Below are 57,671 nucleotides of genomic sequence, written 5' to 3'. Positions count from 1 at the left end.
GAGCATTGAGCTGATCAAAAGGTTAGCGTGAACTGCATACGCGGCGGCCCTCCGGAAGTTAGCCCCGCTTGCCACAACGCCCCTCCGCGCGAGCAAAGGGGCGTTGTGGCAACAAAGCAAGAGCAAACCCGAGGGCTAGGCTTTCTTCAGCAGGGCGACTTGCTGCTGCAAGTCCAGGACCAGGCTGGCCACCCGCTCCAACGACAGCTCGGCGATGGGGAAGGTGCTGCTAATGTAGCTCTTGGCTTCCCAGATTTCGAGCACGTCGTCGACGTTGACGTCGTAGGGCGAGAAGTGGGGGTTGTCGGAGTGCAGCACGAACATGGCGTTCGAGCGCACCTTGTTGTAGAGGCGCTTGAAGACGATGCCGTCCTTGCTGCTTACCACAATGCAGGGCGTGCCGTCCTTAATGCTGGACCAATCCTCCACGTAGCGGCCCACGATGACCGTACCGCTGGCGATGGGCAACATAGAATCGCCGGCAATTTCGAAGGCGCGGTAGGTGCCCGTTTGCGAGAGCATGGGCAGCCGGAACTTGGGCAGCACCTCCAGGTACTCGGGGTCGGCGTAGCCGTTGAGGTAGCCGGCGGCGGCCTTTTGGGGCACCAGCTCGATGTTCTCGTTCTGGTCCTTGTCCACGGTCAGCGCCAGGATGCGAAGCTTGCCACCTGCCGGGCTGGTGGGGGGGTCGGTGTCGTCGTCGGCATCGGTTACGGGGGGCTCCTGCGCCCGCATGGCTCCAATGGCCTTGGCATTCTTGCGCTTGCTAAAGTCAGTGGTCACCAGTTGGTCGAGGGTGATGCCAAACAAGCGAGCCATGTTCACGAGGGTAGCGAGCCGGGGCTCGGCGCGGCCTTCTTCGTAGGCCCCGACCAAGGAGCGCTTGATGCCGAGCTTGTCGGCCATCTGGGCCTGCGTGAGGGCCAATTCACGCCGGCAAAATTTGAGGTTGGTATTGATCATCGGGGGAGCGGCAGCCGGGAGTAGCATTGGGTTCAACGCGGATTCGGCTGGTGAAGTTAGCAACGCAACCGCGAAGATACTAATTCAATTAGCTAATAATTTTCTGCCCACCACTTTAGCTTTGCCTTTTTCTTCGCTAACCTCGCTTCGACTTCTTCAATGGTGAGGGGCCCGCCCACGCAGAAGTGCTGGGGATAGTTTCGAGGTGGCAGCCGGCTATTTGCAGGCCAGCCGGAATTTGATAGTCACGACACGCTCCATTCCTGGGCGGCCCCAGTGGTTGGGCTCCATATTAATGGATAGCTTTCCGCGGTATAAGCTGGCCTATCGAATCCTCAAGGCTCAGGTTCAAGCAGGTATTCAAATTGGTCAGCTCCTTCACTCCCAACAAGCCGCTGAAGCAACGCTTTTATAGGGAGGCTTTTGCCCTGAACGTTGAATAAGGCGGGTTGAGACGGTCTTGCTAACCCCGAGTGCAGACACACGGAATGCGGTAGTAGCCAGGGTCGAGCTGGCCCGTCGACGGGCCAGCTTATTTATTGGCCGCGCAGCCGCTTGTGGTACAGCGCCGCCATGCGCAGCTGGAAGTAATCGTATTTCTCGCGCAGGTGGTCGAACAAGTCGCGCAAGGTGGGGTCGCCGCCGAGCTGGGTTCGGGCGGTGAAGATTTCGGCCAGCTCGGTGTCGCTCACGAAGTCGTGGATGCGCAGCTCGCGGCCCTTGGCGTAGGCGTTGTAGAGGTGCGTTTTCACGGTGGTCAGGGCCAGGTTGCGGCGCTCGGCGATATCCTCGGGGCTGAGGCCCATCTGGTGCAGTTGAACGGTGGCATCTTCCGAATCGCTCACCGGCTGGTTGGCCACGGCGGCGCGGGGCCGGGGAGCGGCGCTGAGCACCTCGTCCGAATCGGTGGGTGCGGCTTGGGGCCCCTCGTGTTCCAGAATCAGCTTGATGAAGGCCTCGCCGTAGGTTTCGAACTTCTTCATGCCCACGCCCGAAATCCCTAGCATGCCGACGCGGCTCACGGGCCGCTCGGCCGCCATTTCCTGGAGGGTGGCATCCGAGAACACCACGTAGGGGGGCACGCCCTGCTCGTCGGCAATCTGCTTGCGCAGTTTGCGCAGCTTGTCGAACAGTTGGGCTTCGGGCGTGCCGATGGTAGCCACGGTCGCGGCTTTTTTGCTGGCGCGGGAGGGCTTTTCGGCCTTCTCGGCGGGCTGGAACTTCTTGAGGGGCAGGCTGAGCTGCCCTTTCAGCACCTGGTGGCCGCGCTCGGTGATTTTCAGGGCGTAGCCTTCCTCGTAGGCGATGTAGAACAGGCCGTCGTTCAGCATCTGGTGGATGTAGCTGTACCAGTCGAGGTAAGGCAAGTCGGAGCCGGCGCCGTAGGTTTTAATCTGGTGGTAGCCGCCTTGCAGCACGGCTTGGTTGCGCATGCCGCGCAGGATGTCGATGAGCAGGTTGATGGACACCCGTTCCTTGGAGCGGGCCACGGCCGACAGGGCCTTCTGGGCGATGAGCGTGCCGTCGAAAGTGGTGGGCGGGTTGCGGCAGATGTCGCAGTTGCCACAGTCTTCGCCCAGGGTTTCGGAGAAATAGTTGAGCAGGATCTTACGGCGGCACGAGGCCGCTTCCGCGAACTGCTGCATGCGCTCGAGCTTGGCGGTGTTGAGCTGGGCCTGGCGGGCGGGCACGTCCTTGGTGACCATCTCCCGCATCTGCATCACGTCGGCGAAGCTGTAGAACAGGATGGCCGTAGACTGGGCGCCGTCACGGCCGGCGCGGCCGATTTCCTGGTAGTAGCCTTCGATGTTTTTGGGCAGGTTATAGTGGATCACCCAGCGCACGTTGCTCTTGTCGATGCCCATGCCAAAGGCGATGGTGGCCACGATAACCTGCACGTCGTCCTGCAAGAAGGCTTCCTGGACCTTGCTCCGCTGCGCGGGCGTGAGGCCCGCGTGGTAGTGCCCCGCTTTCACGCCCTTCGCTACCAGCTTTTGGGAGATGGTCTCGCAGGTTTTGCGCGAGAGGCAGTAGATGATGCCGGGGTCCTGCGGGTGACGGGCAATGTATTCGAGTACCGAGCCCACCCGGTCCTGGCCGGGGCGCACGATGAGGTTGATGTTCGGCCGGTCGAAGCTCGACAGAAACACCTTGGGCTCGTGCAAGTTGAGCTGGGTGCGGATGTCGCGCTGGGTGAGGCGGTCGGCCGTGGCCGTGAGGGCAATAATGGGCGTGCCGGGAAAGTGCGTCCGCAGGGTGCCGAGTTGGGTGTATTCGGGCCGGAAATCGTGGCCCCAGCTGGAAATGCAGTGGGCCTCATCGATGGCGAACAGGCTGATATTAACCCGGTTCAGGAATTGCAAAAAGCCCTCGGAAAGCAGTTTCTCGGGCGAAACGTAGAGCAGCTTGAGGTGGCCGCTGACGGCGGCGCGGGCAATGTCGTTGGCCTCGGCCTGGCCCACGCTGCTGTTGATGTAAGCCGCCGCGATGCCGTTGGCTTTCAGAGCTTCCACCTGGTCCTTCATCAAGGCGATGAGGGGGGAAACCACGATGCACGTTCCTTCCGACACCACCGCCGGAATTTGAAAGCAGACCGACTTGCCCCCGCCGGTGGGCATGAGCACTACGGTGTCCTTACCCGACAGGATGTGCTGGATGATATCGACCTGCATGGGCCGGAAGTTATCATAGCCGTAGTACCGTTTCAGCGCCTGGCGGGCGGCTTGCATCAGGTCGGGCGTGGCAGTAGTCAAAATGTCGGGCATGGTATTCGGGGTAACCTCACCCCCCGGCCCCGCATCTGCTTTATGCGCAGAGTCCGCGGGAGAGGGGGAGCCTGGCGACTCGTTGCTGTTGGGGGAAGATGCTGGGGGAATTTCGTAGTTTATCGGTGATGATGGCTAAGACCTCGTTTAGGTGGTAGAGTGCTTGCTGGTTGGTGAAACGCAATTCGGCGTAGCCTAATTCCGTTAGCGTGAAGGTACGGCCAGCATCGTATTCGCCTTGCTCACGAGTAAGGTGCGTTTCACCACTAAGCTCAATGTTAATAAATATACAAATATATTTTATTCAACCACACTCTTTTTAACTGCATCTGACGCCGGAACGGTACACCCACCTTGGAATTACCAAGGGGTTACCACAATCGGTCTTCTGCCTGGGTGGGTCGGCGACGATGGTGGCGAACATAATTCTTAAGGTGCTTACGCCGAGGTTGGACCTTGGTAGTGAATGCGGGTTCGCCTCACCCCCGGCCCCAGTTCGCTTGAGGCGCGAAGCCTGCAGAGAGGGGGAACCTGACGAACTTCTTTCCTTTCTTATTCTGACTTGTGGTTGTTAGTTGGGCTGCCGTGACTCCCCCGCTCCTGGGGAGCGGGGGTATGGGACACCGTCGAAACGTTTTTGCAGGACGTGGCTCCCCCGCTCCTGGAACTCTGCGCATAAAGCAGATGCGGGGTAGGGCTGGGGGGTAAGGTCACGCCCCCCGCCGGCTGCCCCGGTACAGCTCGTACTTTAACAACCGGCAGTCAATCGGCCCATTAAACAGGGGCGTGCGCCGGGCCGTCTTCAGGCCGATGCTCTTTGCTGCTTCCAGGTTGCCCGTCAGCACGAAGGCCTCATACCCCTGAAAATTTGCCTTGAGGGTGTCGCCAATCGTTTTATAGAGCGCGGCCATCCCCGCCTCCTCTCCTATTCGCTCGCCGTAGGGCGGATTGGTGATGATGATGCCCGGCTCCTGGTTTTTCGGCGGCACGGCGTCCTTCACGTCGCGCACTGAGAGGTGGATGCAGTCTTCCAGGCCGGCGGCGGTGATGTTGGCGGCGGCCATGTCGATGACTTTCGGGTCGAGGTCGGAGCCAGCGAGGTAGGTCTGGGGCTCTTCCAGCCGCTGGCTCTTAGCCTCCTCGCGAATCTGCTGCCAGAGCGCGGGGTCGAAGTCGTACCAGTGCTCGAATCCAAACTTACCCTGGTGAAACAAGCCCGGGGCGATGCGCTGGGCCAGCAGGCCGGCCTCGGTGAGAATGGTGGCTGAGCCACAAAAGGGGTCGATAAGGGGCTTTTTGCCGTCCCAGCCGGAGAGGCGGACGAGGCCGGCGGCCAGCACCTCGTTCAAGGGAGCCTCGTTGGTGTGCTGGCGGTAGCCACGGCGGTGCAGCGAATCGCCCGCCGCGTCGAGGCTGAGGATTACTTCGTTTTCCGACATGCGCAGGTGCAGGCGGATGTCGGGCGTGCGGGTGTCCACGTCGGGCCGGCGGCCGGTGCGGGCGCGAAACTGGTCGACAATAGCGTCCTTGGTGAGCTGGGCCACGAAAAGCGAGTGCTCGAAGGTAGAGCGGTTGACCACGGCCGTGATGGCGAAGGTTTGGTCGGGGCCAATGAAGTCCGCCCAGTCGACGCGGCTGACTTCGCGGTAGAGGGCTTTTTCGTCGGCGGCGTAAAAGGCGGCAAACGGGCGCAGCAACCGCATGGAGAGGCGGCTCCACAGGGCCACTTCGTAGAGCAGGCGATGGTCGCCGATAAACTCGACTGCCCGGCTGCCGATGTGGGTAATATCAGCCCCGAGGTCGTAGAGCTCGTCAGCGAGCAGTTCTTCCAGGCCGAACTGGGTGGTGGCGGTAAGGTGCATGGGGCAAAGGTCGGGCGACGAAACTGGAGTGCCGGTTTTTTCTACCTTTAGCTTCCCAAAAACTCCCGCATGGCCACCGCACCCCTCACCACCCCTGCCAGCACCGCCGCCCCCACCCGTTCCTACGCTGGGCCCATGGTGCTGATGACCACGCTGTTCTTCCTGTTCGGGGCCGTCACCAACTTCAACGACGTGCTCATGCCCTATCTCAAGGACATCTGCCAGCTCACCGACTTCCAGTCCACGGCCGTGCAGTTTGCCTTTTTCGGGGCGTATTTTTTGATGTCGCTGCCGGCGGGCTTCGTGTTGAAGAAGCTGGGCTACCAGCGCGGCATCGTGGTGGGCCTGCTGATCATGGCTGGCGGCGCGCTGCTCTTCATTCCCGCCGCCGATTCGCGGGCCTTCGGGCTATTCCTCACGGCCCTGGCCGTATTGGGGGCGGGCATTACCCTACTACAGGTCGCGGCCAATCCGTACGTATCGGTGCTGGGGGCACCGCGCGGGGCGGCGGCGCGGGTAAGCATCGTGGGCGTGGCCAACAACTTTGGCGGCAGCCTCTCGCCGCTGGTGGGTGGCCTGGTGCTCTTCGGCGGCTCCGTGGCGTTAAAGGCCCGGCTGGCGGCGCTGCCCCTGGCCGAGCGGCTGGCCCAGGAATCGCATTTGGTAAAAGGCCCCTACCTGGGCCTGGCCGGATTTCTGGTAGTGCTGGCGGGCGTATTTTTCTTTCTGGTGAAGCTGCCCGACATCGAAAGCATGCCAGCTGAAGAAGCCAGCCGTGGAGCCGAATGGAACGAGGAGGGGCAATTAAAAATCACGCATCGGACCAGCGCGCTGGCCTTTCCCCACCTCGTACTCGGCGTTGGGGCCATCTTCGTGTACGTCGGGGTCGAAGTCGGCCTGGGCTCCTTCCTCATTCGTTACGGCGAATCGCAGGGCATTCAGCAGCTCTCGGCCTTCACCCAAAGCTTGGTGCGGGGGCTAAACGTGGCCACGAACTATGCGCTGGTCCTGTTTGGGCAAGAAGCCAGCCCCATTGTTACGACGGCGGGCTTCACCAAGGCGGTGGGGGCTGTACTGGTGTCGTCGTACTGGTTTGGCTCCTTGGTGGGACGCTTAGTGGGGATTCCACTGTTACTCCGCTTCCACAACCGGGCGCTACTCGTAGCAGTGTGTGCGGCCGGGGCCACCCTCGTGGGGGCCTCGCTGCTGAGCCACGGCGAGACGGCCCTGTGGCTGATCGTGCTCTGCGGCTTGATGAACTCGATTATGTGGCCGGTCATCTTCCCCCTGGCCATTACCGGGCTGGGGCCGTTCACCAAGCAAGGGTCGTCTTACCTGATTATGGCCATTGTGGGCGGCGCCATTATTCCGCCGCTGATGGGCTGGCTGGCTACTAATGGCGGCGGGCTGCACGTCGCCTTTGTCGTGCCCATGCTCTGCTATGTGTACTTGCTGTACTACGCCCTGCGGGGGTACCGCGTACGGTAGCCGGGGGGACGTTTGCCGATCCGGCACGGCTCCTTACAGCTCCCGCAGGTACTGCGGTGGCACCTGATCGACCAGCCAGACACCATTGCCCGATTCGTAAAAAACAACGCCCGCGGTGTGCAGCGCTTGGGCGTCGGTTACCAATATCACCGGCTTGCCACGCCGGGCCCCCACGCGGCGGGCCGTTTCCTCATCCGGGGAAAGGTGCACGTGATGGCGGTTCATTTTTTGCAGGCCCTCGCGCCGAATGGCGGGCAGGGCCGCCGGGGCCGTGCCGTGGTAGAGCACGGCCGGGGGCACCGCGGGCGTAAGCTGCAAGTCGACCTCGACACTGTGGCCTTGCTGGGCGCGAATGCGCGTGCCTACGGCGTCGAATGCGAAACGCCGCTTGTCGTTGCCCACCACCAGCTCGGTTAGTTGCGAGCGGCTGATGGACACGCCGTGGGCGGCGCAGGCGGCCAGCAGCTCGTCGACGCCTACCCAGCCGCCCTCTTGCAGGCTAAGGCCGATGGCCTCGGGCGTGTGGCGCAGATGCAGGCTGAGAAACTTGCTCAGGCGAGTATTCTGCTTAAGATCCATGCGTACAAAGATGGGGCAAACCACGGTTCGAGCGGCGGCACTGACCGCCTGGCTCCTACCTTTACGGCATGATGCCGGACCTCGAACAACACGTTTCCCTTCGTCCCTACAACACTTTTGGCCTTGACGTGCGAGCCCGTTACTTCGCCCGTTTCGCCTCGGCTGACGAGCTGCGCCAGCTCCTGCGCCGGCCCGAGGTGCAGGCGGCCGACAAGCTCATTCTCGGCGGGGGCTCCAACTTGCTGTTCACCCAGGATTTCGACGGCGTGGTGCTTAAGAACGAGATTCGCGGCCTGGAAATAATTGGGCAGGACGACGCTACAGCGCTGGTGCGGGCCGGCGCGGGCGAAAGCTGGCACGGCCTGGTGGAGTACGCCCTCGACCAAGGCCTGAGCGGCATCGAAAACCTCTCGCTTATTCCCGGCACCGTGGGGGCTGCGCCGCTGCAAAACATCGGAGCGTATGGCGCCGAGCTGCGCGATACCTTCGACCACCTCGAAGCCCTTGCCCTCGGCACCGGCGAGCTGCGCGTGTTCACCGCGGCCGAGTGCGGCTTTGGCTACCGCGAAAGCGTGTTTAAGAACACCCTGAAAAACCAGTTCGTCGTCACCGCCGTGGTGTTGCGCCTCCATCGGCAGGCCCGCCCCAACGTGCGCTACGGCGCCATCGCCGAAACCTTGGCCGAGCTGGGCATCACGGGCGAGCCCACACCCCAGGACGTGAGCCGGGCCGTGGTGCACATCCGCCGTTCCAAGCTGCCCGACCCAGCCCAGGTGGGCAACGCGGGCTCATTCTTCAAAAATCCCGAGGTGTCCCAAGCTAAGTTCGACCAGCTGCGAAGCCAGTATCCGGAGCTGCCCGGCTACCCCGTGCCGGGCGGCGTGAAGCTGCCCGCCGCCTGGCTCATCGAGCGGGCGGGCTGGAAAGGGCTGCGCCGCGGCCCGGGCGCCGGCACCCACGGCGTGCACGACCGCCAGGCGCTGGTTCTGGTGCACCACGGCGGCGCGACCGGCCACGACCTGCGCCAGCTGGCCGAGGAAATAATCAGCTCCGTGCGCCAGCAGTTTGGAATTGAACTGCACCCGGAAGTTAACATTCTGTAGCTGGCTGTTGCTTGGGATAAGCTTATTTTCAGTGGATAAGGTATAGTGAAGTGGAGAATGTATCCCCACCTCACTACACCTTGCTTCCTCTGTATCTGTTTACCTCCTTAATTTAACCCGATGACTAAACGCTTGGCTGCCTCGCTTTCGGGCCCTTCATCAACTGGAGAACCGCTATGGGTCCCCGATTGATGGAGGGCCCGGTGCAGCTCCGGCCGGGGCCGACTCTTCAGGGCCGGGCCACGCAGACCCGCCGTACCTGCACCCGCTCGCCGTCGCTGCTTTGGAGTAAGTACAAGCCGGGGCTGAGCCCAGCCGTGCGCAGCGTGAACTGGTTGGGCCCCGGCAGAAGGAGTTGCTCCTGCTGGCGTACCAACTGGCCGGTCAGAGAAAATACCCGCAGCGCCAGCCGTTGCGCCCGGCGGCTGGGATAGCTCACGGTGAGTTCATCCTGGGCGGGGTTGGGCCAGCTTTGCAGCTCGGATAGCCCATCAACGGGGTTGCTGGCCTGGCCCGCGAGCGGGGTGCTTACCATAATTCCTTCCTGTGGGCCGATGTCGAAGCCACTGCCGCCGGGTATGGGCCGGCCGTAGAAGTCACGGGTACCGGGGTTGATGCCAAAGGCGGTTTGCAGGTTCACGCCTTTGTCAACCACCGGCGAGCCGGCTTGCAGCAGGAAGGCGCTGAGGTTTGGCAGCCTCGTGGGGTCGGTCAGGCGCTCGTAGTTGGCGGGGGCGCGGAGCCTGGGGTCGGCGTTCAGGCCCACCAGCGCGCCGTTGACCTTTTCCTGGCCGGTAGCGTTGGCCCAGGCCGCCAGGCTGCCGTAGCCGCCCACGTTGAAGCCGCCGTTGGTAAACCAGTAGTCGTTGGCCTGGTAAGTCAGGCCGCTCACCGTAGCCACGAGGCTGGCGGAGTTGGGCCCGACGAAGATGTTATTGCGGAAATTGAAGTTGGTGGCCCCGCCGTACTGGACCACGGCGGGGTACGAGTCGTTGTAGAACAAGTTATTATACACCTCGCAGTTGTTGACGCCTTGCCCGCCGCCGCTGCCCAGCAGCAGGCCCGGCCCGGAGTTGTTGATGCTGATGTTATAGCGAAACGTATTGCCGGTCCACCTCGCGGAGGCGCCGTATTCCCAGGCCGCGAAGCCGTAGTTCTTGTTTTCGTAGGCGTAGTTGTACTGCACCACCGAGTTGGTTATGCCCCCGTCGAGGTCGAAGCCCCCGCCGTCGCCTTTGGGGCTCTTGTTGTTGTGCGAGATGCAGTACTGAATGGTTATCTGGTCGGCTTCGTAGCACCAGATGCCCACCGGGCCGTTGTTGTTCACCTGCTGCATGTCGAAGCCGTTATCGGCGGCTTCGCAGTACTCAATAGTGGCTCTTGTGCCCGAGAGCACAATGCCGCTGCCGCTCTGGTTGTCGGTAATGGTGGGGTCGCCGGGGTTGCTGATGGCCCGGCAGTATCCCACATAGGAGTTATTTGACTGGTAGCTGGAGATGCCGGCCCCACCATTGTCGTGCGCATACACATTCGTCAGCCGCACGTCGGTGCTGTTGTAGAAAAATATCCCCGCGGCCTGAAACCCGCTGGTTTCCACCTGGTCGACGGTTACCCCCAGCGAGGTGCCGATATTTATGCCCCTGCCGCCCCGGTTCCCCGTTTTTCGACCCAGCCCCACAAAATTCAGGTTATTGACCCTGATGCCCGTAGCGCCCGTGATGATGAGCCCCGTGCCCGCCCCGCCGTCGATGGTGGCGCGGCCCGTGCCGTAGGAGCCCACCACCACGGGGTTGCTGGCCACGCCACCATCGGTGGCCGTCAGCTGCAAGGGGCCGGCGAAGGTCCTGCCGCCTTCAAACAGCAGCCGGTCACCGGGTCTAAACGTGAATGCATTGGCCTTGCTGGCGTTGCGCCAGGCGTTGCCCACCGAGGTACCGGCATGGGAGTCGTTGCCCGTCGTCGACACGTAATAATCAGTGGCAGCAGCTGGTAGGGCCAGACCAAAGGCCAGCAACAGCCCCCAACAAGAGGCGTAAGAATAGCTTTTCACGAGAATAATGGTTGGTTAAATTATACTATATTTAATTTTATACTTATTAAATTCAACTATATCAATCTTAATCACATAAAATAGCTTGCTACATGCAAGATAATCAAATTTTAAACTCGGCAGTAAGAGCCCGAGTAGAATCCAGCTTTTAAAGCCAGATTATCATTGAGTTGATTCTCACTATTCTTCCACCCCATGATGCGGTGCGCATTGCTTCACTAGCCGTAGCCCCCTTGAATGACCGTTCGCGTAGCAGAATAAGTATCAGCACCAGGCTGGGCCCAATGACCCTACCCCACGCCACCACCCTGAAACCCAGTGCATCGCCGGCCCCAATAATCAGATGCGCAGACGTTCCGCTGAACAAATACCGGCGAAACCGGACCATTTGCACATTCAGCTTGATATACCATCCTATACCATCGTGGGGGTCCGCCCCTGCCTCTGCCAGAAGCTGGGATGCTGCAACCAGTATTACGGCTTGAATAACCCAACGGCGCCACGCGGACGTAGCACTTCCGCAGAGCACAAGTCCGTCCGTGTGCTTCAAATAATTTACTTAATCCATAGGAAGCAGCTTACGACAGCATCTTAAAGAAACCCGCAGCGACGAGCCGGCACCTGCCGACTAGCCCGCAGCGACGGCCTTATTTTAGCACGGCAATGGTCACGCCGTCCCCGCCCCGGTCGGCGTGCTCGTCGGCTACGCTGGCCACGGCCCGTTGCGAGCGCAGGTAGTCGCGTACCACTTGGCGCAGCACCCCGTTGCCCCGCCCGTGCAGGAACTTGATTTCCGGCATGCCCAGCATCACCGCGTCGTCGACGAAGCTCATGGCCTTGGTCAGGGCATCTTCCGCCCGCTCGCCGCGCAGGTCGAGCGTAGGGCTGAACCCGGCCATGCGGTCGGTGAGGTTTAGGCCAGTGCCCCCGCCGGCGCCACCCCCGCTGAGCTTGCTGGCTTTGGCCTTGGCGGCCTGCTCCCGCTCGCGGATTTCGGCCCGGCCCAGCTTTTCGAGCTGGCTGATTTTGGTCAGCGTTTTCAAGCCCCCGAACATCACTTCGGCCGACTTGCCCTTCACGCTCACCACCTCGCCGTGGCCTTCCTGGCCAAACAGGGCCACTTTATCGCCGGGCCGGAGCGCTCCGGCTTCGGCGCGCTCGCGCGAAGCCTTGGGCTTGGGCGGCTCAATTTGCAGCTCGGTGCGCACGAAGGTGTCGAGCTTTTCGCGGGCCTGCTTATTGACTTCCTTATTGGCCTGGCCACGCCGGATTTCACCGATGGTGGCTTCGATCTGCTGATTGGTATTTTGCAGCAGCGCCTTGGCCTGCTGCTTGGCCGCGCGCAGGGTTTCGAGGCGGGTGTCTTCGAGGTGCTGCTTGAGGTCCTGGTACTCCTGGGCGGCGCGCTTGAGGCGCCGCTCCTGCTTGGCGGCTTCGGCGGTACGGGCTTCCAGCTCGGTCTTTTCCTTTTCGAGGCCTTCGAGCAGGCGGTCGTAGCGGATTTTGTCTTTGCCCACCAGCTGGGTGGCGCGCTCCACTACGTCGCGGGGCAGGCCAATCTTGCGGGCAATCTCAATGGCAAACGACGAGCCGGGCTTGCCCACTTCGAGGCGGTAGAGCGGCTGGAGCTGCTCGGGGTCGTAGCGCATGGCACCGTTCACGAGGTGGGGCGTGCGCTCGGCAAAGTTTTTCAGGTTGGTGTAGTGGGTGGTGATTACACCGTACACGCGGGCCTGGTTGAGCTGGTCGAGCACGGCCTCGGCAATGGCCCCGCCCAGGCTGGGCTCGGTGCCGGTGCCAAATTCGTCGATCAGCACCAGGCTTTTCTTGCCGGCCAGCAGCATAAACTGCTTCATGGCCAGCAAGTGCGAGGAATAGGTGCTCAAGTCGTTTTCCAGGCTTTGCTCGTCGCCGATGTCCAGGAAGATGTCTTCGAATACGCCGGCTTCAGAATTGTCGGCGCAGGGAATGAGCAGGCCCATCTGCAGCATAAACTGCACCAGGCCCACAGTTTTCAGCGCCACGGATTTACCCCCGGCATTGGGGCCCGAAATAATCAGAATCCGCTGATCCTGGTTCAGCTCGAGGTCGAGCGGCACCACTTCCCGGGCGTCGCCACTATCGCGCTTGTGCTGGGCAAAGGCCAGCTGCAGCAGCGGATGCCGCACGCGCGCCCACTTCAGCAGCGGCTTGTTGTGCAGCACCGGCAGGCGGCAATCCAGGGCCACGGCCAGCCGGGCCTTAGCCCGGATAAAATCGAGCAGGCCCAGATAGGAATACGCCTTGCGCAGGTCCGGAATGTGGGGCCGTAGCTGGTCGGTGAGAACTGTCAGAATGCGAATCAGCTCGCGCTGGTAGGCGTTGTCGAGGTCCTTGATGTCGTTGTTGAGCTCGAATATCTCGGCCGGCTCAATGTACACCGTCTGGCCGGAGGCCGACTCGTCGTGAATCAGGCCCTTCACCCGGCGCTTGTGCTCGGCGATAACCGGCAGCACCAGGCGGCCACCGCGGATGGTGGGCTCGGCATCGCCGGGAATCCAGCCCTCGGTTTTGGCGTGGCGCAAGATGCCGGCAATCTGCCGGCGCAGCTGGCCCTGGCGCGCAATGAGCTCCTGCCGAATCTGGCGCAGCAGCGGCGAAGCATCGTCGCGCACCTGCCCATCATCGTCGATTACCCGGTCCATGGCCGCCAGCAGGTTGCGGTCGACCTGCACGCCGATGCCCAGCAGGCGCAGCGTGGGGTACAGGCCGGCGTCGGCCTCACTGAAGAAGGTCAGGGCCTGGCGGATGGTCCGCAAGCTCATCTTCACCTCAAAAAAGGCGGCCACGTCGAGGTAGGCGCCGGGGAGGGCCGCCCGCTTAAGGTGGGCCTTGGGGTCGTGGTAATGGGAGGCCGGAAAATCGGCCCCGGCACGCAGCAGGTAGGCAAACTCGTCGGCCTGCTGCAGCAATTTCAGCAGCGGCTCGTGCTTGGTTTGAAACTCCATGCGGGCCACATACTGCCGGCCCAGGGCGCTCAGGCAGTTGGCTTCGAGCTGCTCGCGCAAGGTGGTGAAGCCAATTTTTTGTTCGAAGTTTTGGGGTAACAGCAAGAAAGTAGTCTTTCGGGATGCGGAGAATTCAGAGATGGGATACGAAGGTAAACAGCAGACCGGGCGGGAAGATTCGCGGGCCCACTGACGAATCCGCGCGCTTCCTCATTTATTCACCCCGGCCCCAAACAGCGCAAAGTCGTACTTCACCGGGTCCAGCGGGTCGAGCTCGCGCAAGTTGGCCGTGAGCTCCTCGGCCGCGGACCAGTCCACCAGCTTGCGGGTGAGCAGGCCCAGCGGCCGGGCCTGGCGCTCCACGTGCAAGTCGATGGGCATGATGAGTTCGGCCATTGACAGGCGGGTCCAGAGGCCGAAATCGACGCCGTGCTGGTCGCGGCGCACCAGCCAGCGCAGGTACATGTTCACCCGCTTGCAGGCCGAGCCGCGGGCCGGCGTGGCCACGTGCTTACGGGTGCGGTGGGGCGCATCGGGCAGGCTGAAAAACAGGGTGTGAAACCCCTCGAGCCGCTCCCGCTGGGTGGCCCCCCGCAGAAAGGCCGGCTCCAGTGAGTCGTGGGCCTGGTACCACCAGCGCAGCCAGTGCACGAAGTACAGCAGGTCGGTATCGCAGAAAGTGCGGTGGCAGAAGCCCAGGAGCCGCTTCAGGTCCTCGTCCTGGTGCTGGGTCACGAACTGATGGGGCGCGTCGTCCATGCGGCGCAGCAGCTCGTTGCACTTGCTGATGATGGTGGGCCGCTGCCCCCAGGCCAGCAGCGCCGCAAACAGCGCGCTTATTTCCACGTCCTGCTTTTGCGTGAAGCGGTGCGGAATCTGAATGGGGTCGTGCTGAATGAACTCCGGGCGGTTGTACCGCTCGTATTGCGCATCAAGCAGTTTGCGCAGCCGGGCGTGGTTCAAAGGAATAAGGTAAGGAGTGAGTAGAGCGAAAACCGCAACATCAACTGTAATGAGCTATCAGGCGGGTGGCAAGTTCACGGTATTGGTCGAGGCCCGTGAAATAATACATGTCCCAACAGGCCAGCATGGTGCTGGTCCAGGCCACCTGCTTCTCGGTTCCCAAAAAGGCTTCGCCGCCCGGATATACGCGGGTGTTGCCTTGGGTGGAAATCTCGCCCGAAGCCAGCACCCGTGACGCCTGCCAGTTGGTACCGCACGAGAGCGAATTCCACAAGTCGGCCCGCAGGGGCTCCGTCGCGGGCAGCAGGGTAAGCAGCCGGAAGCCCAGGGCCAGCCCGACGCCCTGGTAGCTGCTGTCGTAGCCACCACCTTCCTGGTAATAGCCGCGCCCGTGTTGGGCGCGGATGGCCTGACGGGCGAAGCGCAGCCCCACTTGCCGCGTCGGCTCGTCGTTTAGGTAGCGGCCGAGGCTGTAGTAGGCCACGGCGTCGAAGTACAGCCGGTTGGGGGCCAGCGAATCGTAGGCGGCCAGGGTGCTTTGCTGCTGCACCAGCCAGGCCGCGGCGCGCTGCACGGCGGGGCGCAACGCTGCAACCCGCGCCCGGCACGAAGCGGTAGCCGCCGCATTCCGGTACCAGTCCGACTCGTCAAAGGCCAGCAAGGCCGGGCCGGCCGAAGCCAGAAAAAACGCCACGCCGCTGGTAACATCGGCGGCCGTGGGCGGGGGCTGCGTGGCCAGGCTGGACGGAATAACCAACGTGAAGTCGCCAGCGGGGCGCTGATGCGCGAAGCTGTACTCGGTGGCCCGAACGGCCTGGTCCAATGCCGTGAGGTTTTCACGGGCCACCGCATAGTCGGCCAGCGGCGAGATGCCCGTTTGAAAACGCACGTGAAAATAAGCCGCCTGATTGCGACCCTGGGCTCCTTGGGCATCGGGTAGGTTGGCTTGCCCCAACCGCTCAATAATGACCGGGTCGAACGTGCGGATCAATCCATTCTGAGTGAAAGTGGCGTTCTGGGGAGCCGTCTGGCACTGGTACGCTTCCGCCGGCGCCGCCAGCTTCGACTCGCCACAGGCCCAGAGCCCGACAGTTAACCCTGCTCCGAGCAGGCACATCGCAAATTCGCGCTTTCTCATCGGTCATCAAGTTTTGACGTTTCAGCAATGAGACTGCACGGACCAGCTACAGTTTAACGGCTGGCGTTACTGCGGAATGTAGTTGGTCTCGACCCGGAAGCGGGCGTCAGACGTGCCCAGTTTCTGCACCGCCCGCGGCGAGAGGCGCACCAGAATGTTGTTGTTCTCGCCGGTGTCGGGCAGCTTGCCAATCACGCGCACGTATACCGACATGCCATTCATGCTGTTTTTCACTTGCATGATGGTGCCGACGGGGGCCGTTTTGTGCAGGGCCAGGTACTTGTCGGTGACGCTTTTCTCGATGGGCGCTCCGAGGCCGGCTTCCACGACGCGGGACAGCACCTCACTGGCGCGGTTGGGAGCGCGTTCTTCCCGGTTCTCCTTTTCGGCGGCGGGGGCCGGCGTCACGGTGGCAATTTGGGCGGGTTTGTCGGGCGCTGGCGGGGGCGTTTTGGCCACGGGCGTTTCCGGAACCTTCTCCACCTCAATGGGGCGGGCCGGCGCGGGCTTGGGCGCCGCCGCGGCCGGGCTTTCGCTGGCCGCCGCTAACAGGAGCTCCTGGCCCACGCGAACGCTGCCGCTGGCGGGCAGCTTATTGAGCTTAATCAGCTCGTCGGGGGTAAGCTGGAACCGCCGGGCAATGCCCAAAAGCGTTTCGCCCTTGGCAACCGTGTAGCGAGCCGGCACGGCCCCCGCGGCCGGCGCCGCGCTAGTGGTCGCCGAAGCTTTGTCCGGAGCGGCGGGTTTCCCGGCCGGGAACCGGGGCACGAACACTATCTGTCCCACCCCTAAGCCATTTTTGATCTGTGGATTAGCCGCCGTAATCTGGGCCAGGGTTACGTGGTAGCGGCGGGTGAGAGCAGTGAGCGTTTCGCCCGCCGAGACGCGGTGCTTAACAAAGCGCTGGCCACCTCGTATTTCCACGCCAATAGAGTCCGTCGGGGCGCTGTGCGGGTGGTTATTTTTCCCAGGACCGGGCCTGCCAAGGGCCAGCAATGTGAGAAGGGAAACGAGTAGAGTCATATAAATCAACCTTGCAAAGACTACACCACTCCGGTCAGCGGATCGGCGGTGGTTAGCGAGGGCAAAATAACGCAAAAACCAGCGGGCAATCAGGCTTCGCTCGCCGCAGCGGGCTTTAAAGTCCGTTCTTTGGGGTAGAATCCTGGTATTTTTTTGCCCCTCCTTACTGATTTACCCATGGTCCTTGGCCTCATTCCCGCCCGTTACGCTTCCACCCGCCTGCCCGGCAAGCCCCTGGTCGACCTGGGCGGGCAGAGCATGATTCAGCGGGTGGTGGCGCAGGCCCGGCAGGCCCGGCTCAGCCGCGTGGTGGTGGCCACCGACGACGAGCGCATCCGGCGGCACGTCGAGGAGTTCGGGGGCGAGGCCGTGCTCACCCGCCCCGACCACCCGAGCGGCACCGACCGCCTCTGGGAAGCGTTTCAGCAGCTGGGCAGCCCGGCCGACGTGCACTGCATCGTTAACATTCAGGGCGACGAGCCCTTTATTCACCCCGCTCAGATCAACGCGCTGGCCGACTTGTTCGGCGACGAAGCCACGGCGCCCGACATCGCTACGCTGGTGAAGCCGGTGGTAACGGCCGAGGAGCTGTTCAGCCCGCACCTGCCCAAGGTGGTGCTCAACCAACGGGGGCAGGCCCTGTATTTCAGCCGGCATCCCCTCCCCTTTCAGCGGCAGCACGCCCCGGCGGAGTGGCTGGCCCAGCACCGCTACCTGCGCCACCTGGGCTTGTACGCGTACCGGCCCCGCGTGTTAGAGCAGCTCACCCGGCTCCCGGTGTCGTCCCTCGAAGCGGCCGAAAGCCTGGAGCAACTGCGCTGGCTCGAAGCCGGCTACCAGATTCAGTGCGCCGAAACCGAGCTGGAAGCCTTTGGCATCGACACGCCCGAAGACGTGGACAAGGCCCGGGCCCGGCTGGCCAGCTAGGAGTCGGGGCGCGCAACTACTGCTTTTTCGGGGCTGGCCTCGCAGCGCGCCTCGCGCATCTCCCGCGAGAGAAAGTAATTGAGCCCGGTGCGGATCACGGCAATTGCGCCCAGCTTGCCAATCTGCTCCCAGCTGGGCGCGATGGCGGTGGAAAGGATGTCGGCCCCCAGTTGGAACTCCAGGGCCAGCGCCAGGTAGCGCGCCAACGCCAAACGAATAGCCGTGAAGTCGGCCGTCTGGCGCCTGGCCAGGGCCCTCACCAGTAAACCGCCCGCGCTGAGAATTCCGAGGGCGATGATGATCGCGCCCACGGTTTCCACACCCAGTTTCAGCCAGAGCACCGCGCTAATCACGGTGCTTTCCGCTTGGCCATGCACGGAAGTAAGGTCGCGGACAGCTACGGGCAGGGCGGCAAGGAAAAACATGGCGGAGCTAAAAAACTAAGAAGAGAAGAAACCTGAACGAATCAGCGGCGCTTTGCCACCGGGAGCCGCCTTCGTACTCCGGTACTGGTAAGCGCCACTCACTGGCGTGGCGCACGTGGCAACGCGCTACCACCTAGGCACCCCCGCTGCCGGCGCGGGCTACGCCAACAATGCCGGCTTTGCGCCCATGCTGCCCGCTGCGTCGCGCTTCAAGGAGCTAGCGTTCCTGCTAAACCCGGGCGCGGCCCTACGGCTCAAGGCGAGCACCGTCGCGTGGCCAGCTAATTCGTTCGTGGCTGACAAGGCTATCGGGCAGGACCAGTTATCAGCCACCGGCTTTCTTGGCCTTGTAGCCTTCTTTGAGCAGCACCTCCAGCACCTTGTCGCGGAAGTCGCCCTGCACGAGCACTTCGCCGTCTTTGGCGTTGCCGCCCACGCCGCACTTGGTCTTGAGCAGCTTGCCCAGGGCCTGCAGGTCGGCGTCGGTGCCCACGAAGCCGGTAACCAGCGTCACCTGTTTGCCGCCGCGCTGCTTTTTATCGAGCTGCACCCGCAACTGCTGCTGTTGCGGCGGCAGGGTTTGGGCCCCGACGGGCTCATCGGTCTGGTAGGAGAAATCGGGATTGGTAGAATACACCACCCCTTGCCGGTTGTTTTTCATCGGGCAATTACTGTTGAATGATTCGCAAGTAAGCACTGCCCGGCGACAGACCGCTACCTCGCGCCCTATGTAGGGTTAGGCATAAGAGAGTGGCGGCAACAAGCACTGGGCTATTGTTGCTTTTCAGAGCGTTTCCCAGGTCCGTGCGCCGGGCACCTCACCCCCAGCCCCGGTTCGCTGGAGGCGCGAAGCCCCAGGAGAGGGGAGCCAGACGATAGGGACACGAAATGGAGTGCGGCTCTAAACTCTAAATGAGATTATAGTTGAAAGCTGAAGTAGGGACACGTTCCCACACGAAATGGGATATAGCTCTAAATGATCGGCATGGAGGCTTGATGAACCCGGTTGAATAGCTCAAACGGCCACGGCTAAGGCCAGGGGCAGCAGCTCTACCACGAACTCAGTGGCGTGCCCCAGGTAATCGCCGTCGACGTGGAAGCCGATGGGCGCTTCCGCCAGCACCCGGCCGCGCGGCACCCGAAAATACTCGGCGGCTTTGGATTGGGGCAGGTTGCCCAGGGCCATAGCCAGGCTCACCCGAAAGGCCCGGCCGGCGGGTAGCGCATCGATCAGGCACACGTCGAGCAGGCCGTCGCGCAAGTCGGCCAGGGGGGCGATGTAGGCGTTGTTGCCGTATTGCGACGCATTGGCGAAAGCCAGCACGTAGCAGTCTGTTTCCTCTACCTGCCCGTTCAGGTCGATGCGCACCCGGACGGGCCGGTAGCGGCGGTACTCGCGCAGCGTCACCCGCAGGTAGGTGCTCAGGCCCCGCGAGCCGGCCTGGGCGAAGTGCTGGCTCACGTGCGCGTCAAACCCCAGCCCGGCCGTGCAGAAAAAAGGATGGTCGTTCATCACGCCCACGTCCATGCGACTAAACGTGGGGGCCGCCAAGCGGCGCAGCGCCGGCGCCAGGCTCAGCGGCACCCCCAAATGGCGGGCCAGGCCATTGCCCGAGCCCTGCGGCACGATGCCGAGGGCCGCCGCGGTGCCCAGCAGGCCGCGCCCGACCTCGTTCACGGTGCCGTCGCCGCCCACGGCCGCCACTACCTCGAAGCCTTCGGCCGCGGCGGCCCGGGCCAGTTCCACGGCGTGTCCGGCGCACTCGGTCAGGCGCACTTCGTAGTCGGCTACCAGGGTCCCAAAGTGCCGGGCAATCAGTGCGGGCACATCGCGGCGGCGGCTGGGACCGGCCGTGGGGTTAAGAATAAAGCAGGTTCTAGGCACGATGCGAAGGTGTAGAGGTACTGATACGCCAGAGAGTTGCTGGGCGGAGGAGCCGAGCAGACGGTTGGACTAAGGCCCTAATAACTGTGGCCGCTTCCTTCCTCGTACGGGTTTCTTGCGACGGCAAATAGCAAAAAAGCCCACCGCTAGGCAGGCTTTTTAGTTGCTTGGTACGAAAGTCAGCACTCCAACCAGTCAGCACGTCAATTACCCGTTCATTTGCTCGCCGAGCTTTTGAATCAGGTCGGCCGTGCGGGTGGAGTAGCCAAATTCGTTGTCGTACCAGCCGATGACTTTGGCCAGGGTGCCGTTGGCGGAAGTCAGCTCCGAATCGAAAATGCAGCTGTGGGGGTTGCCTACGATGTCGATGCTCACCAACGGGTCGGTAGCGTACTCAATGATGCCTTTGAGTGGGCCTTCGGCGGCGGCGCGCAGGGCGGCGTTGATTTCTTCCTTGGTTGCCTCCCTTTTCAGGATGACGGTCAGGTCGGTCATCGAGCCATCCGGCACGGGCACGCGCATGGCCAGGCCATCGAGCTTGCCTTTCAGCTTGGGCAGCACCAGGCCCACGGCTTTGGCGGCGCCGGTGCTGGTGGGGATGATGCTGTAGGCGGCGGCGCGGGCGCGGCGCAGGTCCTTGTGGGGAGCATCCTGCAGGTTCTGGTCGGAGGTATAAGCGTGCACCGTGGTGATGTAGCCCTTCTCAATGCCGAACGCATCGTCCAGCACCTTGGCCATCGGGGCCAGGCAGTTGGTGGTGCAGCTGGCGTTGCTCAAGATGGTTTCGGCGCCGGTCAGGATGTCTTCGTTCACGCCCAGCACCACGGTCGGGATGTTGCCGGTGGCGGGGGCTGAAATCACTACTTTTTTGGCCCCGGCGGTGAGGTGCTGGCCGGCCCCGGCTTCGTCCACGAAGCGGCCGGTCGACTCGAGCACCACGTCCACGCCCATGGTGCCCCAGGGGAGCAGCTTGGGGTCGCGCTCAGCCAGGGCGTGAATGCGCACGCCGTTCACGGTCAGGCTCTCCTCGTCGTAGGTCACGGTGCCGTCGAAGCGGCCGTGCACGGAATCGTACTTCAGCAGGTGGGCCAGCGTCTTGTTGTCGGTCAGGTCGTTGATAGCGACGATTTCCACGTTGTCGCGGCCGAGCAGCGACTTGAAAGTGAGGCGGCCAATGCGGCCGAAGCCGTTGATGGCGACTTTAATTTTTGCCATAGCAAAACAGGGAAAAAGAAGTGACTGGCTGCCACACTGGCGGCCGGTTGAAACGCGGCGCGAAGATAGCAGGCCCGGGCGGGTTCGCTAGCACTGCCCCCGGCCCTGTTCTTCTCTATTCTTGCTACAGCCGGGGGCCCGCAGAAGATAACCACGAGGTTTTTGGCTTCTCCCGGTACGGCGGCTTACGGAATACTGGTCAGAAATCTTTTCAGGCTGAAAAACAATGGTCTTTGGTCGGTACGACACTTTTTTTCGCCCCGCCCCTTGCATTGAAAGCGAGGACCTGTATCTTTGCACCACCAAAACAAAAACGGTCCGTTCGTCTAGGGGTTAGGACAGTAGATTTTCATTCTACCAACAGGGGTTCGATTCCCCTACGGACTACTAAAAGGGCTCTCACGCTATCGCGAGAGCCCTTTTTCTTTTTTCCGTGTCAGTTTCCGTGTCAGTTTTATCCATGAAAACCTCTTCTGGATAGGGATGGTGTGGTTCAATTCATGGTGACTAACAAATCTTTGGTTGCTGATCCAGATGATTAATAGAGTAGCTCATCCGACGAATCATCTCGCATTGAAGTCGTAAAACGTTCAACTCCTTACACGACCACAGAAAAGGCCCTCACAGCAATGTGACGGCCTTTTTTTCTTTTAGGAGGGCAAGAAGGAGGGCACAAAAGGCAAGGGGGCGCGTATTCCTACCCTCACTGAATCGGCTTCTGGCTGAGAATTATATAAATTGGCTCATTAGGCTAATTTCGCGGTTTTTGAAGAAAAGGTGGCAAAAAGGGTGGCACTGCCCTTTAGCGTTCAAGCAGCAAGCATTTACCAAAAGCCCCGACCAATTGAGTGGTCGGGGCTTTCTTATGTTTATAGGGGTTCTTTCAGACCGCCTCTACCTGTTTGACCAAATTCCGCCTGTCGTCAGTAGGGCAAGTCATCGAGCGTAGCAGCGCTAGGTACCCTTGGCCACTGTCGACGGCTACCAACGAGGCTGGAGCTACGGGACCCAACACTGGCTTCAGGATGGCGGCGTAAGTGGTAGCCACCGTATCAATGACGCACATGGCCGGGCGCATCACATATTCGGTGGCGTAGATCTTGTGGTTGGGGACGGGCGTTCGTGCGTGAGCACCGTTGAGGGTGGCCAAACAGAGCATGATGCTGTAGGCCAGCATCGCAAATAGTTTTCTCATGCTTTCGGTCATTTTGATTGGGTTGAAGAAATGGACCCAAAGGTTTGCCGCCGTCAGCGCCAAGAAAAGGACAACAAAATAGATTATTGTCAGTCCAAACAGAATCGGATTATAGTGCTACTAAAACCAAATTCCTAGTACCTGCCTCGATCGTAGCTAATCTAAACTTAATACTTGGTATCGCAGATTGAGCAGCTTCTGCTATTTTTTTACGCTTTTTTGGGCTTGAAAGAGGGCCAAATACAATTTCCTCGTAGGCTTCGGCAGGGAGTTCAACTATTCGGTCTTGAAGAGTCAGTGGTGTTCCAGAAAAACGTAATGTGCGGTATTCTTTCTCAAAGCTCCACTTCTGTGTCTTAAAGTATAATTGGGCTATCATCTGGTATTCTTCATCATGCCAAGGAGTAGGCATAATACGGGGCAATTGGGGCTCATAACGCACCGGCCCCCATGAACCAACGAAGTCAAAAAGTATCTCTGTCCGAAATCCAATGGCAAATTCCCGGCTGTTACGAGAATACTTGTGCCACATCTCCTTATTTATAGGATCTGCCGTTAGACACAATACTCCCAATCGTTCATTCAATGAGATATTATCAAGTCTTGAATGCTTAGCTATGTGTTTCTTATTGCGAAATAACCCCTTCCCCGCCCATCGTTGGGCAAAGTCTAGGTGTTCTTGCTCCGAAAAACCAGGATTAGTTTTTCGTGATTCGTAAATGTATTTTTCAATAATTTGTTCATCTGTAAGTAAATCGTAGCGAACCGGGTTCTTACAATCTAATTGGTCTTCAAAAGTTGAAGGTGCGGCCAAAAATACTTCCCTTTTTGTAATGATTGACCTATGAAATTGGTTCTCCCAATTCCTATACTTATATAAAATTTCTGGAACAGAAACGCCCTGGTAGATAGACTCCTTGTATGAATTCATTGTATTTGAGTTGGTTGTTTTAGGTACTTCTGCACTGTGCCCACTGACACACCAGTAGCCTTAGAAATCTTACGAACGCTGAATTTTTTGGCGCCCAGTCGCTTCACTTCCTCAACCACCGCATTATCGGTGGCCCGGCGCCCATGCACGTATTCCTGCCCTGCAGCTGCAACTTGAGCACGCTTGCGAGCCTGACCTAGCCGCACGTTCTCCGAGTGGCGCTGATTGCGGTAGCCGGCAGCCCAAGCAATGATTGACTTGAAAAGGCTGGCCATGGGACCGGTTGTGTTTAGAGCTGGCTCGCAGTAGCTCCAAAACTGCACCCCCGCCTGCTCCAGCGCGGCCGTGTGCTCAAACACCTTCTCGATGCCCTCGCTGCTGAAGCGGTCCAGTGCGAACACGCGTACCAGATCGAAGCGCCGCTTGCCGGCATCCTTCATCATTTCCTGAAAGGCCTTGCGATTGGAACTACCACCCGACTTCTCGTCGACGTACTCTTTATAGATTGTATCGCCAGCGCGCTCGGCCTCCCTGCGCAGGAGCACCAGCTGGTTCTCCGGATTCTGGTCTTTGTCGCTGGTCGACACGCGGGCATAGAGGGCGACTTTCAATGTTTCTTATTATCTGAAGTGATTGTTTCCACAAGATAATTTAAATAATTAGGCATATCCAGCATTTCTGCATGTGATATAAAAGGCAAATCTGGTAAAACAATTTTCTCCTTCAGCAACGGCCATAGTCTTGCAAATTTTGTATTATCGGAATTGCGCATTAGTTGGTTAAGGGCACCTCTTTCGGTAGTTGTTAATACAAAAAAAATTAGTTCACCCAGTATCAAAATCGTACACTGAGAAATGTGTTTAACTGCTAAGCTGGACGCTTTCTCCCCATGCTTCATTTCTCTTAAAGCAATTCCACGATGTCGATATGCTTGGCGAAGAGGGCCTTTATACCTCGCAACCCAGATGTTCCAATCAGGGGGTGGAAGCTTTGTTTCCATCAAGATTTTTCTATCGCTTTCGGGAATGGCTTGAGTGGCAATGTCAACAAACTCACCAATAACAGTCCTTAAAGCTACCCAAGTCGATAGCTGAGTTTGGTCCTGTTGGGATAAAATTTCTCTTTCCTTTTCAATTAGGGGTGTCAGGAGTGGTATAGCTTCAGCCTCTATTTTGCTCATCCACGTTATATTGCAGTCGATGCATACAATCATAAGTTTCCAAGAGCCTACGTGCCCTTGTTTCACTCTGATATAATTTGGCTTAACTATATCAACTTGCCCAGTATCAAGACGCTGATACTTAAGATTCGTTTCATGCGAATGCTTGTCAAACTCAACAGGTAACACCTTAGTCATCCATTGGGGCCAGAGGTGTTCTCGTGAAAGAGGGGTTTTACCACAAAAAATACAGGTACGAGGTAAATTCGTCAATCTCACCTTTTTTTTCCTTCTATCATCCATTGCTATATCCTTCTTATACCTAAAGGTATAACCTAACTGCTCATTCAGGGGCGTTCAAATTAGATTTCTTTTTTGAACGCTTTCTGACACCCCCAGAAGGCCCCGAAAACGCAGATCTTCGGGGCCTTCCGGGGGAGAATAATTTGAACACCTGCTTTACGCCCGAATCCCGTTTTCGTAGCGCACCTGCTTAGCTTCGTCGAGGAGTTGCTGGTGGCCCTGCACGTCGAGCACGACTTCGAGGCGGGACTGCCAGTTTTCCACGTTGGCCAGGCTACCGTTCATCGCGCGCAGCTCGTTGAAGCACAAAGCTCACCGCGCTGCTAGCATGAAAAAAGGACACCAACATGGCTCGCCTTGCGGTATCGAGCCAAGCGCCCATTCGTAGGGTGTTATAGAGGGTATTGGGGATAAAATAATAGGCTAAACGAGAACGAGTCAGTAAGTTGCAGTTGGAGTCCCAAGGCTCCAGCTACAATATGGTTGACGGCTATACACGAAGTAACTTACCTGAGTTAGACTGGTCTGTCGCAACTTTTGCCCATGCACAAACAGGAACGATTAGCGGGCTGTATACTAGCAGGAGCCATTGGTGACGCCTGGGGAAGTAGTTTTGAAAACCTACCTAAACGCCCCGGCAGTAATACATTCTATCTTCAGCCACCGCCCATAAGCGCTCCTGCTTGGCAGTTGACGGATGATACCCAACTCACCTTGGTAACGTTGGAAGCTTTAAGTCAAACGCCTCTTCTTTCACCTGATAGGCTCGCATCCTGCTTGGCAAATGCCTACTCACGCGGGCTTCTCACCGGCCTTGGAGCTAGTACCTTAAAAGCATTGCGGGAACTACAGGCGGGTGGTCATTGGAGCCAGGTCGGGCGAGAGGGGGAGTATGGTGCTGGTAATGGTGCCGCCATGCGCATTGCGCCCTTTGCCTTTTGGGAGCAGTATTCTCGAGTTGAGCTACACGATTTCTGTCGGATTACCCATCGCCAGGCAGACGCCTATGTGGGGGCATTGGCTATAGTGCTAGCAATCAGAGCTATCTTAACAGGGCAGTGGACGGGAGAAGAGCCACTGCTGGGCTTGCTAGTGCCACAACTTCCTGATACCCGGGTGCGCGACCGGCTCTTAGAAATCCAGGCTTTACCAGGGCAGCCCTCCATTGCAGAGGTTGCGCGCTTCGGCACAAGTGGCTATGTAGTGGATTCGGTACCCTTTGCCTTATTCTGCGCCTCGCAGGTACCGCGCTTGGGGCTCAAACAAATGCTGGAAGCCATCGTGGTAGCAGGCGGGGATACGGATACAAATGCCTCGCTGGCTGGGCAAATAGCCGGAGCCTTGCTAGGGCCGCAGAACATTCCGACAGAACTACTCCGCAAGCTTACCCAAGTAAACGGATACGCTTGGTTGAAGCAGGTAGTGCATGTTGCCCAGCAGCAGCTAGTTTAAATGGCTGGCAATTCTTTGTATTCCACTACATTAAACAATGAGTAAGCTAAGTATGGCCTTGGTAGTACGTAGCGAACGGTGATAGCACGTGCTCTCATAAGCCAAAGGTGTTAGGCCTGCACGATAATGAGGCCATATGTGGGTCGCCCAGGCCACGTGCTTATCAATCGATAGATTTACTCCTGCTTACACGGCCCATCTGGACCCGACCGGCTGAACCGCGCCGCCGGCTAACACACGCAGGTACTGATTAGCATTCTAAAGGTGACCTACGAGATTTATAAGGCCAAGTACTGGCAGTCGTTTGAGCGGTTTAACAACCAATAACTTCTTTTCTACGCCTCTGATTGGTGGCCATTGGCAGCTAATTCATCAGCGAAGCCCAAGAGTGCGACGTCTTTGAGCTGCCGCCCGGCGAGGCTCGGGTGTCGAAGCCTACGTAATATTTTCTGCGGGCTGTTTACCACCAGCTTCTGTCCTCGGGCGAGCGGAAGTGGATTTGAGTTCCCAGAGAACAGCCGCGCCCCCGAACACATCGGCCGCCTCCCAGCGTTAAGCCAATGGAGCAAGTCCGCACGGGCGCGGAAATGGCCCCTACTTTTATGGTGTGCATGCCGCGACTCTGGCCGTTGTGGGCCCAAGTCGCCAATCCCGGTCCACCGAAAGGGTAGCGGAGACCTGAAAAGCTGGCTAAACCGGTACCTGACCCGTGCCCGGACTTCGGCCTCATGGAGTTCGGACAGTGCTGAACTCGCGCCACCCCACCCAAACCGGTTCCCGGCCGTAGTATAAACCCCACTATTTCCCAGCCTGTATGACGGACCTCCACCGCGCCTTTGCTTTGTTATCGGGCAAGCTCATTCGTTGGGTGCAGCAGTTTATTCTACTGCTGCCCAATCTGTTGATTGCCTTGCTGATTCTGGTTGTCACCTTTTTCGCGGCGCGGCTGGTGCGGCGAATTATGGGCACGATATTGCCGCGGGTGTCGGCCCACGCCACGCTCAACAACCTGGTCGGGACCATGGCGTACCTGGGCGTGCTGCTGCTGGGCACGTTTTTCACGCTGGAAGTACTGAGCCTCGACAAGACGGTAACTTCTTTATTGGCGGGGGTCGGCATTATCGGGCTGGCGTTGGGGTTTGCTTTTCAGGACATCGCGGCCAATTTTATCAGCGGCATCATTATCGCGGTGCAACGGCCTTTCACCGTGGGCGACGTCATTCAAACCGAATCTTTTTTCGGCACCATCGAAAGCATCAACCTGCGCACCCTCGACCTGCGCCAGGTAACCGGCGAGCTGGTGCGCGTGCCCAACCGCAAGGTGTTCGAAACCGCTATCATCAACTACACCGTCACCACCCGCCGCCGGGTGGATGTGGAGTGCGGGGTGGCTTACGATTCGGACCTGGAGCGGGTGCGGGAGGTGGTGCTGGCCAGCCTGCACGGCTTTCCCAACCTCCTCCCCGACCAGCCCGTGGAGGTGATGTTCACCAGCTTTGGCGAAAGCGCTATCACCTTCACGCTGCGGTTCTGGATTCCATATCAGAAACAGGTCGACTACGTGGGGGCCAAGAGCGAGGCCATCATGCGCATTAAGCGCGCCTTCGACCAGGCGGGCATCGTCATCCCCTTCCCCATCCGTACCCTGGACGTGTCGCCGGCGCTGCAGGCCCAGCTGCGCCAGCAGTTGGCCGACTAAGAGCCTATCCGGAAAATAGGCGGCACGCCCTGCGCCTCTGGCATCCGCGAGGTCGCAGCCTCTCGACCGCGGCAGTACTTTATTCAATGTAATTCATTCGATTGAATACACCCTCGTGGTAGAGATGCTTCGGCAAGCGGACGCCAGATGAAGCATGACGTGCTGGCTGGTTATTTTCCAGATAGGCTCTTAGTAAGTTAAACCCTGCGCCAGCTAGGGCAAAGAAGCGGGCTCCGCGATGACGTTGCGAGGCAAGAAAGCCCAGTTGGGCTTTGATTTGTACCAGCAGAACCGGCCGGCCCGTAACAGGCATTCCATTCGCTTACGTATTTGGCACGTTAGCACGGGGGGCGGTTGCATCCTGGTAACTGCTACAACTCCTCCACCCTTCCCCTTCCCCCCTCTATGAGCCACAGCAAGAAACTCAATGAGCTAGAGGCCAGCGCTATTTGCGGCAACGACATTTCCTCATCCTGCCTGTATGTATCGGCACTAGCCATTGGGTACGCGGGCCAGTATGCCTGGGTGGCGCTGCTCATGGTGGGGGCGGTGCTGTACCTGTTTCGCAGCATCTACGGCGAAGTGGTCGGGGCCCTGCCCCTCAACGGCGGCGCCTACAACGTGCTGCTCAATACCACCAGCAAGCGCAACGCCGCCGTGGCCGCCTGCCTGACCATCCTCTCCTACATGGCGACGGCGGTTATTTCGGCCTCCGAGGCCATGCACTACCTGCACACGCTGTGGACGGGGCTGCCCATCATGACGGCCACGGTGCTGCTGCTGGGCTTTTTCCTGCTGCTGACCATTCTCGGCATCTCCGAGTCGGCGGTGGTGGCCGTGGGCATCTTTGTGCTCCACCTGCTCTCGCTCATGCTGCTGGTGGGCGTCACGGGCTGGTACCTGGCTACGCACGGGCTGGCTACCCTGGTCGCCAATTGGCAGCTGCCGCTGAAAGGCGGCAGCCTGTCCACCGCGCTCTTTCTGGGCTTTAGCGCCGCCATGCTGGGCATTTCCGGGTTCGAAAGCTCCGCCAACTTCGTGGAAGAGCAAGCACCCGGCGTCTTCCAGAAAACCCTGCGCAACATGTGGGTGGTGGTAACGGTCTTCAACCCGCTGCTGGCTTTGCTGGCCGTGGCGGCGCTGCCCCTGGTTGAAATCGGCCAACACCCCGAAACGCTGCTCTCGCACCTGGGCTCCAGCACGGGTGGCCCCTGGCTGGCCACGCTCGTCTCGGTCGACGCGGTGGCCGTACTCAGCGGCGCGGTGCTCACCTCGTTCGTGGGCGTGGGCGGCCTGATGAAACGCATGGCCCTGGACCGCATTCTGCCGCAGTTTTTCCTGAAGGAAAACAAGCGGCAAAGCAACTATATCATTCTCATCACCTTCTTCCTGCTCTGCATTTCCGTACTGCTGATCACCGACGGCCAGCTCGGGCCGTTGGCGGGAGTGTACACCATCTCGTTTCTGTCGGTGATGGCCTTTTTCGCCCTCGGCAACTTCCTGCTCAAGAGCAAGCGTCCCAAGCTGCCGCGGCCGGTATACGCGAGCGTTATCACCGTTGCCCTGGCGCTGCTGGGGGTGCTGGCCGCCCTGTACGGCAACATTCGCATCCGGCCCGACTACCTGGTGGTATTCCTGCAATACTTCCTGCCGGCCCTGCTGCTGGTGACGGCCCTGCTCAACCGCACGGCCCTGCTGAACCTGGTGCTGCACGCGAGCGAGTCGTTGGCCGAGCGCCTGCCCCGCGCTTCCCGCCTCAGCCGGCTTACCATCCGGCGGCTGCTGCGGGATCTGCACCGGCAGGAATTTGTATTTTTCACGAAGGGCGACAACGTTTCCAACCTCAACAAGGTGATGGCGTACGTGGTGGAAAATGAGTCGACGAACCGCCTGAAAATCGTGACCCTGCTGCGCCCCGGCGAGACGTTCTCCCGGGAGCTCCTCACCGACATCCAGGTGCTCGACCGGGCCTACGAGCAAATCGTGGTCGACTTCGTCAGTATGGAAGGTCAGTTCGGCCCGGAGCTGATTGAGCGCTTGTCAAAAGAGTGGGGCATTCCGAAGAACTTCATGTTCATCGGCTCGCCCGGCGACCGGTTTCCCTACCAGATTTCCGAGCTGGGCGGCGTCCGGCTGATTATTTAAGCGCTCCCGGGGTGCCCTGGGATAAAGCAGTGTTCAGCTCCGTGTACTGGGCGCAGCCGGTGAAACCTCACGGGCCCCCTACGAGGCTGACCCTCCCGGGTACGACCCCGGTTCGCGGGAGGCGCGAAGCTACAGGAGAGGGGGGCCAGATGTTGTGGACACTGAATGAGAAACAGCTCTAGAGCAGTTTTCAGCTATGTGTCTATGTGTGTCCCATATCGCTCCTCAACCAGCGGGCGGCAAGGAATTGCAATTGGGGGCTGAGGTGGAAGTCTGAGCGTCGAGGCTAGCGTCGCTACAGCCGCGGCGGTACTGGGCCAAGACCTTTTGGCCGAGTAGCCAGAACACCACCGGCGTGACGATGATGTCGAGAAAAGTGGAGGAGAGCAGAGCGCCGAGAATGACCGTGGCCACGGGGTAGAGAATCTCCTTGCCCGGCGCGTCCTTGGCCAGCGCCGCCACCAGGGCCGTCATCAGCACGGGCACCAGGCGTTCGAGCGAACCCCGGATGATCATGCGCCGACCGAACTGCTCGCCTTCGTGCTCCAGCAGGTGGAGGTAGTGCGAAATCATCATGATGCCGTTGCGGGAAGCAACTGATGCGCCGCAGGGAGGTGACTTCGCCGGCCGCGAACAGGCGCTCAGTGGCCAGGCGCAGCTCCCGAAACAGGCTCTCCTGGTAGGTGAGCTGCCGGACCTGAGCTTCGGCGAACTGCAGGGCCAGGTAAGCCAGGCGGGTGTCGCGCAGCACGCTGGCCCGGCTCACCTCGCGGTTGCGCTCGGCCAGGGCAATGCCAGAGCACCGCCCACCATTGCCGCGGTGGGCGGCTCCGAGATGCGGCGGCCCAGTAACAGAGGCCCCGGGCAGGGGGCCGTAGGGAAGGCCGCCGCCAAAGCAGGGTCAGGCCTTGACGTTGATGGTGAAGTCAGCCGTGTGAATCTTGCCGCCGTGGTTGAACTGCAGAAAAACGCGGTAGAGCCCGGGCTTTTCGAAATTGGTGTTGAATCCGATATTGGGCCCCTTGTCGGCCTGGTCGCTGGAATGCACATGCAGGTACTGCTCGGTGTCTGCGCTGATGACCACGACGTGACCCAGGGCGCCGAGGTAGTTATCGAGGTTGGTGACGGGCTGCCCACCCTGGGTGATGTTGATTTTCAGGCCCAACAACTGGCCCGGGGTCAGTGCCTTGTCGAAGGAAAGCGTGGCCTGGTAGCCATCCTGGGCCCACTGCAGGTCGTCGTTCTTAAACTTTACCGGCGCGTAGGCCGGGCCCTTCACCCGCAGAACCTGCCGGCCGAGCTGATGGCCGCTGCCTACGGGCGTGTAGTCCTGAAACAGCACGTAGTCGCCGCCTTTGGGGAAAGTATAGGTCACCTTGTAGTCGCCGCCGGCGGTGTACTCAGGGTGCTCGTGGTAGAACTGGCCGAGGTCCTTGCTGACGATGATGAGGTGGATCTTCTTCTCGTGCACCACGGCCAGCGGCACGGGAGCAGCCTCGTTGCCGGTTTCGCGGGGCGTCAAGGCCAGGGTGACCGGTTGGCCGGCAGTGGGCTCCGCGGGGGTGGGGACCAGCTTCATCTCGTACGTTTTGCCGTTGGTCGCTTTATCGTTGTGCTCCAGCTGCATGCCGCACTTGGGGCACTTCTCCCCTTCTTTGGTACTGGTGATCTCGGGGTGCATGGGGCAGGCATAGGTGTGCCCGCCGCTGTGTTCAGCCGAACCCTCAGCCGGACTGTCGGTGGCCATGGTGACGGTATTAGTGGAATTGCTGGCAGAATCCGAAGAGCAGCCGGCGGTGATGAAAAGGCTGGCGCCAGCCAGCAGGGAAATAAGGAAACGGTTCATTGAAGAAGAGCATTGATTAGGAAATAAACAGTAATTGAGGGGGAAGCGGCGCGCTTAGGCTGACATTCGCTACCCGGGCACGAAGGCCACGTTAGTAGCTGGCAGAGAGGGGAACATACCAGCTAACCGCCGGCGAAGCGACCCCACGGGATGGTGGACCCACTACCGACTTGCCGCAATCTTTCATTGTTGGCGGGTAACCCCGGAAAGTGGAGGAGAAACGCCGGCTTGGGCGGCGCCATGGACAAGCGAAAAGGCCCGCCCCGAACATAGCATAGCTATGCCGACACGAGCCTTAGCGCGTCGAAGAAATCAGACAGTCAGCGACTGGATGAAAATGCGGATGTCGGGTATTTTGGGAGGCAGGTGCTCCCGCAGCACCAGAATTACCGCCTGGGTGCGGTTCCACCGGCCGGCGGCGGGCCGGAAGAAAAAGTCGTTGCCGGCCGGCAATAGAGCCGGCGCGGGTGCCGCCAGCAGGTGCTTTTCACCGGGCGTCGTCAGCGACGCGAGAACCGAGGCGGAGTTGTCTTTGCAGCAGCCGTGTTTGTCTAGGGGCTTGGTCGGCTGTTGGGCATGCTTGCCCTGGGCCGGCGTCTGCTTAGCCCCTGGCTTGCCATGCCCGGGGCACCCGGGATGCGCCGGCTTTTCCGGCGTGCTGACCTTGGCCACCAGCGCGGGCGCGGCCGATGCCGGGTTGGTGGTCGCGCACCAGCACTGCCCCGCGAGCACGTTCACGAAGACGAGCAGAAAGCTCGTCGCCAGCAAACGGCGAAGGGGCAACACGTGACGGAACATACCAGGCCGGATTGAATATAGTCAACCGCAAAAATAAGGGATTACCCGGAAGCGGCTGGATTGTTCCTTTACTGCTTTGAGCACGCAATGTTTTCCAATGGCGACAAGCTCCTGCCACCGAAAGCAGTCGAGGGCAACAGATATATCGGATATCCAGGCATTAAAGCACAATTGACCGCGTAATACAGGCATCCGCCAGAAACAAAATTATGCAAGTCCAGGACCTGGATTTTATACGTCCTAATCCGTGGTCCGGGCCCCCACGAGATAGCCTTTTTTAAGCTAGCCAAAGGTGCCCCGGCAATCCAGGGCTACTTGAGGGTGAAATAGAAACTATTTTGATGGGTTAACCGGGCACATGCCCCAGCAGTAAAGGGCTACCTGAAGGGCCGTGCCCTCGCCATTGTTCTGCACTTATAAGGGGTTAGAGAAAGTCGGTTATGATTAAGAGTGGCGCTGGGTGATACCGGCGCGCGGCTGTGGCGCGGTACCGGCAGGTTTCACCTTACAGACGCGGGCAGTACATGAGGCCGGGCCGCGCGAGCAAGCCGTCGCAGACGCACGCCAGCACTTTGCTAGCGGGCTGAGTAGCACAGACGTGTCCCAACTCCTCTTTCCCTATCCTTCTACGATCTCAGTTGCTCGGGGGCAAAGCGGTGGGCATCCGCGTCCGTTCCTGGGCCTCCAGGAGGGTAAGCACATCGTCGATTGTCAATTCACCGCTCACAAACTGATTGAGAAGCTGCTGCTCATACTCCATTGGCGCTAGCGCTGTGCCTCGGGTGATGTTCATTGCTGCAGTGAGCGCACGCTGGCGGCCCTGCGTAGTCATCAGGATAGAGAATTGTTGTTCCATTACACTAGTATATAACTTAATTTATAATATATAAAAACACGGATGAATTACAAATATTCTTTTAATCGAGCCAACTGGTTACCAGGCATTGAAGGCCAGCCAGAGCGCCGCTAACAGCAAAATATAATTTTAATTTTATGGTTTATGATCGATACAAAGAGCATCAGTACTCGCCGCTGATTTGCCAGAAATATACGCACGATTTTGTATCTGGGCGCAGCTGGATGCCCATCAGCGGGGAACGATCTTTAGTTCTTGCATGACCTTAATGCTGGCTCAAACTACCGGCCGGCGGTATCCTTGGCTAGTAATTACCGCTATAATCCCATATCACATAGGCAGGACAAGTATAAGTGGGTACGAATGGAGGCCCTTCCTTACAGTCCACTGAGGCGGTGGAAGCGCTTCTGTTAAGAATGGTGTAGCTGATGCCTGGCCTGAAGTGGTCGATCCTGCCCATTCAACATGGCTCGCCTAGCCGAGCAGTGGCAACGGCCACACGGGCCGGGCCATACTGTGGCTAGCACGCATGCTGACGGGCGTGGCCATGTCGACCAGGGCTATCAAGGTAGCATCAAGCCACTCAGCGGGTAGGCTACTCGGCAACGGCCACTGGGCGAGTTGGCCGCAACTGCACACGGGCGCGCTCGCCCAAGCGGAAAGGAGCACCTGGTCCGAGCAGGACTTCTACCGACGGAGTGCCCGTGCCAGTTGGGGACTTGGGGGCCACTACGCCCGTTACCACCCGGGTGGGCCGGGTTGGCACCCACACTCGTACCGAGTCGCCAGGCCGGTAGCTCTCCTGGCTGTCGGGCAACGAATCGAGAGCCACTACCAAATGGCTACGCCTCGAGATAGTGGTCACCAGGGTCGTAGGCGTCAGGTATTGCCCTTCAACTATCTGGCTCTGGCCCAGAAAGCCACTGCGCGGGGCGATAACGAAAGAGTAGTTGACAAGCTTGGCCAGGATGTCGCCCTGGTGTACGTACTCACCGCCCATGAAAAATACGCTTTTCACCCGGCCTGAAGTACGCGCTAGCAGCGGCTGGTCGCCACCCGCGCTAATCAAACCCGTACGCAGGCGGCTCGTAGCTTCTTGCCCGGCATCGCGGGTAGCTAGGGAATCGGCTACCAGGGCCAGAGTTACGGCCTGGCTCTCGTATTTTCCCCACCAGCTATTGGCAAAGGCGACTATGCCAATTAAGCCCAGGCTGGCGGCAATTAGTAAGGTTCTTTTCATCACTATTCAAAGTTTTTTGCTGGTTTGCTAGCCTACGTAACACCAGCGCTGGCTCCCACCGGCTTCGTTGCGGCAGCCGACCGACTATTGTTTGCCCCTAACTACATCATTGGGATGGTGCGGGCGAATAGCCTCTAATGGCGGGGCTGCGCCGGTTAGCGCGGAGGATATGGGGCAATAAATGATTCATATGTATGGTGCACAAAGTTATTGACATAATACCTAAAACGCGGTACTGTGGTTTAACCAAGTTGCGATAAAGGGCTCTGATTCCACTGCTTGCATAGGGCAGCCTCCGGAAAGAGCTCCGGCACAGACCGGCCAACAGCACACCGAGGCCGGGCCGTCACAAGCCGAAGGCCCCGCCGGCGGGTCAGCTTCAAATTCCAGTTTGGAATAAGCTCTAAAAATCTGCTTTAAGCTACTCGAGCAAATCGCGCCTATATACGCAAACTCACCACGCTAAATAGCTTGATTATATAATTTGAAGTAATGGGCCGACGATTCGCAGCTCTGGAGCGCCATCCCCATGGCCTGATGATTACCGGTCCTGCAGCAGCTGAGGTGAATATAGCCGTATGAGCCCGTGCATAAGTCTCTGAACTGGGAAAAGTGCACCAGCTCTTAGTTGTCGGGGCTGAGCACGTCGCTCTGACGGGGCCGTCCCGAAACAGCGCCGGCTCATTCCGGCTTTAGGTGGTACCCCCGGAAATCTATTGGTTGGGGCCAGGTAGTGTATATTGGTTCGCTAGATCGCAGTTTACCCGGCAAAGCAAATTCATTATCCCACCCCTCACTGCTGTTTCTTATGACATTTCCCTATTACCCTCTCCTATCGTTCCGGCGCTTGTCCTTGGTGCTGGTCGCCCTGGTTGGCTTTGCGGCTACTAGCTGCAAAGACAAAAAAGACGACCCTCAGCCCCCGCAAAACATCGTGCAGGTGGCGCAAAGCAATCCCGTCTTTTCGATTCTGGTGGCCGCCATTACAAAAGCCGACTTAGCCGGTACGCTCAGCGGCGGGGACCTCTTCACCGTGTTGGCGCCGACCAACGCCGCGTTTACGCAACTGCCCGCGCCGTACAATACAGCGGATAACATCGCGGCCATCACCGACGCAGGTCAGATTGCCACCCTGCGCGGTATTCTGCTGTACCACGTGCTGCCCGGCCGTAAGCCGGCCACTGACTTCCCGGCTGGTGCCAGCACCCAGACTACGGCTAAACCCGCTTCAACTGGCATCAACGACAACACGGTGTACGTCTCAAAAAACGGGAGCACCATCACCCTTAATGGTGTCGCCCGCATAGCATCCGATGATCTGGCAGCCAGCAACGGGATTATCCACGCCATCGACAAGGTGCTGCTGCCGCCCACCCGTAGGATCTCCGAGCTCGTGGTAGCGGCCGCTAGTGGCCCCGCACCCGAATTTACGCTCCTGCTGGCCGCCCTGCAGCGCCCCGCCGCCGCCGAGCTGCTCGCCGCAGTCAACAACCCGGCCGCTAATCTAACGGTGTTTGCTCCGACCGACGCCGCGTTTCGAGCCCTGCTCCCCCAGCTCATGGCCACGAACCTGAGCGATGTGCCGGATGCTACGCTCTTGCCCATTCTCCGGCTGCACGTGGTGAGTAGCCGCGCCTTCTCTCCTGACCTGAGGACCGGCGCATTGCCTACGCTGGGCGGCACCGTGACGGTGGGTATGAGCAGCACCGGCTTAACGGTAAGTGGCAGCGGCAATACCACCGGCAGTGCCACCGTAGTAAACCCCAATCTACTGGCTGTCAATGGTGTAGTCCATGTAATTGACCGCGTGCTACGCCCCTAGTTCTAAGTTAAAGCGAGCCCACCCCTGGCATCGGCCAGGGGTGGGCTTTTTGTTGCGTTACTTTTTCATTTACTCCGGCCTAGCGCGCCGGCTGCCGCTTTTTCGCCATGCTCTGCTCCTTCCGGTCGCGCCCTGGTATAGGCTTTTACCTACCCACCTCCGGTCTCTTACCTGGTGCTGCCCGACAGGCAGGGGGCCGATACCCTATCCTTCAACATCTTAGCTAGGCGCTGCCGGGCGGGGCCGCCTTTTTCCTGGGCGCCGTTTAAAGCTGCTTGTCCCAGAGAATTCGTCAGGCTATCCACCACCCTTTTTTCTGGGCGCCGTTTAAAGCCTCGTCACCGGGGCAATAAATGCTCCCCGCCAGCAAGCCGCTCGGCTACTGCCAGTTTATTCTTTCTCTGTTCATTCGTTTCGCATATGAATAATTCCTCACAACCCCTGGCCAATCAAGTAGCCATCGTGACCGGCGCCAGCTCCGGCATTGGAGCGGCGGTAGCCAAAGCCCTGGCCGCGGCCGGGGCTGCCGTGGCCGTCAACTACTCCGGCCATGCCGAGGGGGCCGACGACGTGGTGCAGAGCATCGAGCAGGCCGGTGGCCGGGCCTTCAGCGTGCACGCCGACGTAAGCCGCGAGGACCAGGTGCAGGCCATGTTCGCTCAAACGATTGAGCGCTACGGCACGGTGCACATCCTGGTGGCCAATGCCGGCCTGCAGCAGGACGCCAATTTTCTCGACATGAGCCTGGCCCAGTGGCAGAAGGTCATCGACGTGAACCTAACCGGGCAGTTTTTGTGCGCCCGCGAGGCGGCCCGGGAGTTCGTGCGCCGGGGCGTGCAGCCCGCGATTTCCAAAGCCGCCGGCAAGATCATCTGCATGAGCAGCGTGCACGAGGTTATTCCCTGGGCGGGCCACGTCAACTACGCCGCCAGCAAGGGCGGCGTCATGCTGCTCATGAAAAGCATGGCTCAGGAGCTGGCCCCCCACCGAATCCGGGTTAACAGCATTGGGCCCGGCGCCATTGCCACGCCCATCAACCAGGAGGCCCGCGACACGCCCGAGGAGGAGCGGGACCTGCTGCGCCTCATTCCTTACGGTCGCATCGGCGAGCCGGAGGACATAGCCCGGGTGGCCGCCTGGCTGGCCTCCGACGAAGCCGACTATATCACCGGTACCACCATTTTCGCCGACGGCGGCATGCTGCTCTACCCCGGTTTTGAGTCGGGCGGCTGAGGTATGAGTTAATTAAAAATTGAGAATTAAAAATTAAAAATATCTTTAACCGGTTAGACTGGCATTTCTGGCATTTTAAGCTAGTTTTAGAACATCTATATTATTTGCGATAATTCAATCCTCTTTTTTTAATTTTTAATTCAAAATAAGCGGCCAAGCTATTTTGAGAATATTCATGCTATTTATGATAGCCAACTCCCCAATAATTTTTAATTTTTAATTCTCAATTTTTAATTCAAAATCAGTGACTGCCGAACACCAACGCTTGGCCGACGCCAATGCGCACCAAGCCCCGTGGCGCAAATTTGGCCCCTACCTCTCGGAACGGCAGTGGGGCACGGTGCGCGAGGACTACTCGGCCGACGGCCAGGCCTGGGGGTATTGTACGCACGACATGGCCCGCTCCTACGCTTACCGCTGGGGCGAAGACGGACTGGCCGGCGTGTCGGACGACCAGCAACTGCTCTGCCTGTCGTTAGGCCTCTGGAACGGCCAGGACCCTATCCTCAAGGAGCGGCTGTTTGGGCTGAGCGGGCCCGAGGGCAATCATGGCGAGGACGTGAAGGAAGTGTACTACTACCTCGACAACCTGCCCACCCACTCCTACCAAAAGCTGCTCTACAAGTATCCGCAGCAGGCATTCCCCTACGCCTGGCTGGTGGAGGAAAATGCCCGCCGCAACCGCGCCCAGCCCGAGTTTGAGCTGCTGGATACGGCCATTTTTCAGGGTAACCGGTACTTCGACGTCTGCGTGGAGTACGCCAAAGTCGAGCCCACCGACTTGCTCATGCAAATCAGCGTGAGCAACCGCGGCCCCGAGGCGGCCACGGTACACGTGCTGCCGCAGCTCTGGTTCCGCAATACCTGGGCCTGGGGCCACGACCCCTACCGCCCCCTGCTCGAAGCCACCCAGAACGGCCAGGCCATTGCCGCGGAGCACCAGGGCCTGGGGGGGCTGTGCCTCTACTGCGGCCAGGCACCAGACCTACTCTTTTGCGACAACGAAACCAATACCCAACGCCTATACGGTGCGCCGAGCCGGTCGGGAGGTAAGCACTTCAAGGACGGCATCAACGACTACGTGGTGCAAGGGAGCCGCGCCGCCGTTAACCCCGCGCAAACCGGCACCAAGGCGGCGGCCCACTACGTGCTGACCCTCGCGGCCGGAGCCACCCACACGGTGCGGGTGCGGCTGGGGCCGCCTAACCTGACCGAGCCATTCGAGGATTTCGACCAGCTAGTGCGTCAGCGTCGGCACGAGGCCGATGAGTATTACGCCGCCCTCCAGGCCGACCTGGTTAGTGAGGACGCGCGCCGGGTGCAGCGCCAGGCTTGGGCCGGCATGCTCTGGAGCAAGCAGTTTTACTATTACGACGTACCCGAGTGGCTGGCGGGTGACCCCGCCACCCCACCCCCACCCGCGGCCCGTCAGCACGGCCGCAATGCCGGCTGGAAGCACCTGAATAACGCCGACATCATCTCGATGCCCGACAAGTGGGAATACCCCTGGTATGCGGCCTGGGACCTGGCGTTTCATTGCGTGCCATTGGCTCAGCTTGACGCCGGGTTTGCCAAGCACCAGCTGCGGCTGCTGTGCCAGGACTGGTACATGCACCCCAACGGCCAGCTGCCAGCCTACGAGTGGAACCTGAGCGACACCAACCCGCCCGTACACGCCTGGGCCACTTGGCGAGTGTATAAGATGGACCAGAAGCAGCACGACGGCTCCGGCGACCTCGACTTTCTGGCCACGGTATTTCATCGGCTGCTGCTCAACTTCACGTGGTGGGTGAACCGCAAAGACCGCAGCGGGCGCAACGTGTTTGAGGGCGGCTTTTTGGGGCTCGACAATATCGGGCTGTTCGACCGGTCGGCCCCGCTGCTCCCGGGCTCCTACATCGAGCAGGCCGACGGCACGGCGTGGGTGGCCATGTACGCGCTGAACATGATGCGCATTGCTCTGGAGCTGGCTCAGACCCGGCCGGTGTACCAGGATTTAGCCAGCAAGTTTTTCGAGCACTTCCTCTACATTGCCGGGGCCATGACCAACATGGGGGACGGTGACTTAGACCTGTGGGACGAAAAAGATGAGTTTTACTACGACGTCCTCCACACCCCCGAGCACGGCCGGCAGTTCCTCCGCACCCGCTCGCTGGTGGGGCTGATTCCGCTCTTTGCCGTGGAGGTGCTCGACGACGAGGTGCTGAAGTCGGTGCCGCAGTTCGTGGCTCGGCTCAACTGGTTTCTGGCCAACCGCCCCTACCTGGCCAGCCTGGTGTCGCGCTGGCAGCAGCCGGGCCAGGGCGACGCCCACTTGCTTTCGCTGCTGCGCGGGCACCGGATGAAGTGCTTGCTGGCCCGGGCCCTGGACGAGGCCGAGTTCCTTTCCGACTACGGCATCCGGTCGCTATCGAAATACCACCAGGACCATCCCTGCCGCCTGCTATACGGCGGCCGGGACCTCTCCCTAGGCTACGAGCCGGGTGAGTCGGAAACGGACCTGTTCGGGGGCAATTCCAACTGGCGCGGGCCCGTGTGGCTGCCCACCAATTTCCTGCTGATCGAGAGCCTGCAGCGTTTTCACCATTACTACGGCGACGAATTCAAGGTGGAGTACCCTACCCGCTCGGGCCAGTACTCCACCCTACTCGAGATTGCCGATGCCCTGAGTGGCCGCCTCACCAAGCTGTTTTTGCGCAACGAGGCCGGTGAGCGCCCCGCCCTGGGGCCCGACCAGCACCTGCAACACGACCCACACTTCCGCGACTACCTGCTTTTCCACGAGTACTTCCACGGCGACACCGGCCAGGGCCTCGGCGCCAGCCACCAAACCGGCTGGACGGGGCTGATTGCCAAGCTCCTCCAGCCCCGCAGCTGAGTTGGCCCCGTATCCGCAAGCTGGGCCCCCCGGCGACTCGGGGCTGCCCGGCGGGGCTCTCTACCAAGGCTGGAAGTACCGCCCGGGCTTCGCCCCCTGGTATCACGGGGTAGTTCGATGCCTTTGCTCCCACCTGACACCATAATCCTTCTACGTCTGCCGTTTTGATTACTGCGTGTTCAACTCCTTCGGCGAACGTTCTATACTTGGCTGCCGCTTCTATGTCCGCAATCTTTTCCTTTCTAGCAATATCTCGCACACACTCCGCCGGTCTGACATCGCCGTAGCCTTGATTGTCAACGATTATACCTTGATTCTCTGGTTTAGCTAACCACCACCTCGGGGCGGTGGGCTGCCATTTACCGCTACTCAGGCCATCCCGGAGTTTTTGCGGCAACTGCCGGCGCGCCCGTTTAACGTAGTAACCAGCAACTGCTGCAGCCAGTAGATTCCGGCGTAGTAGCGTCCTTTGCGTACTATTCGCCTGCCGCTTACCGATGGAATTATACAACACTTTCGCCCTGCTTGTGGTGATTGCGGCCCTATTCGGCTACTTCAATCACCGCTACCTAAAGCTGCCGGGCACCATTGGGCTGATGGTATTGGCCCTGATTTCGTCGCTGCTGGCCATTGGACTAGGCAAGTTGGGCGTGCAGGGGGTGATGACCGCCAGCAGCCTGGTGCGCGGCATCAACTTTCACGCCGTGCTGATGCAGGTGATGCTGAGCTTTCTGCTGTTTGCCGGCTCGCTGCACGTCGACGTGCGCGCCCTCGGCAGAGAAGGGGTAGCGGTTGGGGCCCTGGCCACGACCGGCACGCTACTTTCCACGGCCCTGGTGGGCACGGCCTTTTACTACCTGCTGCCGCTGTTCGGGCTGCCTATCGATTTTATCTACTGCCTGCTGTTTGGCGCCCTCATCTCCCCCACCGACCCCATCGCGGTGTTGGGCATTCTGAAGGAGGCCCGCATTGACAAACGCCTCGAAATCCGCATCGTGGGCGAGTCGCTCTTCAACGACGGCATTGCGGTAGTGGTGTTCGTGAGCTTGTTCCAGATTGCCCAGTTTGGGGCCCGACACGCTACCCCCACCGTCATTGGGGCGCTATTTCTGCGGGAAGCGGTGGGCGGCATCGGGCTGGGTGCGGGGCTCGGCTACGTCACCTTTTGGGCACTGCGCAGCATTGATAACTATAAGGTTGAGGTCATGATAACCCTGGCTTTGGTGATGGGCGGCACGGCCCTGGCCACCGCCCTGCATACCTCGGGCCCGCTGGCGATGGTAGTGGCCGGCCTGATCGTGGGCGACAAAGGCCGGCAGTTGGGCATGTCGGACCTGACACGGGAGTACCTGGACAAGTTTTGGGAGATCCTCGACGAAATCCTGAACGCGGTGCTGTTCGTGCTCATCGGGTTGGAAATGCTCGTGCTCGACATCAACCGGACTACCCTGCTGGTGGGCGGCGTAGCCATCGGGGTGGTGCTGGTGGCCCGCTGGGCCTCGGTGGGGCTGCCCCTGGTGCTACTGCGGCGCTACTATCCCTTCGACCGGCAAACCCTGCGCGTACTCACCTGGGGCGGGCTGCGGGGCGGCATTTCCGTTGCCCTGGCCCTGTCGCTCCCGGATGCTATGCCCCGCGATTTGCTGGTGGGCATTACCTATGTCGTCGTTATTTTTAGCATCATCGTGCAGGGCCTCAGCATTGGGCCGCTGGTGCGAAAGCTGGGCTTGGGTACGGCCGAGCCGGATAGTACCCCGGCCCATTAGCGACGGAGACCGGCCGCTAATGGGCCGCCCTTAAATTTCTCAACCCGGAGAAGGTACGCCTGCTCCGCCTTTCTCTCGTGCCCATGAACATCCTGGTGGTGGAAGACGACCCCCGGCTCTCGGCCCTCATCCGCCGGGGTCTGGAAGAAGAGCAGATGACCGTGACCGTGGCCTACGACGGCCGCTACGGACAGCAGCTGGCCCTTTCCGAGGCCTACGACCTGATTATTCTGGATGTGATTCTGCCCTACCGCAGCGGGCTGGAAGTACTGGCGGCCATCCGGGCTCAGGATACGCAGGTGCCCGTGCTGCTGCTTACCGCCCTGGGTACCACCACCGACAAGCTGCTGGGCTTTGGGGGCGGCGCCGACGATTACCTGGTCAAGCCCTTCGACTTTGCCGAGCTGGTGGCACGGGTGCGCGCCCTGACCCGGCGCGGCAGCCCGCAAGCCAAAGGCACCCGCCTGACGTTTGCCGACCTGACCCTGGACGTGGAAACGCGCGGCGTGACCCGGGCGGGCCAGCCCATCCGCCTGACTACCCGCGAGTTTGCCCTGCTGGAAATGCTGCTCCGCCACCCCGGCCGGGTACTCACCCGCAGCGAAATTGCCGAGCGGGCCTGGGAAGAGGCCTTCGATGCGGGCTCCAACGTTATCGACGTGTACGTGAACTACCTGCGCAAAAAAATTGACCACGGCTTTCCTACCAAGCTCATTCATACGGTGGTGGGCGCGGGCTACGTGCTGCGCGAGGAATAAGCAGCCGGTCACAAGTACTGATATAGAAAAAAGGCAGTCCTGCTCATCTGGCGGCCGCGGAGCCGCAGCAAGACGGGCTGATACAGGCCATTTAGGAATTAAAAATGAAGAATTAAAAATCGGCTGGTCAATTTTTTAATTCTTCATTTTTAATTCCTCTGGCCCGCCTCATGCCAGTCAGACCACCTTAAACCTTGAATTCCTCGTCGCCCTACTGCACCACCCATGACCATTCGTAACCGCCTGACCTGGCTTTTCGTGGCCATGGTGGCCATCATTCTGCTGGCCGTGCTCACCACCGCCTTCGCGCTGCAATACGATTACGGGCAGCGCGAATTCCGCGACCGGCTACGCGACCGGGCCGAAGTAGCGGCGTTTATTTTTCTGGAAAAGGACGAGCTGCATGACGACACCTTCCGCGAGTTTCAAGAGCGGTACCAGCGTACCCTAACCGGGGAAATCATCCAGATTTACGACGCCAAGGGGAAGCCGCGCTTCCTGCGCGAGGACTTGCGGCTGGAGGTGCCGCCCCAAGTGCTGGCCCGCATCGTGCTGGGCGAGGAAGTATATTTTGAGGACGGCTCGCGCCAGGCCGTGGGCGTTCTGCACCATGACAACCAGGGCTCATACGTAGTAGTGGCTGGGGCCGAAAATGTGTACGGCCGGGCCCGCATGCAGTACCTGGCCACCATTCTGACGGGGGTGTTCGTGGCGAGCCTGCTGGTGATTTACGGGGTGGGCCGCCTGTTCGCGGGGCGAGCCCTGGCCCCCATCGCGGCCCTCAACGACGAGATGGAGCGCATTAGTGCCTACGAGCTCCACCGCCGGGTGAATACCGGCGTGTCGGGCAGCCAGCGGGACGAAATCGCCCGGCTGGCCGGCACCTTCAACCGCCTGCTCGACCGCCTGGAAGGCAGCTTCGCCGCGCAGCGGGCCTTCGTGAGCAACGCCTCGCACGAGCTACGCACCCCGCTGGCGGCCTGCATTGGGGAGGTGCAGCTGGCCCTGGCCCGCGACCGGGAGCCGGCCGCCTACCGGGCCGCTTTCCGCGAGCTGCTCGCCGACCTCACCCAATTTAAGGCCCTCATTACTCATTTGCTGGAGCTGGCCCAGGCCGAAGTACGCCTGCCCGAGCAGGAGGAAGGCCTGCGGGTAGACGAGCTGCTGAGCGAAGCCTGCGCGGCCGTGCCCCCGGAATTGCGCGCCCGACTGATGCTGCGCACCGGCCAGCTGCCCCACGAGCCGGAGCAGCTGGAGCTGAGCGGCAACCGGGCGCTGCTGGGCCGGGCCCTGGGTAACCTGCTCGAAAACGCCCTGAAGTATTCGGCCCCGCACCCCGTAGCCGTGAGCCTGGCCTACGAGCCCGGGCAGGTCCGGGTATCCATCCGCGACCAGGGCGTGGGCATCGCGGAAGAAGAGCTAACCCGCGTATTCCAGCCGTTCTACCGGGCAGCCAACGCCCGGGACGTGGCCGGCCACGGCGTGGGGCTGCCCCTGGCCCGCAAAATTATTGAGCAGCACGGCGGCCAGCTGCACCTGACCTCGCGCCTGGGCCACGGCACCGAAGCCGTCGTGGTGTTGCCCACCGCATAATAAAGGTTATTTCGTAAGCATTAACGGCATTCTAATCCCCTTCTAACGCGTTTCTAATGCTATTCTAATCCGGGGCCGGTAGTCTTGCGCTCAGTTACGCTACTACTTGCACATGAGACGGATTCTTTGGCTTGCTTTTTTACTGATACTCAATATCAATAGTGCTGGCTTGGCGCGGGTCCTCGCTCCGACCGACACTATCCGCCTGACGCTGCCCGACGCCGAGCAGCGTTTTTTCCGGAATAACCTGGCCGTACTGGCCCAGCAATACAACGTGTCGGTGGCGCAGGCCCAGGCCATCCAGGCTCGCCTGCTGGACAACCCCACGATATACGTGGAGCAGGACGTGCTCAACCGCCGGATTTCGCGCCCGGTAGTGCCCGAAGGTACGGTCGGCAACGAGGCCATCGTGACCGTGCAGCAGCTGTTCTCCATTGCCGGCCGGCGCCGGGCGGCCGGGCGCGTGGCCCAGCAAGGCGCCGTGGTGGAGCAGTACAACCTGCAGGACCTGCTGCGCACGCTGCGCTACCAACTGCGCACTTCCTACTACGACCTGTTCTACAAACAGCAAACCCTGAAGGTGTACGCCACCGAAATCGCGTCCCTGACCCGCACCGTGGGCCTCTACCAGTCGCAGTTCGACAAAGGCAACATCGCCCTGAAGGAAGTTATCCGCCTGCGGGCCTTTCTCTTTACACTGGAAAGTGAGCGGCAAACCATTCTGGCCGACGTGGCGGCCGAGCAAGCCGACCTGCACGTGCTGCTGCGCGACAACTCGGGCGTGCAATACGTGCCCGTGGTCGACTTCAACCGCACCCGGGCCCTGAGCCTGAACGGCTATGCGGAGCAGCAGCTGATCGACACGGCTCAGGTGCGGCGCACCGACCTGAACGCCCGCCGCGCCACCCTTGAGCAGCAAAACCTGAACCTGCGCCTGCAGCAGAAGCTGGCCGTACCGGACCTGACCCTGGGCTACACGTACGACAAGGCCGGCTCCTACATCAACAACTACCACGCCCTCTCCGTCGGGATGGCCGTGCCGCTGTTCAACCGCAACCAGGGCAACATCCAGGCGGCCAAGGCGCAGGTGGCCGGCAGCCAGCTGCTGGTTGAGCAGCAGCAGCTCGTCGTGCAGAGCGAGGTGCACCAGGCCTACCAGCTGGCCGCCCGCAGCGACGAGCTCTTCCAGGCCACCAACCGCGACACGACGCCTTTTACCCGACTCATGGCCGGCATCGAACAGAGCTACGCCAAACGCCTGATTACGCTGGTGGAGTACCTCGACTACTTCGAGTCGTTCAAAAACAACCTGGTGCAGCTCAATACGCTGCGGGCCAACCGCGTGCGCGCTTTCGAGCAGTTGAACTACGCCGTGGGTAAGCCCATTTTCCGGGCCGACTAAGCGTTGTTGAGTGCCGAGCTAGCCCTTGCCGTTAGCTCACCACCCGTGCTTCGGAGGTGAGGTAATACCAGAAATCCGTCAGTAAAAAGCCCCAGCCCATCGCTATTATCAACCAAAGAACATGAACCGCATTCCCCTGGGCCTGCTGGCCGCCCTGGCCCTGGCCAGCTGCTCGAAACCCGAAGTCAAAGAAGAAAAGAAGGAAGGCTTCCGGCTGTCGGACACCATGCTGAAGCAAGTAGAGCTGGACACCGTCCGCCTGCGACCCGTGCAGAGCGAGCTGACCTTCTCGGGCCAGATTATCAGCAACGAGGACCAAACCGCTAAAGTCTTCCCGCTGGTGGGCGGCATCGTCGAGGACCTGAAAGTGGAGCTCGGCGACCACGTGACCAAGGATCAGGTGCTGGCCGTGGTGCGTAGCGGCGAGATTGCCGACGTGCAGAACCAAAGCAGCTCGGCCAGCACCGACCTGGCCATTGCCAGGAAAAACCTGGCCGTGGCCGAGGACCAGTTTGCCGACGGCCTGGCCTCGGAGCGCGACGTGGTGCTGGCCCGCGAGGAAGCCCGCCGCGCCGCCAACAACGCCAACAAAACCCGCAAGCAGCTCAGCATCTACCACGTGACGCCGGACGGGCGCTACACCATCAAGGCCCCGATTTCGGGCTTCATCACGGAGAAGAACGTGACCGAGGCCATGCAGTACAACGACTCGAACGTGGACCACTTTTTCACCATCGCCAACCTCGACCAGGTGTGGGTGATGGCCAACGTGTTCGAATCGGACATCGCGAAGGTGAAGGTGGGCTACGCCGCCGACGTCACCACCCTGGCCTACCCCGACCGGCACTTCCGCGGCAAGATTGACAAGGTCTTCAACGTGCTCGATCCCGAGAGCAAGGTGATGAAGGTGCGGGTGCGCCTGCCCAACCCCGGCTACCTGCTCAAGCCCGCCATGTACGCCCAGGTGCGCCTGGAAAACACCGAAGGCACCAAAGCCGTGGCCGTGCCGGCCAAAGCCGTGGTGTTCGACAAAGACCGCCACTTCGTGATGGTGTACAAAGACCGCACCCACGTGGAGACCCGCCCCGTGGTCATCAGCAAAACGGTGGGCGACTACAGCTACGTAACGGCCGGCCTGCAGCCGGGCGAAGTGGTGATTGCCAAAAACCAGCTGCTGGTGTACGACGAGCTCAACGACTGACCTGGAGTTCGCGCTTCGTCGATGGCAGCTAGCCATCGGCTGATTGACATTATGCTACTTATTGATTTTCTGAAATATAGAGCACGGCTAATTTCTTAGCCTAATGGGCGGCCTGGGCCGCAAAAATGCTAACCACGAGCCGCCATCAGCTAACCGCTCATCCAAAATGAATAAGTTCATCCAAGGAATTATTGCCTTTTCTTTAAAGAACCGAGGGTTTATCTTTCTGATGACCCTGACCGTGGTGGTGATGGGGGTGGTGAGCTACCGCAACACCCCGATTGAAGCCTTCCCGGACGTTACGAACACCGAAATCACCATCATCACGCAGTGGCCCGGCCGCTCGGCCGAGGAGATGGAGAAGTTCGTGACCGTGCCCATTGAAATTGCCCTGAACCCGGTGCAGAAGAAGGCCTCGGTGCGCAGCACCACGCTCTTTGGCTTGTCGGTGGTGAAGGTGATTTTCGACGACGGCGTGGACGACGCCTTTGCCCGCCCCCAGGTCAACAACCTGCTGCGCGAAGTGGACCTGCCCGACAACATCACCCCCGATGTGCAGCCGCCCTACGGCCCCACCGGCGAAATCTACCGCTACACGCTGGAAAGCAACGACAAAAGCGTGCGCGAGCTCAAAACCTTGCAGGACTGGGTGGTGGAGCGCCAGCTCAAAGCCGTGCCCGGGGTGGCCGACGTGAACAGCTTTGGCGGCGAAGTAAAGGCCTACGAAATCAGCGTGGACCCGGATAAGCTGCAAACCTTCGGCCTCACGCCGCTCGACCTCTACAACGCCATTCAGCGCTCCAACGTCAACGTGGGTGGCGACGTCATCAACCAGGCCCAGCAGAACTACGTGGTGCGCGGCATTGGCCTGCTCAACAACATTTCGGACATCACCAACACGGTGATTAAGAACGTGAACGGGGCGCCCATTCTGGTGCGCGACGTGGCGCAGGTGACCGAGTCGGCCCTGCCGCGCCTGGGCCAGGTGGGCCGCGGCTACCAGGACGACAAGCTCGAAGGCATCGTGGTGATGCGCAAGGGCGAAAACCCTTCGGAAGTGATTTCCCGCCTGCACGCCAAAGTGGAGGAGCTCAACACCAAAATTCTGCCCCCCGGCGTGAAGCTGAAAACCTTCTACGACCGGCAGCAGCTGATTGACTTCTCGACGGAGACCGTGATTCACAACCTCATCGAGGGCATTGTGCTGGTGACCCTGATTGTGTTTCTGTTCATGGCCGACTGGCGCACCACGCTCATCGTGTCGATTATCATCCCGCTGGCGCTGTTGTTCGCCTTTATCTGCTTGCGGCTGAAGGGCATGAGCGCCAACCTGCTGAGCATGGGGGCCATCGACTTCGGCATCATTATCGACGGAGCCGTGGTGATGGTGGAAGGGCTGTTTGTGGCCCTCGACCACCGGGCCCACAAAGTGGGCATGGAGCGCTTCAACAAGCTCTCGAAGCTGGGCCTGATTAAGAAAAGCGGGCGCGAGATGGGCAAGGCTATTTTCTTTGCCAAGGCCATCATTATCACGGCCCTGCTGCCCATTTTCGCGTTCGAGAAAGTCGAAGGCAAGGTGTTCTCGCCCCTGGCCTGGACGTTGGGCTTTGCCCTGCTCGGAGCCCTGGTATTTACGCTCACGCTGGTGCCGGTGCTGGTGAGCCTGCTGCTAAAAAAGGACGTGCGCGAAAAGGAGAACTTCTTCGTGCGGGGCGTCAACCGTGGCGCGCAGCGCCTTTTCGCCTTCACCTACGCCCGCAAAACCGTTAGCCTGCTGCTGGCCTTTGCGGCCACGGCCCTGGGCTTGTTTGCCTTCTCGCTGCTCGGCTCGGAGTTTTTGCCGGAGCTGAACGAGGGCAGCATCTACGTACGGGCGCAACTGCCGCTGAGCATCAGCCTGGAGTCGTCGAACATGCTCAGCAACCAGATGCGCCGGGTGTTTCTGTCGTTTGACGAGGTGAGCGATGTGGTGAGCCAGACCGGCCGCCCGAACGATGGCACCGACCCGACGGGCTTCTACAACAACGAGTTCCTGGTGCAAATCAAGCACACCGAGGAGGTGCAAAAAAAGATGAAGAGCAAGGCCTACCGCGAAGAGCTGATTGCGCGAATGAAAGCCAAGCTCGACCGGTTTACCGGCGTCGACTTCAACTTCTCGCAGCCCATTACCGATAACGTGGAGGAAGCCGCCTCGGGCGTGAAGGGCTCCATCGCCGTGAAAATCTACGGCACCGACCTGCGCACCCTCGAACAAAAGGCCCGCGAAGTGTACGCGGTGCTGAAACACGTGCGTGGCATCGACGACCTGGGGGTGCTGCGCAACATCGGCCAGCCCGAATTGCACGTGGAACTCGATGAGCGCCGCATGGCCAGCTACGGCGTGAACAAGGCTGATGCCAATGCCGTGCTGGAAATGGCGGTGGGCGGCAAGCAGGCCACGCAGCTCTACGAGGGGGAGCGCAAGTTCCCCATCCGGGTGCGCTACGAGGCGCAGTTCCGCCAAACGCCGGCCCAAATCAGCGCCCTGCGGGTGCCCACGCAAAACGGCAAAACCATCCCGCTCACCGAAATTGCGAATATTGGCACCGTCATGGGCCCGAGCCTGATTTACCGCGACGACAACCGCCGCTTTGCCGCCGTCAAGTTCAGCATTCGGGGCCGCGACATGGGCTCGACCATTGCCGAGGCCCAGGATAAGGTGAACCGCCAGGTGCAGCTGCCCAAGGGCTACGAGCAGCGCTGGACCGGCGACTTCGAGAACCAGCGGCGCGCCCAGCAACGCCTGACCCAGGTGGTGCCGGTGAGCCTGGCCCTGATTTTCTTTATCCTGTTCATCCTGTTTGCCAACCTCAAGGACGCCGGGCTGGTGCTGCTCAACGTGCCGTTTGCCATCATCGGCGGCATCACGGCCCTGCTGCTTACGCACACCAACTTTAGTATCTCGGCCGGCATCGGCTTCATCGCCTTGTTTGGCATCTGCATTCAGAATGGGGTAATTCTAATTTCGGTGTTTAAGCAAAACCTTGTGAAGAAGATGCTGCTGGACCAGGCCATCAACCAAGGGGTGATTTCGCGGGTGCGCCCCGTGGTGATGACGGCCCTGATGGCCATCATCGGCCTGCTGCCGGCGGCCCTTAGCACCGGCATCGGCTCGGAAACGAGCAAGCCGCTGGCCATCGTGGTGATTGGGGGACTGATTACGGGAACCGTGCTCACGCTCTTTATTTTCCCGCTGGTGTTCGAGCGGTTTTACCGCAGCGAGCACACCAAGTATGTACCCTTGCCTCAGGCAGTAGATGCCCCAAAGCAAGTGGCCTAGGCCCTTGAGGAGAACGAGCAAAGACCTGACGCCCCCGGAGGGTAGCGGGCCTGCTCCAGGGTCGGCCAATTTGAGCTAGAATCTCACCATCTTTTCTCTTTAGAAGTCTCATCTTTATTTTTCTGGTAGTGAAGCAGGGCGCCGTTGGTTAGGCGCTGACTTCATTCGTACCTACCCCGCATGAACAAGCTTATCTCCGGTATCGTCGGCTTTTCGCTGAGAAACCGCTTCCTTATTTTTTTCCTCACGGCCCTGCTGGTCGCGGGGGGCGTCTTCAGCTACGTGCACACGCCGATTGAGGCGTTTCCCGACGTCACCAACACCCAGATTATCATCGTGAGCCAGTGGCCGGGCCGCTCGGCCGAGGAAGTGGAGCGCTTCGTGTCGGTGCCCATCGAGGTGGCCATGAACTCGGTGCAGAAGAAGAGCAACATGCGCTCTATCTCCATGTTCGGTTTGTCGGTGCTCAAAATCAACTTCGACGACGACGTGGAGGACTTCTACGCCCGGCAGCAAGTGAACAACCTGCTGGCCGGCGTAAGTCTGCCGGCCGACTGCGAAAACCACGTGCAGCCGCCCTACGGACCCACGGGCGAGATTTTTCGCTACACCGTGCAGGGGCCGGGGCGCACCACCAACGAGCTGCTGACCCTGCAGGACTGGGTGGTGGAGCGCCAGCTTAAAGCGGTGCCCGGCGTGGCCGACATCGCGGCCTTCGGGGGCACCAAGAAGGTGTATGAAATCACGGCCGACCCCGCCCTGCTGCAGAAGTACGACCTGACCCCGTTGGAGGTATTCCAGGCCGTGCAGCGCGCCAACGTCAACGTAGGCGGCGACGTGATTGAGAAAAACGGCCAGGCCTACGTGGTGCGCGGCATTGGCCTGCTCGAAAACCCCGAGGAAATCGGCAACATCATCGTCAGCCACGTCAACGGCACGCCCATCCTGGTGCGCAACGTGGCCCACGTGAGCGAAGGCCACCTGCCGCGGGTGGGCCAGGCCGGCCTCGACGCCGCCGACGACGTGGTAGAGGGTATCGTCATCATGCGCAAGGGCGAAAACCCGGCCGAGGTGCTGGGCCGCGTGAAGGCCAAAATCGAGGAGCTGAACACGAAGGTGCTGCCCAAGGGCGTGCAGCTGGTGACCTTCTACGACCGCGACGTGCTGATGAACAAGTGTACGACCACCGTTATTCACAACCTGCTCGAAGGCATTGTGCTCGTTACGCTGGTGGTGTTCCTGTTCATGGCCGACTGGCGCTCCACCCTCATCGTGGGGCTGGTGGTGCCGCTGGCCTTGCTGTTTGCCTTTATCTGCCTGCGGCTGAAGGGCATGAGCGCCAACCTGCTGAGCATGGGGGCCATCGACTTCGGCATCATCATCGACGGGGCCGTGGTAATGGTGGAAGGCATTTTCGTGGTGCTCGACCACAAGGCCCACCAAGTGGGCATGCCGGTGTTCAACAAGCTGGCCAAGCGCAGCCTGATTAAGCGAACCGGCGGCGAGTTGGGGAAGGCGGTGTTCTTTTCCAAGCTTATCATCCTGACCTGCCTGTTGCCCATTTTCGCGTTCGAGAAAGTCGAAGGCAAAATGTTCTCGCCCCTGGCCTGGACGCTGGGCTTCGCCCTGGTAGGAGCCCTGGTACTCACCCTGACGCTGGTGCCGGTGCTGGCCAGCATCCTGCTCAACCAGAACGTGCGCGAGAAGCACAACCCGATTGTTAACTTCTTCGACAAAATTGTCATCAACGGCTTTGCCTTCACGCTGCGTAACCGGGCCCTGAGCTTAGCGCTGGCCTTTGGGCTGATGGGCGCGGTGCTGTACTCGTTCACCTTTCTGGGCTCGGAGTTTCTGCCCGAGCTGAACGAGGGCGCGCTGTGGGTGGAAGCCAAGCTGCCCATGTCCACGTCGCTGACCGAGACCACCCGGCAGGTGGCGGAATTTCGCCGGATTCTGGGCTCGTTCCCGGAAGTGAACGGCGTGCTGAGCCAGACCGGCCGCTCCAACGACGGCACCGACCCTTCGGGCATGTACTACGTGCAGTGCCAGGTCAACCTCAAGCCCCAGGAGGAGTGGAAACGCAAAATCTCCAAAGAGCAGCTCATCGACGAGATGGACGCCCAGCTGCGCCAGTACCCCGGCATCATCTTCAACTACTCGCAGCCCATCATCGACAACGTGGCCGAGGCCGTGGCGGGCATCAACGCCTCGCTGGCCGTGAAAATCTTCGGCCCCGACCTGGAAACCATTGACCAGAAGGCCGACTCCGTCGCCACCATCCTGCGCGGGGTGCGCGGGGTGAAGGACTTGGGCATCCTGCGCAACCTGGGCCAGCCCGAGATGAGCGTGGTGCTCGACCAGAACCGCATGGCTACCTACGGCGTGGCCACCGCCGACGCCCAATCGGTGGTGGAAATGGCCATCGGTGGCAAGGCCGCCAGCCAGCTCTACGAGGGCGAGCGAAAATTCGACATCCGCGTGCGCTACCCCCAGCAGTACCGCAGCACCGAGGCCGAAATCGGGGAGCTACGGGTGCCCACCCTGCGCGGCGGCAAAGTGGCCCTGAAGGAAGTAGCCACCATCCGCACCCTCAACGGCCCGGCGTCCATCTACCACGACAACGGGCTGCGCTTCATTGCCGTCAAGTTCAGCATCCGCGACCGGGATATGGGCTCCACGATTGCCGAGGCCCAAAAGAAGGTCAACGCCCAGGTTCACCTGCCCAAGGGCTACCGCATTGCCTGGGCCGGCGAGTTCGAAAACCAGGTGCGGGCCACCGAGCGCCTGACGCAGATGGTGCCCGTGGCGCTGGTCATCATTTTCATCCTGCTCTTCATTACCTTCGGGAACGGCAAGGACGCCGGTCTGGTACTCGTCAACGTGCCGTTTGCCCTCATCGGGGGCATCGTGGCCCTGCACCTGACCCGCGTCAACTTCAGCATCTCGGCCGGCATCGGCTTCATCGCGCTGTTCGGCATCTGCATTCAGAACGGGGTGATTCTCATCACCGTCTTTAAGCAGAACCTGCGCCGCAAGCTGCCGCTGGATGAGGCCCTGCGGCTGGGCGTGGCCTCGCGGGTGCGCCCCGTGGTGATGACGGCCCTGATGGCCATGATTGGCTTGTTTCCGGCTGCACTAAGCACCGGCATCGGCTCGGAAACGCAGAAGCCGCTGGCTATCGTCGTAATTGGCGGCCTGGTATCGGCCACGGTGCTTACCCTGCTGATTTTCCCGCTGGTGTTCCGCTGGTTTTATCGCGGGGCCGACCAGGTGCTCCCGCCGGCCGTAACGCCGCCGGCCGCCGCCCCGAGCCTGCAACTGGCGTAGTTGCACAGCGAGCCAGTGGCCGCTGTGCGACTACGCCAGTGGGTACTTTGATTTCGGCAGGTTGCCTCGGTACACTCCCGATAGCCCTTATCTGTCGTTTGAGCTACCGCCGCACGTAGCGGCTGATAGGGTCAGTCAAGTCCCACGAGGATTGTTCTTTCCGCTGTCAGGGCCAGCACGAGGATGCTGAAACCGGTGTCTGCTATAATCACTTCCGCTACTCGACCATGTACATTAGCCAAGTCCCAGCTCGTCTCGTAATGCAGGCTTACACCTTAGACGTCAATGCCGGGCGTCGGCGAAAACATAAGTCCTAAATCTGCCGGAGCCAGCTTGTCATAGGGTACGCCTCGCCTAATCCGGCGGCTTCGGAAGGAGATAAAACGTCGGTCGACGCTAATTTATTTTCCTATATTTAGCCGATGTACGCGCCCATTGAACTCACTTCCCGAACGATCTTTTTCCGGCCTGATCTGCGGGTGATGGTTGTGCGGTGGCATACCCACGTCCCCCTGGAAGCCGTGCAAGCCGATTACGGCCGGATGCTGGCGGCGGCCGAGCAGTTCGGCTTTAGCGACTGGCTCCTGGACGTGCGCCGGCGCGACCAGGCCAGCGCGGAGCTAAGCGCCTGGGTCAGCAGCACGTTTTATCCGGTGGCCGTGGAGCGGCTGGCACCCCGGCGCCTCCGAATCGCGGTGCTCAGCTCGCCGGCTCTCGCCGATACCTACCGCTCGGATCCCGACCAAAGAAGGTACGTGGCCTACGTGGTCGACGACGCCCGCCCATTCGATCTGCAGCTCTTCGCCGACGAGGGCCAAGCCATGCACTGGCTAAGCCCCCTAACCTAGAGCAGTTTTTGGAAAAGAATTAAAAATGAAGAATGAAGAATTAAAAAAATTAGCCAGCACATTTTTAATTCTTCATTTTTAATTTTCAATTCCTAACGGGCCTAATCCGCGGTCATTGTGTTCCCGTTACGTCGCGCCCTTCAGCTACCCTTGTCTCTTCATGTCCTGACTCATGGCCGCTAAAAAGCAGCAAACCTCCATCCGCGATTTAGCCCGACAGCTGAACTTATCTACCTCCACCGTGTCGCGGGCCCTGGCCAACCACCACGAAATTAGCGAGGCCACCAAGCAGCGGGTCCGCAGCCTGGCCCAGGAGCTGAGCTACCGGCCCAACCAGCTCGCTGCCGCCCTGCGCAAGGGCCACAGCCAAACCCTGGGCGTGATTGTGCCCCACATCAAGGGGTATTTCTTTCCGGCCGTACTCAACGGCATCGAGAAAGTGGCGACCCGCGAGGGCTTCAACGTGATGATGTGCCAGTCGAACGAAGACCTGCGGCGCGAACAGCGTAACATCGAAACCCTGCTCGACACCCAGGTCGAAGGCATCCTGATGTCGGTTTCGGCCACCACTCATCCCGAGGTGCAGCACTTCGAGCAAGTCCGGCGCCAGGGAGTGCCCCTGGTGTTTTTCGACCGCGTGCCCGAGCTACCCCAGAGCATGGCCGTCGTGCTCGACGACTTTCAGGGCGCCTACCAGGCCGTGTCGCACCTGATTGCCCAAGGGTGCACGCGCATTGCCCACCTAGCCGGGCCGCAGCACCTGAACACCAGCCGCAACCGCTGCCTGGGCTACCGCGAGGCCCTACGCGCCCACGGCCTGGCCTACGACGAGCGCTGGCTCTACCCCCTGCCCATGCTGACGCACGAAGCCGGCCGCGTGGGCATGCAGCACCTGCTGGCGCAGGACGACCAGCTCGACGGCTTGTTTGCCGCCTACGCCATTCCGACGGTGGGGGCGCTGGAGGTGCTGCGCGAACACAGCCGGCGCGTGCCGCAGGACCTGGCACTGGCCTGCTTCAGCAACGAGCCCTTCACCGCCATGACCCAGCCTCAGCTAACCGTCATCGACCAGCGGGCCGAACAGATGGGCGAAACCGCAGTTCGGCTGTTTCTGCAGCTGCACAAGCGCGGGCCCGCCTACACCCCACCCCACCTCATTCTGAAGCCCGAATTAATTATCCGTAACTCTTCGCTGCATCAGTCGCAGGAACGCCTGGGGACCTGGCAGTGAGAGCCAGGAGCGTTGTTTGCCGAAAGACCACAACCCAGCAACCCAGCGCCACTCGATATTATTACCATTATTACCGGCGCCAAACCGCCGTAGTGGTGCCACGAATGGCCCGCAGGGCTTCGTGGCACCACTAATTCATTGACGTACAACGGTCATCCGATGCCACCGCCAGCCGTGATTAGTGGTACCACGAACCGCTGCGCGGAATTCGTGGCACCACTCCGGTGCGGGGCCAAACCATCATGCCGCAGCTTGGGGGTTAGCGGGCAGCTTGGAAACTGGTGGGGTTTTCCTGTAACTGAGCCAGGATGTGGCGCACCAGCTCTTCGGGTGGGGGCCCAATAGAAAGATGCAGCCCATAGGCGGGGGATTCGAGCGTTGCCAATTGAGATTCGAGCAGCCCGACGCCCATGTAGTGGCCGGGGCGTGCGCTCAGCCGGGCCGCGAGCAGCTCTCTTGCTCCCTCGAGCACTACCCAGCTAATGGGAGTTGAGGCTCCGGCTTGCAGCACAGTGCGATATTGCTCTCTCAGCGCCGAGCAGGCCAGCACGGCCCCGCCGGCGACTTCCCAGGCGCCGAGGCCGGCGGCCAGCGTGGCCAACCACTTCCCCCGGTCGCCGTCGGTTAACGGGGTGCCACCACGCATTTTCTCGATGTTAGCGTCCGAATGAAAGTCGTCAGCGTCGTAAAAGGGCAGGCGCAACGCCTGAGCCAGCAGACGACCCACGGTGGTTTTGCCGCTGCCGGATACGCCCATGACAATAAATAGCCTGCTCATCTCGCTTTTAGTTGGTTAGCGTTGCCCGGAATCCAAATTTACTGCTGGGGCCGGTTCAAAACCCGGCCCTGCCGGTGCGTGAGCGTAGGGAAGCAAGCTGCGAAGGTCAGGTCGGTGGGATCCGGGACAGCAGGTCGAGCACGGGCCACGAGAGAAAGTTATGCGGGCCGATAGCAAAACAGCCCGGCTCCCGGCCATAGCCCTACCGCTGCAAAGGGGTCTGGCGAAGGCTACAGCAAACACTAATTCATCGGCTGCGGCAGCCGGCATCTAGCTCAGTAGCTGCGCTCCAACTGCTCGCTTGAGATCGAAGGGCTGGCTTTGGACCTACCAGACAGCAGTCGGCGGAAGTTCTTGCGGACCGTTCCGATTGGCCCTCATTGAAAGCCAGAATTGACCAGACGAGCTTTTTCGTCGTAAACTCAAACGCTTACCACCCTCTTTTTTTGATGTCCAGAACGATTATAGTATCCAACCGGCTGCCGACGAAAGTACAGCGTAGTGAAGCGGGGCTGAGC

General features: G+C 60.4%; 45 protein-coding genes and 1 tRNA gene (1 of these 46 running past the window's edge). 20 read left to right on the top strand and 26 right to left on the bottom strand.

What is annotated here, in order from left to right; genetic code table 11:
• The 5 genes from IC235_RS13380 to IC235_RS13360 form a co-directional block, all read right to left on the bottom strand.
• A protein-coding gene (locus IC235_RS13380; protein ID WP_191005689.1) for a pirin family protein crosses the window boundary here: on the bottom strand, nt 1-6 show its 5' portion. It extends 717 nt beyond the left edge of the window; 6 of the gene's 723 nt are visible here — the first part of the coding sequence; its start codon is at nt 4-6; the stop codon falls past the left edge of the window.
• Nucleotides 7-135: 129 nt separating this feature from the next.
• Complete coding sequence (locus tag IC235_RS13375; protein ID WP_223847281.1) at nt 136-990, bottom strand: LexA family transcriptional regulator; 855 nt, start codon at nt 988-990, stop codon at nt 136-138.
• A gap of 509 nt (nt 991-1,499) precedes the next feature.
• Nucleotides 1,500-3,728, bottom strand: a complete 2,229-nt coding sequence (recQ, locus tag IC235_RS13370; protein WP_191005688.1) for a DNA helicase RecQ — start codon at nt 3,726-3,728, stop codon at nt 1,500-1,502.
• A gap of 40 nt (nt 3,729-3,768) precedes the next feature.
• Nucleotides 3,769-4,005, bottom strand: a complete 237-nt coding sequence (locus IC235_RS22850) for a DUF559 domain-containing protein (RefSeq protein WP_394355269.1) — start codon at nt 4,003-4,005, stop codon at nt 3,769-3,771.
• 433 nt (nt 4,006-4,438) lie between these two features.
• Entirely contained in the window at nt 4,439-5,590 is a 1,152-nt protein-coding gene (locus IC235_RS13360) for a THUMP domain-containing class I SAM-dependent RNA methyltransferase (protein ID WP_191005687.1), read from the bottom strand.
• Nucleotides 5,591-5,659: 69 nt separating this feature from the next.
• Between IC235_RS13360 and IC235_RS13355 the strand changes: the two genes are divergently transcribed.
• Nucleotides 5,660-7,078, top strand: a complete 1,419-nt coding sequence (locus IC235_RS13355) for a sugar MFS transporter (protein ID WP_191005686.1) — start codon at nt 5,660-5,662, stop codon at nt 7,076-7,078.
• A 33-nt stretch (nt 7,079-7,111) separates the two neighbouring features.
• On the opposite strand, the gene IC235_RS13350 is transcribed toward IC235_RS13355, so the two are convergent.
• Complete coding sequence (locus IC235_RS13350) at nt 7,112-7,657, bottom strand: RNA 2'-phosphotransferase (RefSeq protein WP_191005685.1); 546 nt, start codon at nt 7,655-7,657, stop codon at nt 7,112-7,114.
• A gap of 68 nt (nt 7,658-7,725) precedes the next feature.
• On the opposite strand from IC235_RS13350, the gene murB reads away from it, so the two are divergent.
• Nucleotides 7,726-8,760 (top strand): UDP-N-acetylmuramate dehydrogenase, encoded by a 1,035-nt coding sequence (gene murB, locus IC235_RS13345; RefSeq protein ID WP_317173577.1) that lies wholly within the window; start codon nt 7,726-7,728, stop codon nt 8,758-8,760.
• 229 nt (nt 8,761-8,989) lie between these two features.
• Here murB and IC235_RS13340 read toward each other — a convergent pair whose 3' ends face one another.
• The 5 genes from IC235_RS13340 to IC235_RS13320 form a co-directional block, all read right to left on the bottom strand.
• A complete protein-coding gene (locus IC235_RS13340) occupies nt 8,990-10,810 on the bottom strand; it encodes a right-handed parallel beta-helix repeat-containing protein (protein ID WP_191005684.1) in 1,821 nt (606 codons plus the stop codon).
• Nucleotides 10,811-11,457: 647 nt separating this feature from the next.
• Nucleotides 11,458-13,902: an endonuclease MutS2 gene (locus IC235_RS13335; RefSeq protein ID WP_191005683.1), complete on the bottom strand. Its 2,445-nt coding sequence runs from the start codon at nt 13,900-13,902 to the stop codon at nt 11,458-11,460.
• A gap of 105 nt (nt 13,903-14,007) precedes the next feature.
• Nucleotides 14,008-14,760: a TIGR02757 family protein gene (locus IC235_RS13330; protein ID WP_191005682.1), complete on the bottom strand. Its 753-nt coding sequence runs from the start codon at nt 14,758-14,760 to the stop codon at nt 14,008-14,010.
• A gap of 40 nt (nt 14,761-14,800) precedes the next feature.
• Nucleotides 14,801-15,898: a hypothetical protein gene (locus tag IC235_RS13325; RefSeq protein ID WP_191005681.1), complete on the bottom strand. Its 1,098-nt coding sequence runs from the start codon at nt 15,896-15,898 to the stop codon at nt 14,801-14,803.
• A gap of 66 nt (nt 15,899-15,964) precedes the next feature.
• Nucleotides 15,965-16,822, bottom strand: a complete 858-nt coding sequence (locus IC235_RS13320) for a LysM peptidoglycan-binding domain-containing protein (RefSeq protein WP_191005680.1) — start codon at nt 16,820-16,822, stop codon at nt 15,965-15,967.
• Between the two features lie 276 nt (nt 16,823-17,098).
• On the opposite strand from IC235_RS13320, the gene kdsB reads away from it, so the two are divergent.
• The gene (kdsB, locus tag IC235_RS13315; protein WP_191005679.1) at nt 17,099-17,848 is read left to right on the top strand and encodes a 3-deoxy-manno-octulosonate cytidylyltransferase; all 750 of its coding nucleotides are present in this window, start codon (nt 17,099-17,101) and stop codon (nt 17,846-17,848) included.
• Here the strand turns inward: kdsB and IC235_RS13310 are convergent.
• The 4 genes from IC235_RS13310 to gap form a co-directional block, all read right to left on the bottom strand.
• Nucleotides 17,845-18,273: a DUF1622 domain-containing protein gene (locus IC235_RS13310; RefSeq protein WP_191005678.1), complete on the bottom strand. Its 429-nt coding sequence runs from the start codon at nt 18,271-18,273 to the stop codon at nt 17,845-17,847. The genes kdsB and IC235_RS13310 overlap by 4 nt on opposite strands.
• 325 nt (nt 18,274-18,598) lie before the next feature.
• On the bottom strand, nt 18,599-18,934 hold the full coding sequence (locus IC235_RS13305; protein WP_191005677.1) for a translation initiation factor: 336 nt from the start codon (nt 18,932-18,934) through the stop codon (nt 18,599-18,601).
• Between the two features lie 354 nt (nt 18,935-19,288).
• On the bottom strand, nt 19,289-20,158 hold the full coding sequence (locus IC235_RS13300; RefSeq protein ID WP_317173576.1) for a diacylglycerol/lipid kinase family protein: 870 nt from the start codon (nt 20,156-20,158) through the stop codon (nt 19,289-19,291).
• A gap of 207 nt (nt 20,159-20,365) precedes the next feature.
• Nucleotides 20,366-21,373: a type I glyceraldehyde-3-phosphate dehydrogenase gene (gene gap, locus IC235_RS13295; RefSeq protein WP_191005676.1), complete on the bottom strand. Its 1,008-nt coding sequence runs from the start codon at nt 21,371-21,373 to the stop codon at nt 20,366-20,368.
• 315 nt (nt 21,374-21,688) lie between these two features.
• On the opposite strand from gap, the gene IC235_RS13290 reads away from it, so the two are divergent.
• Nucleotides 21,689-21,760 (top strand) — tRNA-Glu (locus IC235_RS13290).
• A 496-nt stretch (nt 21,761-22,256) separates the two neighbouring features.
• Here IC235_RS13290 and IC235_RS13285 read toward each other — a convergent pair.
• The 5 genes from IC235_RS13285 to IC235_RS22495 all read right to left on the bottom strand — a co-directional run bounded on the left by IC235_RS13285 (nt 22,257) and on the right by IC235_RS22495 (nt 25,246).
• Nucleotides 22,257-22,568 carry a hypothetical protein gene (locus IC235_RS13285; protein ID WP_191005675.1) on the bottom strand — a complete coding sequence of 104 codons (312 nt, stop codon included), beginning with the start codon at nt 22,566-22,568 and terminating at the stop codon, nt 22,257-22,259.
• Nucleotides 22,569-22,677: 109 nt separating this feature from the next.
• Nucleotides 22,678-23,499: a DUF2971 domain-containing protein gene (locus IC235_RS13280; protein WP_191005674.1), complete on the bottom strand. Its 822-nt coding sequence runs from the start codon at nt 23,497-23,499 to the stop codon at nt 22,678-22,680.
• The gene (locus tag IC235_RS13275) at nt 23,496-24,110 is read right to left on the bottom strand and encodes a recombinase family protein (protein ID WP_191005673.1); all 615 of its coding nucleotides are present in this window, start codon (nt 24,108-24,110) and stop codon (nt 23,496-23,498) included. The genes IC235_RS13280 and IC235_RS13275 overlap by 4 nt, the downstream gene beginning before the upstream one ends.
• Complete coding sequence (locus tag IC235_RS13270) at nt 24,107-24,856, bottom strand: hypothetical protein (RefSeq protein ID WP_191005672.1); 750 nt, start codon at nt 24,854-24,856, stop codon at nt 24,107-24,109. Before IC235_RS13270 ends, IC235_RS13275 begins: the two co-directional genes overlap by 4 nt.
• Nucleotides 24,857-25,117: 261 nt before the next feature.
• A complete protein-coding gene (locus tag IC235_RS22495) occupies nt 25,118-25,246 on the bottom strand; it encodes a hypothetical protein (protein WP_262892820.1) in 129 nt (42 codons plus the stop codon).
• 258 nt (nt 25,247-25,504) lie between these two features.
• Between IC235_RS22495 and IC235_RS13265 the strand changes: the two genes are divergently transcribed.
• The 3 genes from IC235_RS13265 to IC235_RS13255 all read left to right on the top strand — a co-directional run bounded on the left by IC235_RS13265 (nt 25,505) and on the right by IC235_RS13255 (nt 30,257).
• Entirely contained in the window at nt 25,505-26,413 is a 909-nt protein-coding gene (locus IC235_RS13265) for an ADP-ribosylglycohydrolase family protein (RefSeq protein ID WP_191005671.1), read from the top strand.
• Nucleotides 26,414-27,227: 814 nt separating this feature from the next.
• Entirely contained in the window at nt 27,228-28,112 is an 885-nt protein-coding gene (locus tag IC235_RS13260; RefSeq protein ID WP_191005670.1) for a mechanosensitive ion channel family protein, read from the top strand.
• A gap of 405 nt (nt 28,113-28,517) precedes the next feature.
• Nucleotides 28,518-30,257 carry an APC family permease gene (locus IC235_RS13255; protein ID WP_191005669.1) on the top strand — a complete coding sequence of 580 codons (1,740 nt, stop codon included), beginning with the start codon at nt 28,518-28,520 and terminating at the stop codon, nt 30,255-30,257.
• Between the two features lie 225 nt (nt 30,258-30,482).
• On the opposite strand, the gene IC235_RS13250 is transcribed toward IC235_RS13255, so the two are convergent.
• The gene (locus IC235_RS13250; RefSeq protein ID WP_223847290.1) at nt 30,483-30,902 is read right to left on the bottom strand and encodes an efflux RND transporter permease subunit; all 420 of its coding nucleotides are present in this window, start codon (nt 30,900-30,902) and stop codon (nt 30,483-30,485) included.
• A 92-nt stretch (nt 30,903-30,994) separates the two neighbouring features.
• Here IC235_RS13250 and IC235_RS22845 point away from each other — a divergent pair, with 92 nt between their 5' ends.
• Complete coding sequence (locus tag IC235_RS22845; RefSeq protein ID WP_191005668.1) at nt 30,995-31,135, top strand: EspF repeat-containing protein; 141 nt, start codon at nt 30,995-30,997, stop codon at nt 31,133-31,135.
• A gap of 23 nt (nt 31,136-31,158) precedes the next feature.
• Here the strand turns inward: IC235_RS22845 and IC235_RS13240 are convergent, their stop codons facing one another.
• The 4 genes from IC235_RS13240 to IC235_RS13225 form a co-directional block, all read right to left on the bottom strand.
• Nucleotides 31,159-32,103, bottom strand: coding sequence for a heavy metal-binding domain-containing protein (locus IC235_RS13240; RefSeq protein ID WP_191005667.1), 945 nt, complete (start codon nt 32,101-32,103; stop codon nt 31,159-31,161).
• A gap of 312 nt (nt 32,104-32,415) precedes the next feature.
• The gene (locus IC235_RS13235) at nt 32,416-32,889 is read right to left on the bottom strand and encodes a hypothetical protein (RefSeq protein WP_191005666.1); all 474 of its coding nucleotides are present in this window, start codon (nt 32,887-32,889) and stop codon (nt 32,416-32,418) included.
• Nucleotides 32,890-33,535: 646 nt separating this feature from the next.
• Nucleotides 33,536-33,694: a hypothetical protein gene (locus IC235_RS13230; protein WP_191005665.1), complete on the bottom strand. Its 159-nt coding sequence runs from the start codon at nt 33,692-33,694 to the stop codon at nt 33,536-33,538.
• 658 nt (nt 33,695-34,352) lie between these two features.
• Nucleotides 34,353-34,997, bottom strand: a complete 645-nt coding sequence (locus tag IC235_RS13225; RefSeq protein ID WP_191005664.1) for an efflux RND transporter periplasmic adaptor subunit — start codon at nt 34,995-34,997, stop codon at nt 34,353-34,355.
• Between the two features lie 808 nt (nt 34,998-35,805).
• Here IC235_RS13225 and IC235_RS13220 point away from each other — a divergent pair.
• From IC235_RS13220 to IC235_RS13165, 12 genes are all read left to right on the top strand, one after another.
• Entirely contained in the window at nt 35,806-36,819 is a 1,014-nt protein-coding gene (locus IC235_RS13220; protein WP_191005663.1) for a fasciclin domain-containing protein, read from the top strand.
• A gap of 420 nt (nt 36,820-37,239) precedes the next feature.
• Nucleotides 37,240-38,052, top strand: coding sequence for an SDR family oxidoreductase (locus IC235_RS13215; protein ID WP_191005662.1), 813 nt, complete (start codon nt 37,240-37,242; stop codon nt 38,050-38,052).
• 244 nt (nt 38,053-38,296) lie between these two features.
• On the top strand, nt 38,297-40,930 hold the full coding sequence (locus IC235_RS13210; RefSeq protein WP_191005661.1) for an MGH1-like glycoside hydrolase domain-containing protein: 2,634 nt from the start codon (nt 38,297-38,299) through the stop codon (nt 40,928-40,930).
• 497 nt (nt 40,931-41,427) lie between these two features.
• Nucleotides 41,428-42,696, top strand: a complete 1,269-nt coding sequence (locus IC235_RS13205) for a cation:proton antiporter (RefSeq protein ID WP_191005660.1) — start codon at nt 41,428-41,430, stop codon at nt 42,694-42,696.
• An 83-nt stretch (nt 42,697-42,779) separates the two neighbouring features.
• Entirely contained in the window at nt 42,780-43,454 is a 675-nt protein-coding gene (locus IC235_RS13200; protein ID WP_191005659.1) for a response regulator, read from the top strand.
• A 225-nt stretch (nt 43,455-43,679) separates the two neighbouring features.
• Complete coding sequence (locus IC235_RS13195; protein WP_191005658.1) at nt 43,680-45,047, top strand: sensor histidine kinase; 1,368 nt, start codon at nt 43,680-43,682, stop codon at nt 45,045-45,047.
• 112 nt (nt 45,048-45,159) lie between these two features.
• Entirely contained in the window at nt 45,160-46,449 is a 1,290-nt protein-coding gene (locus tag IC235_RS13190) for a TolC family protein (protein WP_191005657.1), read from the top strand.
• A 121-nt stretch (nt 46,450-46,570) separates the two neighbouring features.
• Complete coding sequence (locus tag IC235_RS13185; protein ID WP_191005656.1) at nt 46,571-47,650, top strand: efflux RND transporter periplasmic adaptor subunit; 1,080 nt, start codon at nt 46,571-46,573, stop codon at nt 47,648-47,650.
• Between the two features lie 166 nt (nt 47,651-47,816).
• Complete coding sequence (locus tag IC235_RS13180) at nt 47,817-50,969, top strand: efflux RND transporter permease subunit (protein WP_191005655.1); 3,153 nt, start codon at nt 47,817-47,819, stop codon at nt 50,967-50,969.
• A 180-nt stretch (nt 50,970-51,149) separates the two neighbouring features.
• Nucleotides 51,150-54,296, top strand: a complete 3,147-nt coding sequence (locus tag IC235_RS13175; protein WP_191005654.1) for an efflux RND transporter permease subunit — start codon at nt 51,150-51,152, stop codon at nt 54,294-54,296.
• A 422-nt stretch (nt 54,297-54,718) separates the two neighbouring features.
• Nucleotides 54,719-55,144, top strand: coding sequence for a hypothetical protein (locus IC235_RS13170; RefSeq protein ID WP_191005653.1), 426 nt, complete (start codon nt 54,719-54,721; stop codon nt 55,142-55,144).
• Between the two features lie 172 nt (nt 55,145-55,316).
• A complete protein-coding gene (locus tag IC235_RS13165; protein ID WP_191005652.1) occupies nt 55,317-56,375 on the top strand; it encodes a LacI family DNA-binding transcriptional regulator in 1,059 nt (352 codons plus the stop codon).
• 259 nt (nt 56,376-56,634) lie between these two features.
• Here the strand turns inward: IC235_RS13165 and IC235_RS13160 are convergent, their stop codons facing one another.
• Nucleotides 56,635-57,153, bottom strand: a complete 519-nt coding sequence (locus IC235_RS13160; protein ID WP_191005651.1) for a gluconokinase — start codon at nt 57,151-57,153, stop codon at nt 56,635-56,637.
• Between the last annotated feature and the right edge of the window lie 518 nt (nt 57,154-57,671).

The sequence above is a fragment of the Hymenobacter montanus genome (assembly GCF_014699115.1).
Lineage (GTDB): Bacteria > Bacteroidota > Bacteroidia > Cytophagales > Hymenobacteraceae > Hymenobacter > Hymenobacter montanus.
The sequence above is the reverse complement of the archived record's forward strand: the minus strand, read 5'-3'. Positions and strand labels throughout refer to the sequence as shown.

Bases quoted from the DNA above. Each gene is read 5' to 3' on its own strand.
- IC235_RS13375 (WP_223847281.1), bottom strand. From the start codon at position 990: ATGCTACTCCCGGCTGCCGCTCCCCCGATGATCAATACCAACCTCAAA.
- recQ (WP_191005688.1), bottom strand. From the start codon at position 3,728: ATGCCCGACATTTTGACTACTGCCACGCCCGACCTGATGCAAGCCGCC.
- IC235_RS13360 (WP_191005687.1), bottom strand. From the start codon at position 5,590: ATGCACCTTACCGCCACCACCCAGTTCGGCCTGGAAGAACTGCTCGCT.
- IC235_RS13355 (WP_191005686.1), top strand. From the start codon at position 5,660: ATGGCCACCGCACCCCTCACCACCCCTGCCAGCACCGCCGCCCCCACC.
- IC235_RS13350 (WP_191005685.1), bottom strand. From the start codon at position 7,657: ATGGATCTTAAGCAGAATACTCGCCTGAGCAAGTTTCTCAGCCTGCAT.
- murB (WP_317173577.1), top strand. From the start codon at position 7,726: ATGATGCCGGACCTCGAACAACACGTTTCCCTTCGTCCCTACAACACT.
- IC235_RS13325 (WP_191005681.1), bottom strand. From the start codon at position 15,898: ATGAGAAAGCGCGAATTTGCGATGTGCCTGCTCGGAGCAGGGTTAACT.
- kdsB (WP_191005679.1), top strand. From the start codon at position 17,099: ATGGTCCTTGGCCTCATTCCCGCCCGTTACGCTTCCACCCGCCTGCCC.
- IC235_RS13310 (WP_191005678.1), bottom strand. From the start codon at position 18,273: ATGTTTTTCCTTGCCGCCCTGCCCGTAGCTGTCCGCGACCTTACTTCC.
- IC235_RS13305 (WP_191005677.1), bottom strand. From the start codon at position 18,934: ATGAAAAACAACCGGCAAGGGGTGGTGTATTCTACCAATCCCGATTTC.
- gap (WP_191005676.1), bottom strand. From the start codon at position 21,373: ATGGCAAAAATTAAAGTCGCCATCAACGGCTTCGGCCGCATTGGCCGC.
- IC235_RS13285 (WP_191005675.1), bottom strand. From the start codon at position 22,568: ATGAGAAAACTATTTGCGATGCTGGCCTACAGCATCATGCTCTGTTTG.
- IC235_RS13280 (WP_191005674.1), bottom strand. From the start codon at position 23,499: ATGAATTCATACAAGGAGTCTATCTACCAGGGCGTTTCTGTTCCAGAA.
- IC235_RS13270 (WP_191005672.1), bottom strand. From the start codon at position 24,856: ATGACTAAGGTGTTACCTGTTGAGTTTGACAAGCATTCGCATGAAACG.
- IC235_RS22495 (WP_262892820.1), bottom strand. From the start codon at position 25,246: ATGAACGGTAGCCTGGCCAACGTGGAAAACTGGCAGTCCCGCCTCGAA.
- IC235_RS13265 (WP_191005671.1), top strand. From the start codon at position 25,505: ATGCACAAACAGGAACGATTAGCGGGCTGTATACTAGCAGGAGCCATT.
- IC235_RS13260 (WP_191005670.1), top strand. From the start codon at position 27,228: ATGACGGACCTCCACCGCGCCTTTGCTTTGTTATCGGGCAAGCTCATT.
- IC235_RS13255 (WP_191005669.1), top strand. From the start codon at position 28,518: ATGAGCCACAGCAAGAAACTCAATGAGCTAGAGGCCAGCGCTATTTGC.
- IC235_RS13240 (WP_191005667.1), bottom strand. From the start codon at position 32,103: ATGAACCGTTTCCTTATTTCCCTGCTGGCTGGCGCCAGCCTTTTCATC.
- IC235_RS13230 (WP_191005665.1), bottom strand. From the start codon at position 33,694: ATGAACATCACCCGAGGCACAGCGCTAGCGCCAATGGAGTATGAGCAG.
- IC235_RS13225 (WP_191005664.1), bottom strand. From the start codon at position 34,997: ATGAAAAGAACCTTACTAATTGCCGCCAGCCTGGGCTTAATTGGCATA.
- IC235_RS13220 (WP_191005663.1), top strand. From the start codon at position 35,806: ATGACATTTCCCTATTACCCTCTCCTATCGTTCCGGCGCTTGTCCTTG.
- IC235_RS13215 (WP_191005662.1), top strand. From the start codon at position 37,240: ATGAATAATTCCTCACAACCCCTGGCCAATCAAGTAGCCATCGTGACC.
- IC235_RS13205 (WP_191005660.1), top strand. From the start codon at position 41,428: ATGGAATTATACAACACTTTCGCCCTGCTTGTGGTGATTGCGGCCCTA.
- IC235_RS13200 (WP_191005659.1), top strand. From the start codon at position 42,780: ATGAACATCCTGGTGGTGGAAGACGACCCCCGGCTCTCGGCCCTCATC.
- IC235_RS13195 (WP_191005658.1), top strand. From the start codon at position 43,680: ATGACCATTCGTAACCGCCTGACCTGGCTTTTCGTGGCCATGGTGGCC.
- IC235_RS13190 (WP_191005657.1), top strand. From the start codon at position 45,160: ATGAGACGGATTCTTTGGCTTGCTTTTTTACTGATACTCAATATCAAT.
- IC235_RS13185 (WP_191005656.1), top strand. From the start codon at position 46,571: ATGAACCGCATTCCCCTGGGCCTGCTGGCCGCCCTGGCCCTGGCCAGC.
- IC235_RS13180 (WP_191005655.1), top strand. From the start codon at position 47,817: ATGAATAAGTTCATCCAAGGAATTATTGCCTTTTCTTTAAAGAACCGA.
- IC235_RS13175 (WP_191005654.1), top strand. From the start codon at position 51,150: ATGAACAAGCTTATCTCCGGTATCGTCGGCTTTTCGCTGAGAAACCGC.
- IC235_RS13170 (WP_191005653.1), top strand. From the start codon at position 54,719: ATGTACGCGCCCATTGAACTCACTTCCCGAACGATCTTTTTCCGGCCT.
- IC235_RS13165 (WP_191005652.1), top strand. From the start codon at position 55,317: ATGGCCGCTAAAAAGCAGCAAACCTCCATCCGCGATTTAGCCCGACAG.
- IC235_RS13160 (WP_191005651.1), bottom strand. From the start codon at position 57,153: ATGAGCAGGCTATTTATTGTCATGGGCGTATCCGGCAGCGGCAAAACC.